Origin of the sequence: Mumia zhuanghuii, from assembly GCF_042681565.1 — a bacterium.
GTDB lineage: Bacteria > Actinomycetota > Actinomycetes > Propionibacteriales > Nocardioidaceae > Mumia.
Genome location: NZ_JBHUFT010000001.1, coordinates 278,676 through 332,461, shown reverse-complemented (window position 1 = coordinate 332,461; position 53,786 = coordinate 278,676). Strand labels below are relative to the sequence as shown.

The window sequence follows — 53,786 nt, the reverse complement described above, 5'->3', positions numbered from 1 at the left end:
CCTGGATCGGGTCGTCGAACGTCGGCCGGGGGCGCTCGATCAGCCGCTTCAGCCCATAGACCGCGGCGTACTGGACGGCGATCGACAGCCCGATCCACACCGCGATCCGGTAGGACCGCCGCGCCAGCGCATACACGGCGACGATCAGCAGGACGATGCGCAGCGCCCACGGCCCGAGCCAGTCAGCGACCCACAGGAGAACGTCCGTGAGTGTCGCGCTGCCCACCACCGCCTCGTGCGCGGCGTCAGCGACCCGCTGGTCGAGGTCGATCAGCGGCGCCCACTCCCACCACACCGCAGCGGCGAGCGCGACGAAGACGGCGAAAAGGACGCCGCACGTCGTCGGCAGGAGGGCAGGGCGCGCCGGCCGGGCGCGGCGAAGGTCGATCGGCACCCGATCAGGGTAGTCGTGTCAGCCACGCCGATAGGCTGGGGGAATGATCGATGTTCGTACGCTGCGTGACGACCCTGACGAGATCCGTGCAGCCCAGGGCCGCCGCGGTGAGTCCGAGGCTGTCGTCGACGAGCTGATCGCCGCCGACGAGGCACGCCGCTCGTCGATCGGCCGGTACGAGGCGCTGCGGGCGGAGCAGAAGCAACTCGGCAAGCAGGTCGCCAAGGCCACCGGCGACGAGAAGGCCGCCCTGCTGGCCCGTACGAAGGAGCTCGCCGCACAGGTCAAGGAGGCCAACGCAGCCGCCGACGCCGCAAGCGCGACGTTCGACACGCTTTTCGCGACGCTGCCCAACTTGGCCGCTCCCGAGGCACCCGCGGGTGGCGAGGACGACTTCGTGGTCCGCGAGATCGTCGGCGAGCCGCGCGACTTCGCCGCCGAGGGGTTCGAGCCGCTCGACCACCTCGAGATCGGCAAGCGCCTGGGCGCGTTCGACATCGAGCGCGGCGCCAAGGTCAGCGGCGCACGCTTCTACTTCCTCACCGGCATCGGCGCCCAGCTCGAGCTCGCGCTGGTGCAGATGGCGATGGACCGCGCGAGCGCCTGGGGCTTCACCCCGATGATCCCGCCCGCGCTGGTCAAGCCGTCGGCGATGGAGGGCACCGGGTTCCTCGGCCAGGCCGCCGACGACGTCTACCACCTCGAGAAGGACGATCTCTATCTCGTCGGGACGTCCGAGGTGCCGCTCGCGGCCTACCACTCCGACGAGATCCTCGACGCCCAGACGTTGCCGCTCCGTTACGCGGGGTTCAGCCCCTGCTACCGCCGTGAGGCAGGCTCGTACGGCAAGGACACCCGGGGCATCTTCCGGGTGCACTGGTTCGACAAGGTGGAGATGTTCGTCTACGCGAAGCCCGAGGACTCGTACGCCGTGCACGAGGAGCTGCTCCGGCACGAGCAGGACTGGCTCGACGCGCTCGAGCTCCCGTACCGCGTCATCGACGTCGCGGCCGGCGACCTCGGCCTGTCGGCCATCCGCAAGTTCGACTGCGAGGCGTGGATCCCCACCCAGGGCAAGTACCGCGAGCTGACCTCCACCTCCAACTGCACGAGCTTCCAGGCGCGCCGCCTCGCCATCCGCATGCGCGACGGCGAGCAGATCACCCCGCTCGCCACGCTCAACGGCACGTTGATGGCGTCGACCCGGACGATCATCGCCCTCCTCGAGAACCACCAGCAGGCCGACGGGTCCGTCCGGGTCCCCAAGGCGCTGCAGCCCTATCTCGCAGGCCGAGAGATCTTGGAGCCGCTGTCTTGACGTTGACCTCACACTCCACCGACGACGCCGCCAGGACCTGGCGGCCCCGCATGATCGCCCTCGACATCGACGGCACGATCGTCGACTACGACAACGTGATGACCGACGCCGTCCGCGAGACGGTCCGCGCCGCAGCCGACGCGGGGATGCACTGTGTGATCTCCACCGGACGCGCCGTGCCGGGCGTCATGGACGCGGTCGCCAAGCTCGGCTTCGACGAGGGTCTCGCAGTGGCGAGCAACGGCTCCGTGGTCTTCTCGTACGACCCGATCACGCTCCTGCACACGGTCACTTTCGACGCCGGCCCCGCTGTACGGGCGCTGCTCGAGGCGGTGCCGGACGCTGCGGTGGCGGTCGAGAACGTCGGCGTCGGCTACCGCATGAACAAGGCGTTCCCCGACGGTGAGCTGAGCGGCACCATGGCGCACGAGCCGGTCGAGGACCTCATCGCCGAGCCCGTGAGCCGCGTGATCGTCCGCAGCCCGAATGCCTCGGCCGAGGAGTTCGCCGAGTTGGCACACTCGCTCGGGCTCGAAGGCACCAACTACTACGTCGGCTACACCGCCTGGCTCGACCTCGCACCCGAGGGAGTCTCCAAGGCGGCCGGGCTCGAGCACGTGTGCGCCGAGCTCGGTGTCGACCGCGCGGAGGTGCTCGCGATCGGCGACGGCTCCAACGACGTCGAGATGCTCGAGTGGGCCGGACGCGGGGTCGCGATGGGCCACGCTCCACTGCACGTCCAGGCCGTTGCCGACGACGTCACCGAGACCGTCGAGAACGACGGCGTCGTACGAGAGCTCGAGAAGTACCTCTGACCTGGCCCGACGACGCCCAATGGCGCCCGTCGGGCTCTCCCTGGGCCGGCCACCCCCGTGCGTGGCCGGACTCAGGGATCACGCGCTGAGGGAACAGGGCGGCTGGACGGTGTCGGCGACCGTGCTCGTCGAGCCCCTGCCCGACATGCTGGCCGAGACCACCTCGTCGAAGACGTCCAGGACCTCGTCGACCGTCGGCCGTGTCGTCCGAGTGCGCGCCGGGGCGACCGGACGCGGTTGCGTCGACGCCTCGCGCAGGTGGCGCTTGACGGTGGACAGCGAGCACCCGAGCCGCTCGGCGAGCTGAGCGAACGTGTCACGGGGGTAGAGGCGTCGCGCCGCAAGGATCGACTCGTGGTCGACCGGCGAGCCTGCCGTACGGACGCCGGCGATCCGGTCGATGTCGGGCGGCGTCAGCCTGATCCCGAGGCGGGAGCGCATCTCGGCGCGATCCTCGGGTGAGGTGCAGGCGGCGTAGCCCGCGACCTCGCCGTCCACGACGGCGCGATAGAGGCACTGGGTGAGAAGCGGGCACGCGGCACATGCTTCGCGTGCTTGGGCGTGAGCAGCCAACCACGCGTCCCAGCTCTCACCGGAGCGGGACAGGTCTTCGAGTGGTTCGCTGAGGGTGTCGTAAACGTCGGGCATCTGGGCGCAGGCGGGGACGACGTCCGTGTGGGCGTCGACCTGGCGGCGGTCCGAGACGATGTGCATGGCGACTGCATCTCCTTGTGGACTTCGAGATGCAGAAAGTCAAACATCGGTGTCAAGAGACATATCAGGGCGAACGTACTCAGACGGACGCAAATGTCTACTCAACGCCAGGCGAGTACCGGTCACACGTCTCACACCGTAGCGCCAATAAAGGTCACCCGCACAAGTTCTGTTACGGATCCGTGACCGTGGCCCGGGGTCGTCAGCTCAGAGGTACATGCCCGGCCGCTGCTGCGGACCGTCCTCGGCCACCTGTCCGGGCACGCCGGGGCGGCCCTGGACCGGGACTCCCTGAGCCCCCGGGAGCGCACGACGCATCTGCTGCAGCTGCGCCTGCGACGCCATCTGCTGGGCGTAGATCGCCGTCTGGATGCCGTGGAACAGTCCTTCGAGCCAGCCGACGAGCTGTGCTTGGGCGATCCGGAGCTCGTCGTCCGACGGCGTCGTCTCGTTGAACGGCAGGCTGAGGCGCTCGAGCTCTTCGACCAGCTCGGGGGCGAGCCCGTCCTCGAGCTCCTTGATGGAGGTCTGGTGGATGTCACGCAGACGCGCGCGGCTGGCCTCGTCGAGCGGGGCGGACTTCACCTCCTCGAGGAGCAGACGGATCATGCTCCCGATCCGCATCACCTTCGCGGGCTGCTCGACGAGCTCGGTGACTGAGCGTCCCTGGGCTTCGTCCTCGGCCGCTGGCTCCGCGACGGGTTGCCCGTCGGGCCCGATGACCTGGTGGTGCTCGCTGCCGGTGTGGTCGAACGGTTCGCCTGCCATCCATCCACTGTAGTCAGGCAACGGCGATGCCGAGGATCGGCGACGGCATTCCGCGCTGGCTAAGCCGCGCGCGAGAGCGTGAACGCGAGGGTGTGCTGCTCCCCAGGAGCGAGCACGACCAGGTCCACCCCCGACCGGAACGCGTTGGCGGGGCACGAGCACGGCTCGACGGCGACGGAACGGCGGTCGGGCGGCGTATACGCCTGCAGCCAACGGACCCCGGCTCCCAGCCCGACCACGGTCCTGCCCACCCGCACGACCGGCGCCCCGAGGTGCCCGTACGCGGTGTCGAGCGTGGTCGTACCGATCGGTCGCGACTCGCGGAAGTCGTACGGGGTTCCTGCCACGCCGGCCGTCCCCGTCGGGAGGCGCCGGTCCGCCGACGTCTCGACGAAGCAGGCCGCGTCGAGCGCGAGCGGGGTCTGCGCGACCGGATCGGCGACGAGGTACGGGTGAAAACCGCTGCCGTACGGGGCGTCGCCCTCTCCGGTGTTCGTGGCGACGAGCGACGCGGCGAGCCCTGCATCGGACACCATGTAGGCCAGGTCGAGCCGGATGGAGAACGGATATCCGGCAACGCGGGGCACGTCGGCCTGCAGGCCGACGGACGCCGACATCTGCTCCACTATCTCCCACTCCACGTCGTGGACGAGCCCGTGCAGCGCCGTGTGCTCCTCGGTCTCGTTGAGCGCCACCTCGTACGTCACGCCGTCGAACTCGTACGTGCCGTCCTCGAGGCGGTTGGGCCACGGGGCGAGCACGGCACCGCGGTACGCGGGGTGGCTGCCCTGACCGTCCTGCGGGACCACCACGTCCTCACCGTCGTGCACCAACGACGCGAGCCCGCCCCCGTACGGGTTGACCGTCGCCGACCACGCCCCGTGCGCGAGCGTGATCACAGCGTGAGCACGACCTTGCCGACGTTGCTCGACGCGTCGAGGACCCGGTGTGCCTCGGCGACGTCCTCCAGCGGGAAGGTCGCGTGGATCACCGGGTTGAGCGTCTGGTCGGCGAACATCGACCACGTGCTCGCCGCCAGGTCGGACACGATCTCGCCCTTCTGGACCGGCGGCCGGCCGCGCAGGCTGATGGCGGCCACCGAGCCGCGCTTGGCGAGGAGGGCACCGAGGTTCAGCTCGCCCTTCACCCCGCCCTGCAGCCCGATCACGACGAGCCGCCCGTCGTGGGCGAGGGCCGCGACGTTGCGCGGGAGGTAGGCCGCGCCCATGTTGTCGAGGATGACGTCGGCACCGTGCCCCTCAGTGGCGGCGCGCAACCCCTCGACGAAGTCGATCTCGCGGTAGTTCATCGCGACGTCGGCGCCGAGCTCACGGCACGCCTCGAGCTTGGCCTCGGACCCTGCGGTCACGGCGACCCACGCCCCGAAGGCCTTGCCCATCTGGATCGCCATCGTGCCGATCCCCGATGCCCCGCCGTGCACGAGCAGGCGCTCGCCCGGCTGGAGGTCGGCGGTCATGAACACGTTGGACCACACCGTGGCCGCAACCTCCATCAGCCCGCCGGCCGCTACCTGGTCCATGCCCTCGGGCAGCGGGGCCACCTGCTCCTGGGGGACGGCGACCTTCTCCGCGTACCCGCCGCCGGCCAGCAGCGCGACGACGGGGTCACCGACCTTCCAGCGGGTGACGTCGGCGCCGACCGAGGCGATCAGGCCGGAGCACTCGAGGCCCAGCACGTCGCTCGCGCCTGGCGGCGGCGGGTAGTGCCCCTGCCGCTGCAGGACGTCGGCGCGGTTGACCCCTGCGGCCACCACGTCGATCACGACCTCACCCGGTCCGGCGACCGGATCGGGGAGGTCGACCACGGTCAACGCCTCGGGCCCTCCGGGCTCCTTCACCACCACGGCACGCATGGCCACACCGTACCGTCGGGTCAGGTGGTCCACTCCTGGGCCAGCGCGGTCACGCGGTCGAGGGCCTGGTCGAGGTCCTCGGCGCTCCCACCGGCCTGTGCGGCCGCGAAGCCGACGAGGAACGCGGTCAGCGGGGCCGCCGGCCGTTCCACCGCGTGGGCGACCTCGCGCGCGGTGTCGAGGAGGGCGTGGAGGTCGTAGTCGGGCTCGATGCCGAGGGCCGCGCAGACGACGTCACCCCAGTCGTCGAGCGAGCGCTCAGGTCCGGTCGAAGTGCTCATGCGTCCGACGGTAGGTCCTCCGGCCGGTCCACGTCATGGCCCTCGCGCCCCCGCGTGGGCAGCTGCCGTACGTGCAAGGGCTCCAGGAGCGCCCGTACGGCCACGCCGTCCCAGTCCGCCAGGCGTGTCGCGGCCGTCCTGAGAGCGTCGCGTCGCCACGCGCTGCAAAGATATTGGGCGCGCCCGTCCGGGTCGACGAGCAGCGCGCCGTCGCTCGTGGGGGACTCGTCGACCGCCGTGACCAGGCGGTCGACCGTCTCCTGGGTCACGTACGGCAGGTCGGCCGCCAGGAGGACGGCGTACGGGGCAGCATCCGCGGAATCGCCCTCGATCGCGGCGATCCCGGCGACGACGGCGGCAGCGGGGCCGGCACCCGCAGGCTCCTCACGCGTCCACGCCACGGGACGTACGGTCGGACGCCGCGGCCCCACCACCCGCACATGCCGGCCACCGGAGGCAGCCCCGAGCACGCGGTCGAGCAGGGACTCCCCGCCGACACGGGCCGCGAGCTTGTCCGAACCGAACCGGCGGGACGACCCTCCGGCCACGACGATCACGTCGTACGGCGGGACTCCGGGCTGCACGATCGGTGAGACGGGCACGGCCTCACCCTGCCGCAGCGTGGACGGCCCTGCAAAGATGGACGTATGCAGGTCGCCCTCGTCCAGCTGAGCGCGACGACCGACGCCGACACGAACCGAGCGTTGGTCGACGACGTCCTCGGCACTCTCGGTCCGCGCGACGGACTCGACCTCGTCGTGCTCCCCGAGGCGACGATGCGTGACTTCGGCACCTCTGACGACGACCTCCGCGGGGCCGCCGAGCCGCTCGACGGCGCCTTCGCCGCACAGCTGGCAGGACACGCCGCGCGCCTCGGCGCCCACGTCGTGGCCGGCGGGTTCGAGAGCCACCACGACGCCGCGGGCGCAGCCGATCTCCCTTACAACGTGCTTCTCGCCTTCGCGCCCGACGGCACGCTCGTGACCACGTACCGCAAGATCCACCTGTACGACTCCTTCGGCTATGCCGAGTCCGAGCGCCTTGCCCCGGGCCAGATCGCCCCGGCCGTCTTCGAGGTCGCAGGGCGGCGCGTCGGGCTGATGACCTGCTACGACCTGCGCTTCCCCGAGATGGCGCGGATGCTCGTCGACGCGGGTGCCGACGTCCTGTGCGTCCCGGCGGCCTGGGTCCGCGGGCCGCTCAAGGAGGACCACTGGTCGACGCTGCTGCGCGCTCGAGCCATCGAGAACACCGTCGACGTCGTCGCCGCGGACCAGTGCGGCAAGTACGTCGGGCACAGCATGGTCGTCGACCCGCTCGGCGTCGTGGTCGCCTCGGCCGGCGAGGAGCCCGCGATCGTCCGCGCGACGCTGTCGGCCGAGCGCCTCGAGCGCGCCCGTACGACCAACCCGTCGCTGGCCAACCGCCGGATCGGCGTGACGCACGAGGTGGTGGCGCCGTGAGCAACACGTCCGGAGGCCGCCGCGCCGCGCCGCACAGGCGCGCGAGCGACACCTTGAGCTACATCCCGCCGATCCGCGAGCCTCGCTTCAGCATGAAGGCGCTGCGTGCGGCCGGGGTCAGCGGTCTGTTCCTCGCCTGGCTGGCGGGCTTCGCGGTCGCGATCACGTCCGTGGTGGCGGTCGGCTTCCCCGACCGGTATGCCCGGTACGGCGCAGCGGTGCTCGCCGTCGTCTTCACCGCCGGCGTCGCCCGGCGCAGCGGCGGCCGCAGCACGCTGTGGTCGATCCTCGTCGCCGCCTTGAGCGGCATCGCCCTGCTCACCGAGTGGTCGTGGGCCATGGCCGGCGCCTCGGTGGTGACCGCGACGTTCGGCGCGGTGCTCGCCGTCCTCATCACGAGACCGGCCGAGACTCTGTCGGGCGTCCTCCGCGAGTATGCGATCGCGCTCGTCATGGCGACCAGCGCGGCCGTCGCCGTCGCCGCCTGGAACGCCCCGCTGGTCCAGCAGCGCTATTACATCCTCGTGCTGGTGGCGGCGGTCGCGACGATCTTCGGCATCGTCTGGAGCCTCGGGGCCGGTCTGCACGGGCTCGGCCGGCGCGGCGTCACGCTGATCGCGGGCGGGGCCGGCGTGCTCGCGGTGCTCCTCGTCTACAGCACGATCGTCCGCTCGTACGGCTCGCCCGAGCTGGTGAGCGCGATCGACGACACGGCGGACTGGCTGCGCGACACCATCGGCGGCGTCCCTCGGCCCACCGAGGTGCTGATCGGGTTCCCCGCCCTCGTCTGGGGGATCAGCACGCGTTCCAACCGCCGGCAGGGCTGGTGGATGTGCGCGTTCGGCGTCGTCGGCACCGCCGTGATGGCCACCGGACTCGCGTCACCGAACGCCGACGTCACGTACGTGGCGCTGTCGACGTTCTACTCGGCGATCCTCGGGCTCGGGCTCGGGCTCCTCATCCGCAAGCTCGACCCGGGCTCCACGTCGCGCTCTGGCCGTCGTGCCGCACGCCGTGAGGACGGCGACGCGTTCGTCCGCGCCGAGCCCGCGCGCTTCACCGCCCTCAAGTAGCCCGAGCAGCTGCCCTGTCGTCCGGGTCGGTGGGTGGTCGGCGAGCCCGTACGACGCTGGTGCGACAATCGACACCGGGTGTGGTGCGCGCACGACGCCCGAGGAGGGGTGCCGGAGTGGCCGATCGGAACCGCCTTGAAAGCGGTCGCTGGCAGAAGTGTCAGCCGCGGGTTCGAATCCCGCCCCCTCTGCTCCATGATCGACGGACAGATGAGTGACACGATGCAACCCACGACGTACCGCCTGACGCTCGTCCTCGCGCTGCGGCTGTTCGGCCTGCGCATGATGGTCGCCGCCGTCGGGGCCGTGATCGCCGCGGTCCTGCTCACGATCGGCGGCTCGACCGCCGTCTGGGGAGTCGTCGCGGCTGTGCTCGTGGCGCTCCTGGTGGTCGCGTCGGCCGCGGCCCTGCGCTGGCCTCCGCGCCTGATCACGCTCACGGAGACCGGATATCGCGTCCACCGCGTCCGTGGTGCCGGGGTGCGTGCGGGTTCCTGGGCGCAGGTCGAGCGCGTCGACGACATGCCGAGCCCTGCAGGCGGCACGGACCTCGTCATCGGCCTCGAGCAGGGGCGTACGACGCGGCTGCCGATGATGCTGTTCGGCATCCGCGGGCTCGACCTCCAGCGCGAGATCCGCGAGCGTCTGAACGCCTCCCACGGCTACCGCCCGTTGCCGCCCACATCGTGAGCCACGGCCCCGATTGGATCGGTCCCCGTACGACCTTGTAGCCTTGAGCGGCACGCCTGGAGGTGTCGCATAGTGGCCTAGTGCGCCCGCCTGCTAAGCGGGTTGAGGTTGAAACCTCTCGCGGGTTCAAATCCCGCCACCTCCGCCAGACGAAGCCGCGACCGGACTTCGGTCGCGGCTTCGCTCGTTCTCGAGCCGCGCGCGCCAGCCGAGTCGAGCCGGTCGTCAGCGTCGCCGCTGCTCAGGCGCCGGTGACGCGGAGGTCGCGACCGATCTGCGAGGCGGTCTCGAGCAGCGGCGGCAGCAGGCGCTCCTGCGCCTCGGCGACGGTGCCCTGGGTGGCGCTCATCGAGATGTTCGCTGCCGCGATCACTGCGCCGCCGGCGTCGCGGATCGGTGCGGCGATCGAGCGCAGGCCGACCTCGAGCTCCTGGTCGACGAGCGCCCATCCCTGCGCCGCAACCTCGTCGAGCACCTCGTCGAGCGCGGGGCGCGAGGTGATCGTGCTCGGCGTGAGCGCGACGAGATCGCCGGTGTCGAGCACGCGCGCACGCTCATCCCGGTCGAGCCCTGCGAGGAGCACCCGCCCCATCGACGTCGCGTACGCGGGAAAGCGGGTGCCGACGCTGATCGCGACCGTCATGAGGCGGCGGGTGGGGACACGCGCGACGTACACGATCTCGGAGCCGTCGAGCATCGAGACCGACGACGACTCGTTGACCTCGTCGGTCAGCCGCTTGAGGTGCGGGGTCGCGATCTCGGGCAGGGAGATGCTCGACAGGTAGGCATACCCGAGCTCCAGCACGCGCGGGCGCAGCCAGAACTCGCGGCCGTCGGTGTCGGTGTAGCCGAGGTCGACGAGGGTGTGCAGGAAGCGTCGCGCCGTCGCCCTCGTGAGGCCGGTCTGCTTCGCCACCTCCGACAGCGTCATGCGCGCATGGTCGGCATCGAAAGCGCGGATGACCGCAAGTCCTCGTTGGAGCGACTGGACGGACGCCACCGGCCGCCCCTCGTCAGTGATCGCCACGCTCGCACCTTATCCGTGATCAGCGTCCCCCCGGGGGGACGGCGTGAAGAGAGCCGCATCCACCGTTGCCCTGTGACAGGCGTCACGGTATGTTCGGATATTGCACAGACGTTCACTATGCGAACGCTCGTGAACGCTACCACGATCAAGGAGGCAGTCGCCCATGCTCGACCCAGCCATCTGGACCGGCAAGATCTTCCTCGGAGGCGAGTGGATCGAGCCGTCGGACGGGCAGACCTACCCGGTCATCGAGCCGGCCACCGGCGACGAGCTCGGCCGTGTCGGCCGGGCCGGAGCGGCCGACGTCCGGCTGGCCGCCGAGCACGCCATCGCTGCTCAGCGCGAGTGGGCGGCCCGCCCGAACAGCGAGCGCGCCGCCGTCCTGCGCCGCGCGGGCGACCTGTGGGCACAGCACGCGGAGACCATCCAGCAGTGGAACATCCGCGAGGTCGGCGCGATCCCAGGCATGGCGGGCTTCGCCCTCAGCGTCGGCGCCGCGGAGTGTTACGAAGCCGCCGCGCTGCCGTCGCACCCGACCGGCCAGGTCCTCGCCACCGAGGAGTCGCGCCTGTCGTTCACGCAGCGCGTGCCCGCCGGCGTCGTCGCGGTGATCTCGCCCTTCAACGTGCCGATTATCCTCGGCATCCGCGCCGTGGCCCCCGCGCTCGCGCTCGGCAACGCGGTGATCCTCAAGCCGGACCCGCGTACGGCGGTGACCGGCGGCGTCGTGCTCGCGCGCATCTTCGAGGAGGCGGGTCTCCCGGCAGGCGTCCTGCAGATGCTCCCCGGCGGCGCGGACGTCGGCGAGGCACTGACCACCGACGAGGACATCGCGGTCATCGCGTTCACCGGCTCGACCGCCGCCGGCCGCAAGGTCGGCGAGGCCGCCGGCAAGCACCTCAAGCGCGCACACCTCGAGCTCGGCGGCAACTCCGCCCTTGTCGTCCTCGAGGACGCCGACGTCGACAAGGCCGTCAACCTCGCCGCGTGGGGTGCGTTCTTCCACCAGGGTCAGATCTGCATGACTGTGGGGCGCCACCTCGTCCACGAGAGCCTGTACGACGACTTCGTCGCCAAGCTCGCCGAGAAGGCCTCGCACCTCCCTGTCGGCAACCCCGCCACCGACCAGGTCGCCCTCGGCCCGATCATCGACGAGGGCCAGCGCGACAAGATTCACGCCCTGGTCACCGCAAGCATCGAGGCCGGAGCCCGCCTGGTCACCGGCGGCGAGTACGAGGATCTCTTCTACCGCCCGACGGTCCTCGCTGACTCGCCTGTCGACGCGCCGGCGTACGCGGAGGAGGTCTTCGGACCGGTCGCGTCCGTCGTGAAGTTCTCGTCCGTCGACGAGGCGATCAAGCTCGCGTCGGCTGGTCCGTACGGGCTCTCGCTCGGCGTCGTCACCAGCAACGCCGCCGCGGGTCTCGAGGTCGCCGCCAAGATCCCGACCGGGATCGTCCACGTGAACGACCAGACGGTCAACGACGAGGCCAACGCGCCGTTCGGGGGCGTCAAGGCGTCCGGCACCGGATCTCGGCACGGCGGGGCCGACGCCAACATCGAGGCGTTCACCGAGACCCGCTGGGTCACGGTCCGCAACGAGCCACCCACCTACCCCTTCTGATCAGCCCCCTACTGGTCCGCGGGCCAGCCCCCGTACAGCCCCAAGGAGAACCATGCGTCGCATAGCCACCACCGTCCTCGCCGCGGCGGCCCTGACCCTCGTCGCCGCCTGCGGAGGCGGTGACTCCGACGACACGAGCGCCGACGGAGACACCAAGATCAAGGTCGGCGTGATCCCCATCGTCGACACCGCCCCGATCTGGCTCGGCAAGGAGAAGGGCTTCTTCGAGGAAGAGGGCATCGACCTCGAGATCACCACGACCACCGGTGGCGCCGCCGCGGTGCCGGGCGTGGTCAGCGGCGACTTCGACTTCGCCTTCGGCAACGTCGTGTCGCTCATGGTGGGCGCGGACCAGGGGCTCCCGCTCGAGTTCGTCGCCAACGGCACCTCGTCGGCCGGCAAGGAGCCCGACTTTGGCGCTGTGCTCGTGCCCGAGGACTCCACGATCCAGACGCCGAAGGACCTCGTCGGCAAGACGGTGTCGGTCAACAACCTCAAGAACATCGGCGACACGACGGTCCGCCACGCGATCGAGCAGGACGGCGGTGATCCCGAGAACGTGAAGTTCGTCGAGGTCGCGTTCCCCGACGCCCCAGCTGCGCTGGCCAAGAAGCAGGTCGACGCGATCTGGGTCCTCGAGCCGTTCATGTCCGCCGCACTGGCCGACGGCGCGCGGGTGGTCACCTACAACTACCTCGACATGTCGCCGCAGCTCGACATCGCGGGCTACTTCACGACAACGCAGTACATCAAGGAGAACGAGGACCTCGTCGAGCGCTTCACGCGCGCGATGAACAAATCGCTCGACTACGCCGGCGACAACGAGCAGGAAGTCCGCGACATCGTCGGGACGTACACCAAGATCGACGAGGCCACCCGCGGCAAGATGGTCCTCCCAGTCTTCCGCTCGGAGTTCGACCGTGAGTCGATGGAGCTCCTCGGCGCTGCCGCGGTCAAGTACGGCACGCTCGAGAAGGAACCCGACCTGGACGCACTCCTGCCATGACCTCGATGAGCTCCGCACCTCCGGCGGCAGGAACGGCTTCACCCCCGGGTCGTTCCCGCCGCCGGGGGACCGCGGTCCCGTCGGGTGTGCTCGGGTTCCTCGGCATCGTCGGTTTCCTGCTGCTGTGGGAGCTCGTCGTCCGTGCCGGGATCGTGGAGCCCGAGTACCTCCCTGCGGCGAGCACCGTGTTGTCCGAGCTCGCATCAATCGCCACCACGGCCGCGTTCTGGGAGGCGGTCGGCTGGACGCTTCGCACCTGGGCAGTGGGCCTGGCCGTCTCGGGCGTCGCCGCGATCGCCCTCGGTCTGGTCATCGGCGGCAGCCGCTTCCTGCGCAAGGCCACCCACACGACCATCGAGTTCTTGCGACCGATCCCCTCGGTCGCGCTGATCCCGCTGGCCGTCCTGCTCTACGGCACCTCGATGCAGTCGACGCTGCTGCTCGTCGTGTACGCGGCGTTCTGGCAGGTGCTCATCCAGGTCCTGTACGGGGTCGGCGACGTCGACCCCGTCGCGGACGACACCGCCCGCAGCTACGGCCTCGGCTGGATCGCCCGGGTGCGCTACCTCGTGTGGCCGTCGGCGTTGCCGTACGTCATGACCGGCGTGCGCCTCGGCGCCGCGGTCGCCCTCATCCTCACGATCACCGGCGAGCTGGTGATCGGCGGCGGCGGAGTCGGCACGCAGATCGCGCTCGCCCAGAGCGGCGGCGCCGTGCCGGAGCTGTACGCACTGGTGGTCACGACCGGCCTCATCGGAGTCGGCATCAACCTGCTCGTCCGCGCGATCGAGAAGCGGACGCTGCACTGGCACGTCTCGGTCCGCAGGGAGGCGGTCGCATGACCTTCGTGAAGAAGGCCGCGTACGCCCTCGGCCTCCCGGTCCTCCTGATCGCCCTGTGGTGGTTCCTCTCACGCGACACCACGAACTTCTACGTCCCGAAGCCGGGCGAGCTCGCCACGACGTTCGTCGACACCTGGATCGGGGAGCGGTTCCGTACCGACATCCTCCCGAGCGTCGCGCGCTTCGCGATCGGTACCGCGCTCGCGATCGTCCTCGGCATCGCGGCCGGCGTGTGGATCGGCTCGGCGCGCCGTGTACGGAGCCTGCTCGAGCCGCTGCTCGAGTTCTTCCGCGCGATCCCACCGCCGGTCCTCGTGCCGATCCTCATCCTGATCGTCGGTGTCAACGACCGGATGAAGATCACGGTCATCGTCATCGGCGCGGTCTGGCCGGTGCTCCTCAACACGATCGAGGGCGTGCGCTCCGTCGACACGGTCCTCCTCGACACCGCCCGGACATACGGGCTGAAGGGTTGGACCCGGCTGCGGACGGTGGTCCTGCCGAGCGCCGCTCCGCAGATCGCGGCCGGCGTACGCCAGTCACTCGCGATCGGCCTGATCCTCATGGTGATCTCGGAGATGTTCGCGTCGTCGTCCGGCCTGGGGTTCACGATCGTCCTGTTCCAGCGGTCGTTCGCGATCCCCGAGATGTGGAGCGGCATCGTGCTGCTCGGCCTCATCGGCGTCGCGGTGTCGGTCGTCTTCCAGCTCTGCGAACGCAAGATCCTGCATTGGTACTACGGCCAGAAGGAGGTGCAGCATGGTCGGTAACAGCGCCCCCGTCGCATCCGGCGCCCTCAAGGGCACCGATGCGCCGGTGACTCTTTCGGTCCGAGGGCTGCAGAAGATCTACTCGTCCGACAACGGTGACGTCGAGGCCGTCCGCGACCTCACGTTCGACCTGCGCCAGGGTGAGCTGGTCTGCCTCGTCGGCCCGTCCGGGTGCGGCAAGACCACGCTCCTGCGGTGCATCGCCGGGCTGCTCGAGCCGACCGCGGGCACCGTCGAGCTCGACGGCACCCGGGTCACCAGCCCGCCGAAGAAGATGGCGGTCGTCTTCCAGGAGTACGGGCGCAGCCTGTTCGCATGGATGACGGTGCGCCAGAACGTCGAGCTGCCGCTCAAGAATGCGGGCATGGGCAAGGTCGAGCGCAAGGCCGCGGTCGAGAAGGCGCTGCACGCCGTCGGTCTCGACCACGCCGCCGGCTCATACCCGTGGCAGCTGTCGGGCGGCATGCAGCAGCGCGTCGCGATCGCGCGCGCCGTCGCGTACGAGCCCGAGGTGCTCCTCATGGACGAGCCATTCGCGGCCGTCGACGCGCAGACCCGCGCCGATCTCGAGGACCTCATCCGCACGGTGTGGAAGGAGCTCGGTGTCACGGTCCTGTTCATCACCCACGACATCGACGAGTCTGTCTATCTCGGCGAGCGGGTGCTGATCCTGTCCAACTCGCCGACAGTCGTGCAGGAGGACCTCACGATCGACCTGCCGGCCGAACGCGACCAGCTCACAACGCGGTCGATGCCGCGATTCACCGAGCTGCGGGCGCATGTGTACGAGCAGATCCAGAGGGCGAAACGGGGCAAGGGAGCCGCTGAGTGAGTCCGCACCCGCCCCGCACCCCGCCGGTCGAGCCCACCCCGCCGGTCGAGCCTGTCGAGACCACCGTCCGCGACGCCACATACGAGGTGATGCGCCGTCAGGACATGACGACGATCTTCTCCAACCCGGGCTCGACCGAGGTCGCGTTCCTCGTCGACCTGCCCGACGACCTCGACTTCGTGCTCTCGCTGCACGAGGGCTCAGTCGTCGGCATCGCCTCGGGGTGGGCGATCGCGCGGCGCGAGCCCGCGTTCGTGCTGCTCCACACGACAGCCGGCCTCGGCAACGCGGTCGGCGCGATCGCCACGGCGCGGGTCAACCGTGCACCGATGGTGATCGTGGTCGGCCAGCAGGATCGGCGCCACCTCGCGCTCGAGCCGTTCCTCGCGGGACGGCTCGAAGGGCTCGCCGGCGACTACCCGCTCGACGTGCTCTCGCCCGTACGGGCGCAGGACGTGCCGTCGGCGGTCGAACGCGCCGCGCACCGCGCCCGTACGGACCAGGGGCCGGTCGTCGTCATCGTCCCGATGGACGACTGGGAGGCCCCGTACGACGCGACCGACGTGTCCTCGCCGCGCGAGGTGCAGGCGCCACGCCCGGCCTCGGTGGACGTCGACGCGCTCGCGGCGCTGGTCGCGAGCAGTGGGCGGACGGCGATCCTGGCCGGCTCCGGCAACGACGACGTCGACGGGTGGCGCACGCTCACCGCGCTCGCCGAACGGCTCGGCGCACGGGTGTGGCAGGAGCCGTTCGGGGCACGCGCAGGGTTTCCTCAGGACCACCCGCTGTTCGCCGGGCACCTCCCGGCGGACCGGCCGCGCGTCCGGGAGGCGCTCGACGGCGTGGGCCTGCTGCTCGTGGTGGGGGCGGCGGCGATCCGCCAGTACCCGTACGCCCCAGGTCGGCTCGTGCCCGAGGGCACCAGGGTCGCGGTCGTGACCGCGGATGCGCAGGAGGCGTACCGCTCACCCGCTGACCTCGCGGTCGTCGCACCGCCGGCGGTCGCGATCGCGTCGCTGCTGGCGCACCCGGTGCTCGCGGCGATGGAGGCGCTCGAGCCCACCTCGCCTGTCGAGACCATTCCGTCGGTCGAGACCATCTCGTCGGTCGAGCCTGTCGAGACCATCCCGTCGGTCGAGCCTGTCGAGACCACGCCTCTCACCGCCGCCGACGTCTTCCGTACCCTCGCCGCCGTGCTGCCCCGCGACACCGTCCTCGTCGAGGAGTCACCGTCGTCGCGACCGCTGCTGCAGGCGATGGTCCCCGCACGCGAGCCGCTCGGGTTCGTGTCGGCGGCGATGGGCGGGCTCGGCTTCGCGATGCCCGCCTCGATCGGGCTCAAGATGGCGCTGCCTGAGCGTCCCGTCGTGACGGTGGTCGGCGACGGGTCGGCGATGTATGCGATCCAGTCGCTGTGGACCGCCGCGCGCGAGGACATCGGCGTGCTGTGCCTGGTGATGGCGAACGGCGGCTATGCGGTCATGGACCGGCTCGCCGAACGCGTCGACGGCAAGCCGCCGTGGCCGTCGTTCCTCGAGCTGTCCGTCGGCCGCGTCGCGGAGGCTTTGGGCTGCCGGGTGATCCGGGTCGACGACAAGGCCGCGCTCGAGGCGACCCTCGCCGAGGCCGCCTCACGGCTCGACCAGCCCGGCGGGCCGCTCGTCGTCGAGATCGCGGTCGCGCAGGACACGCACTTCGCGCCCTAGGCGTACGGGCGCCCCGCCCGCGCCTCAGTCCTCCAGGCGCCGCAGCGCGACAGGGAGCCGCTCGCGCAGCGCATCGACGGTGATGCCGTACGTCTCCCGTACGGTCACGCCGTCCGCGCCGACGTCGAACACCCCGTACTCGGTGTAGACCCGGCTCACGCACGCGAGCCCGGTCACGGGGTACGTCAGCGCCTCGACGAGCTTGCTCGACCCGTCCTTGGCAAACATCGTCATCATCACGAAGACGTCCTTCGCGCCGACGGCGAGGTCCATCGCACCACCGACGGCGGGGATCGCGTCGGGGGCGCCGGTGTGCCAGTTGGCGAGGTCGCCGTGCTGCGAGACCTGGAACGCACCGAGCACGCACACGTCGAGGTGGCCGCCGCGCATCATCGCGAAGGAGTCGGCGTGGTGGAAGTACGAGGCGCCGGGCAGCTCGGTCACCGGGAACTTGCCCGCGTTGACCAGGTCGGGGTCGATCGCGTCGCCCGCGGCCAGCGGGCCCATCCGCAGCATGCCGTTCTCGGTGTGCAGGACGATGCCCTTCTGGTCCGGCAGGTGGTCCGCGACGCGGGTGGGCTGCCCGATGCCGAGGTTGACGTAGGCGCCTGCCGGGATGTCGCGTGCGACGATCTCCGCCATCTCGTCGCGCGACAGGGGCTCACGGTCGGCGTGCTCCAGGGTCGCGACGCCTCGTACGGTCTGGTCGACGGTCATGTGTGCGCTCCTTCGCGGGCGGCGATGCGCTGCTCGGCCCCTACGGCGACGACACGGTCGACGTAGATCCCCGGCGTCACCACGACCTCGGGGTCGATCTCGCCGGCCTCGACGACGTCGTCCACCTCGACGATCGTGGTCGAGGCGGCAGTCGCCATCACGGGGCCGAAGTTGCGGGCGGTCTTGTGGAAGACGAGGTTGCCGAGGGTGTCCGAGCGGCGGGCCGCGATCAGTGAGACGTCACCGCGCAGCGGCGCCTCGAGGACGTAGCCGCGTCCGTCGATCGTGCGCGTCTCCTTGCCCTCAGCGAGGATCGTCCCGTACCCGGTCGGCGTGAAGAAGCCGCCGATCCCGGCACCGGCCGCGCGCATCCGCTCGGCGAGGTTGCCCTGCGGAACGACCTCCAGCTCGATCTTGCCGGCACGGTAGAGGCCGTCGAACACGTACGAGTCGGACTGCCGCGGGAACGAGCAGATCATCTTGCGAACCTGCCCTGCGGCGAGCAGCGCGGCGAGGCCGGTGTCGCCGTTGCCGGCGTTGTTGCTGACGACGGTGAGGTCACGGGCGCCCTGGCGTACGAGGGCGTCGATGAGGGTGAACGGCATGCCTGCGGGTCCGAAGCCACCCACGAGGACGGTCGAGCCGTCCGCGATGTCGGCGACGGCCGCGTCGGCGTCGAGGACGCGCATCAGGAGGCCACGCTCTCAGAGGAGCTCGTGTTCTCGAGAACCACGGCGAGGCCCTGGCCGACGCCGATGCAGATGCCGGCGACGCCCCAGCGCTGGCCGGTCGCACGCAGCACGGCGGCGAGGGTGCCGAGGACGCGTCCGCCCGACGCCCCGAGCGGGTGGCCGATCGCGATCGCGCCTCCCCACTGGTTGACGATCTCGGGGTCGATCGGCCACGCATCCACGCAGGCGAGGCTCTGGACGGCGAACGCCTCGTTGAGCTCGACGGCTCCGACCTGGTCCCAGCCGATCCCGGCACGGGCGAGGGCACGGTTGGCCGCCTCGACAGGGGCGTACCCGAACTCGTGAGGATCGAGCGCCATCACGCCGCGGCCGGCGATGCGCGCGATCGGGTCGCGGCCGATGAGGTCGGCGCCGCGCTCAGAGCCGAGCAGGACCGCGCTGGCGCCGTCGTTGAGCGGTGAGGCGTTGCCGGCCGTGATCGTGCCGTCCGGGCGGAACGCGGGCTTGAGCTTCGCGAGGCTCTCGGGGGTCGACCCCGGACGGATGCCCTCGTCACGGGTGAGGTCGACGCCGTCCACCGGCACGACCAGGTCGCCGTAGTGTCCAGCCTCCCACGCGGCATGTGCGCGCTGGTGCGAGGCCGCGGCGAAGGCGTCCTGCCGCTCGCGCGAGATGCCGAAGCGCTCTTGGAGCTGCTCGTTGCACTCGCCGAGCGAGATCGTCCACTCCTTGGGCATGCGCGGGTTGACGAGGCGCCAGCCGAGGGTGGTCGAGACCGCCTCGACATTGCCCGCCGGGAAGGCGCGCGACGGCTTCGGCATCACCCAGGGCGCGCGGCTCATCGACTCGACACCGCCGGTCAGGACGACGTCGGCGTCACCCGACTCGATCGCGCGCGAGCCGGCGATCGCCGCGTCGAGACTGGACCCGCAGAGGCGGTTGACGGTGGTGCCCGGAACGCTCGTGGGGAGGCCGGCGAGCAGCGCGGCCATGCGACCGACGTTGCGGTTCTCCTCGCCGGCGCCGTTGGCGTTGCCCCAGACCACGTCGTCGATCGCGGCCGGGTCGAGCCCGGGCGAGCGCGTCGTCGTGGCGGCGACCACGGTGGCGGTGAGGTCGTCGGGCCGGACTCCGGCCAGCGCTCCGCCGTACCGGCCGAACGGGGTCCGCACGGCGTCGAACACGTAGGCGGGCATCGCACTCCTCTGGGCCGTCATGAGGCCGATGCCGCCGCGTTCGTCATCACCGTTCGCTGTGCGAACATCGGTACGTTAGGTGAACAGGCTATCACGACTCGGGGTCGTGCTCGGCGAAAACGCTCTGCATCACCGACAGCGCGGAATTGCTCACCGGGACCCCCGCATAGACGCCCGTGTGGATCAGCACCTCGGCGATCTCCTCACGGCTCAGCCCGTTGCGCAGCGCCGCGCGGACGTGCATCGCGAGCTCGCCGTCGTGACCGAGCGCGGCGAGGAGCGCGAGCGTGATCATGGAGCGGCTCCGCCTGTCGAGCACGTCGCGACCCCACACCTCGCCCCACGCGTAGCGGGTGATCAGCTCCTGGAACGGGCGGGTGAGCTCATCGGCACGAGCGGTCGCACGGTCCACGTGCGCATCGCCCAGCACCGCTCTCCGTACGGCCATCCCGCGGTCGTACGGGTCCGCCCCGTCCCCGATTTGGGCACTTTGCGACCGTTCCGAAGGCGCCGTTGCGTCGTTAAGTGCCCGAATCGCGGACGAGACCTCGGCCGGCGACTCGGCGGGGGCGAGATGCGCGACGTCGTCGAGGAGGAGCAGACGGCCGTTCGGTACGCCGTCGGCGATCTCCTCCAGCTTCTCCGGCGGCGTCGCGGCGTCGTACGAGCCCGCGACGGCGAGCACGGGTACGGAGATCTCGCCCAGCCGGTCACGCACGTCGAAGACAGCCAGCGCCTCGCATACCTGCGCGTACCCCTCGGCGTCCGCACCCTGCAGCACGTGCAGCAGCGCGGCACCGACGGCCGGCTCGCGCTCGAGGAAACCCGGGGTGAACCAGCGCTGCGCCGACCCGCTCACCATCACCGGCGTGCCGGAAGCCCGTACGGTCGCCGCGCGCTCGCGCCACATCGACTCCTCGCCGATCTTGGCGCCCGTGCACAGCACGACCACCGAACGGACGGCGTCGGGCGCGTCGAGAGCGAGCTGGAGCCCGACCGCGCCGCCCACGGAGTCACCCGCGTACGCGAAGCCGATGGTGTCGTCGCCTCGTGCCTCGCAGACCCCGCGCGCGAACGCCAGGACGCCCTCCGCGAGCTCGGCCATCGTGAACGCCTCGCCCACCGGCCCACCGTCGTGCCCGGGCAGGTTCCAGCCGACGACGTGGAAGTCGCTCGCAAGCTCGGCGGCCACCGCGGACCACAGCGTCGTCGCCGACGTGCCGAGGGACGGGCCGACGAGCAGTAGCGGGAGCGAGGCGTCGCCGGAGAGCTCGACGCCGATGATGCGGGGGGTGGTCATGCAGACTCCAGGTAGGTACGGGCTCGGGTGAGGGCGGCGTCGACGAAGAGCGGGGCCGCGCCGAGGTACGGGGTCTCGACAGGCTCGACCAGCGGAGAGGGCGGCTCGACCAGCGGCATCACGCGCCGCATGGTGGCGCGTTCGGCGAGGACTCCCGTGCCCGCCGCGTCGAGGTTGAGGCGCATCCGCTCGTGGTCGACGCGCAACCCAGCGAGGAGCTCGGAGGTCTGCGACGCCGCGACGACGGCACGCCGCGCGAGCGTACGGACGGTGTCCCACTCGGCGTGCCAGGCGCCGTCCGGGCGCTGGTCGACCGCGAGCGCGGAGGCGGTGTGCAGCGTCGCGCCGAGCGCGGGAGCGGCGATCGCCGCACGGCGAACGAGGATAGAGAGGACGGGGTTCTGCTTCTGCGGCATCGTCGAGGAGCCGCCGCGCCCGTCCGCCGCCGGCTCGGCCAGCTCGCCGACCTCTGGACGGCACAGCATCACGACGTCGGTCGCGACGTGGCCCCACGCGTCGGTGCAGGTGACGAGTGCGTCGCCGATGCGGGTGATCGGGGTACGCCGGACATGCCACGGGAGGACGTCCGCGAGGCCCAGCGCGCCCGCGGTCGCAGTGACGAGCCGCAACGACACCGCCTCGGGGTGCTCGAGCCCCCGCAGACGGGCCAGCTCCGTGCTCGCCGCGAGCGTCCCGGCCGCGCCGCCGAGCTGCGCCGGCAGCCCCGCACGCACGCGCGCCACCTCTTCGGCGGCGTCGAGCAGACCGTCGAGCCACGTGGCGGCCACGAGCCCGAACGTCGTCGGGACGGCGTGCTGCGTCAGCGTCCGGCCGACCATGACCGAACCGCGGTGCGTGCCGGCCAGCCGTACGAGCGACTCGACCTGGCTGCGCAGCTCGGACTCCACGCGGTCGAGCACATCGCGGACGCCCAGCACGAGCGCGGTGTCGACGACGTCCTGGCTCGTGAGGCCGCGGTGCAGCCACGACGCGGCGGCGGTGTCGCCGAGCCGCTCGCGCAGGAGACGGACGAGCGCAAGGACGGGATTGCCGCCACCCTCCGCCGCGACCGCGAGCGCATGCACGTCGTCGTCGCCGACGAGCCCGGTCAGATCGGCCGTCGTGGGCGCGACGCCCTCCGAGGCGAGGGCGTCGATCCACGCCTGCTCGACCTGCACCATCGCCGCAAGGACAGCCCCGTCGCTCACGAGCGCCTCGGCCCGCTCATCGCCGGGCCAGAGAAGGTCCGCCATACGGTCAGTGTCCCGGAAAACGCAGGAAGACGGTCTCGTCCTCACCCTGGAGCCGGATGTCGAAGCACAGTCCCTGCTCGTCGCGCGCGGCGATCAGCGTGCCGCGACGGTCGTCCGGGACGGACGCGAGCAGCGTGTCGGCGGCGAGCGCGTCGGCGTCGTCGGGCAGGTACGCCCTCGTGAACAGGCGGCTCAGCAGCCCGCGCGCAAACACCGTGACGGCGAAGAACGCGGCCGCGCCGTCCTCGGTCGGACCGGGGGTCAGCGTGGAGAACGTGTACGACCCGTCGCGCGAGGTCGATGCGCGCCCGAACCCGGTGAACGTCCACCCGTCGCGACGCAGCGAGCCCGGCTGCTGCACGACGGAGCCGTCAGGCGCCGCCTGCCAGATCTCGATCAGCGCGTCCGGGATCGGCGCGCCCGCTCCGTCGTACACGGTCCCGTGCAGGCGGATCGCGCCGGCCGTGCCGGGAAGGACCAGGTCGCGGTCGCCCTCGTACGGGAGCGCGTAGTGGAAGAACGGCCCGACGGTCTGCCCTGGCGTGGGCGTGAGCGTGCTCATGCGTCGTCCTCCTCTTCCTCCATGTAGGTGCGCTGGCTGCCGGTCAGGACGATGTCCCACCGATAGCCGGTCGCCCACTCGTGCGACGTCAGGTCGTGGTCGTACGAGGCGACGAGCCGCTCGCGTGCCTTCGTGTCGGTGATCGACTGATAGATCGGGTCGAGCGCGAACAGCGGGTCGCCCGGGAAGTACATCTGCGTGACCATCCGCTGAGTGAAGTCCGTGCCGAACAGCGAGAAGTGGATGTGCGCCGGCCGCCAGGCGTTGTGGTGGTTCTTCCACGGGTAAGGGCCGGGCTTGATCGTCTGGAAGCGGTAGTTGCCCTCGGCGTCGGTGAGGCAACGTCCGACACCGGTGAAGTTCGGGTCGAGCGGCGCGGGGTGCTGGTCGCGCTTGTGGACGTACCGGCCGCCCGCGTTGGCCTGCCAGATCTCGACGAGCTGGTGCCGTACGGGGCGCCCCTCTCCGTCGACGACGCGACCCGCGATGACCATTCGCTCGCCGATCGGCTCCCCACCGTGCTGGATCGTCAGGTCGGCCTCGAGGGGGTCGACGTCGCGATGACCGAAGCACGGCGCCCAGCGTTCGATCGTCTCCGGATCGGCATGGTGCAGGTCCTTCGTGGGGTGGCGGAGGATGCTGCTGCGGTACGGCGGGTAGTCCAGCCGTGGCTGCGTCTCCTCGACGCCCGCACGCTGGTACGCCGCCTCGATGTCGGTGATCTCTGCGGTGATGTCGTCCTGGCGCGCCAGTGCACCGCCGGAGCTGGGGGCGGGTGAGGTCATGCCTGAACGCTAGGTGACGGCAGTCACGGCAGCGAGGTTAGGATTTCACTCAGTGGAAGGAGGGCGATGGCTGGGAACACGTCGAGCCCTGGTACGACGGTGGCCTCGCGGGTGCTCGCGCTGCTCGGCGCGTTCGATACGGAGCACCGCAGGCTGACGCTGACGGACCTCGCGCATCGTGCTGGGCTGCCGCTGCCGACGGCGCATCGGCTGGCGGGCGAGCTGGTCGCGGCGGGTGCGTTGGCGAAGCGCCCGGACGGCCGCTACGTGGTGGGGCGGATGATCTGGGACATCGGGCTGCTCGCGCCGGTGGAGACCGGGTTGCGGCAGGTCGCCGAGCCGTTCCTGCACGACGTGTACGCGGCGACGCGCGCGACGGTCCACCTCGCCGTACGGGACGGCGACGAGGTGCTCTATCTCGAGCGGATGCGCGGCCGTACCTCCGTGCCCGTCGTGAGCTCGATCGGATCGACCCTTCCGATGCACGCCACGGGCGTCGGCAAGGTGCTGCTCGCGCACGCGCCGGACGAGGTACGGGCTCGCGTGCTCGCGTCGTTGACGCGGGTCACGCGCTACACGGTCACGCAGCCCGGCCTGCTGGACGAGCAGCTCGTGCGGATCCGCCGCGACGGCTACGCGACCACGTACGAGGAGATGACGCTCGGCGCATGCTCGGTGGCGGTGCCCGTACGGCGTGAGGACGAGGTGGTCGCGGCCATCGGCATCGTCGTCGCGAACCTCAAGCGTGACCGCGCTCGGCTCGTCACCGCGCTGCAGGTCGCCGCCCAAGGCATCGGCCGCCAGCTCTAAGCGCCCCCGGGTCACTCCCTGGCGCCCCCGGGTCACCTGACATGGAAGCGCCGCTTTCGCCCAGTGGAAGGTCCGGTTCGCGGTGTGAGGTGCGGCACGATCCAATGACGCCATGAGCACCGACACCCTCCGTACCGAGGTCGCCATCATCGGCGGCGGCCCGGCCGGCCTCCTCCTCTCGCACCTGCTCGCCGCGGAGGGCATCGATTCGGTCGTCCTTGAGACCCGCAGCCGCGACTACGTGGCCGCGCGCATCCGCGCCGGGATCCTCGAGCAGAGCAGCGTCGACCTCCTCACCGACGTCGGACTCGGCGCGCGGCTCGCACGCGAGGGCGACCAGCACCGCGGGATCTATCTCCAGTTCCCCGAGGAGCGCCACCACCTGGACTTCGTCGACCTCATCGGCCGCAGCGTGTGGGTGTACGGCCAGACCGAGGTCACCGCCGACCTCGTCGCGGCCCGTGATGCCGACGGGCAGCAGTTCTTCTACTCGATCTCCGACACCGCGCTGCACGACGTCGACACCGATCGCCCGTACGTGACGTTCACCGACGCCGACGGCACGCCGCGACGGCTCGACGCGGTCGCGATCGCCGGCTGCGACGGCTCGTTCGGTCCGAGCCGCGGCGCGATCCCCGGCGGGACGACGTGGGAGAAGACCTATCCGTACGCATGGTTCGGCATCCTCGCCGACGTCGCGCCGTCGACCGACGAGCTCATCTACGCGTGGCACCCGAACGGCTTCGCGCTGCACTCGATGCGCTCGGAGACGGTGAGCCGCCTCTATCTCCAGGTCGAGCCCGGCACGGATCCCGCGTCGTGGTCCGACGACCGGATCTGGGACGAGCTCGCGACGCGGCTCGGGCACGGCCAGGACGGCTGGGAGCTCACCGCCGGTCCGATCACGGACAAGAGCGTGCTGCCGATGCGGTCGTACGTGCACGCGCCGATGCAGTACGGGCGGCTGTTCCTCGCCGGCGACGCCGCGCACATCGTCCCGCCGACCGGCGCGAAGGGGCTCAACCTCGCGATCGCCGACGTCGCGCTGCTCGCTCCGGCACTTACCGACCTGGTCCGCAAGAACGACGCGCGCCTCGCCGACGCGTACTCCGACACGGCGCTCCGCCGCGTGTGGCGCTGCACGCACTTCTCGTGGTGGATGACGACGATGCTGCATCGCACCGGCGACCCGTTCGAGGAGCAGCTCCAGCTCTCGCAGCTGCGGTGGGTGACGTCGTCGGAGGCGGGCGCGACGGGGCTCGCGGAGAACTACGCCGGGTTGCCGTTCGCCTAGCGCCCACCGAGCACGGCCCGCAGGCCGTCCGCGACGCCGCCGCGCCAGCAGGCGTAGTCGTGCCCGCCGTCGTACTCGGCGTACGACAGTCCCACCCCGGCCTCACGCAGCGCTCCGGCGAGCCGGCGGTGCGGCTCGAGCAGCACCCACTCCTGCAGGCCGACCTCGAGCGCGATCGCGGGTGAGCCACCGGACGGCAGCGCGGCCACTCGGTCCGCGAGGTCGTCCTGCCACAGCGACGCCGATGACGCCACCGCTCCACCGACGATGTCAGGCCGCGCCAGGGCGACCCGCAGGGCGGTCAGCGCGCCGAGGCTCTGCCCGATCACGACGACGTCCTCCGGGCGCTGACCGACGCCGTACCCCCGCCGCATCCACGGCACGAGCGCGTCGACGATCCACCGCTCGGCGCCGCCATCGCCGCCCATCTCGCGCCACCGCGCGTCCACACCGCCGGAGTCGACGAAGAACGCGGTCACCGGCGGGATCTCGCCCTCTGCAACCAGGTTGTCGAGCGTGGTCGGCAGGTCCTGCGAGGACGTCCACACTTCGCCGTCGAGCACGACGAGGGCCGGCCCGCCCGCGGCACACCCGGGCGTCCGGTGGACCCACACCGTACGACCGTCCGGGCCGTCGACGGTCTCGCACATGCCACGGTCGACGCCCGGACGCCGTGCGAGCCACCGCTGCGCGGGCGCGGCATCGAGCGCCACGACCGAGTGCGCCACCCCACCCCGATTGAGACACGTGTCGCCGTTGCGCGGATCGGGCAGCGCGCGGTCGAGCGCCGTCCGGATCGCGACCTGGTCATCCTCGGCGACCCAGGGCGCCCGCTCGCCCGCGCGTCGCACCACGAACCCGTACGAGGCACGCCACCCGCGGCTGACCCGGTACGACAACGTCCAGAGGGTCGTCCCCGGCACGCGGCGCATCAGGCTGTCGGCGAGATGGGTCTCGTCGGTGATCCGGTTGACGAACAGCAGCACGTCCTCAGCGTCCGGGTCGTCCCACAAGAAGGTCACGATCGCCGACGCAGGATCGTCGGCAGGCTCCACGTACGGCATCGCGGGCGCGCGGCGCCACAGCGCGGTCGCGTCGGCAGCCGCCGGCTCCACGCCCAACGTAGGGCTCACCGCGACCGGCGGCCGGGTCGGGCGCGGGACCTTCGGGGGAGTGTGCCTCACGCCTTCATCGCATCCGCCACCGTGTCGCCGTCGAGGTAGCGCGCCCCCGGACCGAGCCGCGCGGCGCGGTCGCCCGGGTTCGACAGCGCGCACCGCTGCAGCGACAGGCACCCGCATCCGATGCACCCGTCAAGGTCGTCGCGCAGCCGTTCAAGCTCGGCGATCCGCGCGTCGAGCCGGGGCCGCCACGCACGCGAGAGCCGGGTCCAGTCCTTCTTAGTCGGCGTACGTCCCTCGGGCAGGGTCGCGAGGGCATCCCTGATCTCGTCGAGCGTCAGCCCGACGCGCGAGGCCGTACGGACGAAGGCGACCCGCCGCAGCATGCTGCGGACGTATCGCCGCTGGTTGCCGGTCGTGCGCTCGGACGCGATCAGCCCGAGCGACTCGTAGTAGCGCAGCCCCGACGCCGCGACACCGCTGCGTTGCGAGAGCTCGCCGATCGTCAGGTGCGGCTCGGGGGTCACCGTGCCTCCTCGGGGGGTTTCATGGCCGGGCTTGATCTCAAGTGCACTTGAACTTGCACGATACCTGCATGAGTACGACGACCGTCCCGCCACCCGTCTTCGACCTGCTCTCTCGCGTCACCGGGGACGAGAAGCACGACCCCAGCGCACACTCGACCCTCGATGTCGTCTGGGTCCTGTACGACCAGGTGCTCGACGTGGCGCCGGACCGCATCGACGACCCGGACCGCGACCGCTTCCTCCTCTCGAAGGGCCACGGCCCGGCCTCGACGTACGCCGTCCTGGCGGCCATGGGCTTCTTCCCGGCCACCTGGCTCGACGACGTGGCCGGCTGGGACTCACGCCTCGGCCACCACCCGGACCGCACTCTCGTGCCGGGTATCGAGATCGGCAGCGGCTCGCTCGGCCATGGCTTCCCGCTCGCGGTCGGCACGGCGCTCGGGCTGCGACTCCGAGGCAGCACGGCCCGCGTCGTCGTCCTCGTCGGTGACGCCGAGCTTGACGAGGGGAGCAATGCCGAGGCGATCGCGATCGCGGGACGCTTCGGCCTCGACCGCCTCACGTGCGTCGTCGTCGACAACCGCTCCGACAACCACGGCTGGCCCGGCGGGATCGGCGCACGCTTCGCGGTCGAGGGCTGGGTCACCGCCGACGTGGACGGGCACGACCACGCCGCCCTCCGTACCGCCCTCGGCCGCACCGACCCCGAACGGCCGACCGTCGTCGTCGCCCGCACCGTCGCCGAGGAGGCCGCCGCATGATCCGCCCCACGATGCGCGAACGGTTCTATGCCGAGCTCGGGCCGCTCCTCGACGACGAGCCCCGTACGGCGGTGGTGCTGGCGGTCATCGGCGCAAGCATGCTCGGCGACGCCTCCGCACGGCACCCCGAGCGCGTGATCGACGTCGGCATCCGCGAGCAGGCGATGGTCGGAGTCGCGGGCGGGCTCGCCCTGACCGGCATCCGGCCGATCGTCCACACGTACGCGCCGTTCCTCGTCGAGCGCGCGTACGAACAGGTCAAGCTCGACCTCGGGCACCAGGACGTCGGCGCCGTCCTCGTCAGCACCGGCGCCTCGTACGACGCGAGCACCGCCGGCCGTACCCACCAGGCGCCGGCCGACGTCGCCCTCCTGTCGGCGTTGCCCGGCTGGACCGTCCACGTCCCTGGGCACGCGGACGAGCTGGTGCGGATGCTGCGGCGCGCCGCACGGACCGAGGACCGCGTGTACGTCCGCATGTCGACGCAGCAGAACGCGCAGGCCTATCCGGCCGACGGCCTGCTCCACCTCGTACGGGGTGGCGCGCACACCCGCCCGCTCGTCGTCGCCGTCGGCCCGATGCTCGACACGGTCGTCGAAGCGACCCATGACCTGCCGGTCCGCGTCGCGTACACGGCGACGCCGCACCCCTTCGACGCACGGGGCCTGCGGACCCTCGCCGGCCCGGCGCCGGTCGTCGCCGTCGTCGAGCCGTACCTCGAGGGCACCAGCGCTGCCGCCGTCTCCGCCGCGCTTGCCGACCGCCCCAGCCGGGTGGCGTACGTGGGCGTGCCGCGCGACGCCGAGCTGCGTCGGTACGGCTCGCCGAAGGACCACGCCGCCGCGCACGGCCTCGACGCCGCCGGCATCCACGCACGCGTGAAGGAGCTCGTCCGATGACGGCTGCCGCCCGCGCCGCGCTCGACGCACCGGACGTCCCCTGCCGCGTCCTCGGCCCCGACCTGTGGTTCGCCGAGCACACCGACGACGTGGAGCGGGCGAAGGCGCTGTGCCTGCAGTGCCCTATCCGCGACCTCTGCCTCACCGCCGCGATCGAGCGGCGCGAACCGTGGGGCGTATGGGGCGGCGAGGTGTTCGCGAAGGGGGCGCCCGTCGCGTCGAAGCGCGGGCGAGGGCGCCCCCGCGTCCGCGAGGTCGCCTGAGGGATCGCCGTACGGTCAGCCATCGCGCCGCTCCGCGTCCGTCCCGAAGCCGTCCAGCCCCTGCCGCTCCTCCAGCGACATCAGCTTTTCGAACAGGGTGATCTGGAGCCCGGGGTTGCTGGTGTGTTCTGCACTCATATCCTCGGGCTAGGCCTTGACGTCAATGTGAAGGTCAAGCCGGCCCGTTCACTTTCCGTTGGGCCCAACGGAAAGTCGAGGCCCCACCGGAAGCATCCGGTGAGGCCTGCCGTTTGCGGTGGGGCCCGACCGGACGCGGCGCCGGAGTGACCCGCGAGCGGTCAGCCGAGGATGGACGCCGGCGCGAGGCCGGCCTCGACCATCGCGCGGTTCATCGCGTCGCGCATCGCCTGGACGGCCGAGAGCGGGCGGAGCATCACCGTGAGCTCGTCGACGAGCCCGTCCTCGTCGAGGTGCAGCATGTCGATGCCGTGCACGGCCTTGCCGTCGACCGTCGCGCGGAACACGAGGATCTCCGCCGGCACCTCGTCTCCCTCATCGGCCAGCGACCCCGAACCGTCGAGCTCGCCGACGTAGCGGAAGTCCTCGAAGACGACCATCACGAGCGACAGGACCTGCTTGACGAGGTCGCGTCCCTGGAACGGCGAGAACTTCACCGGGCTGTGGAATGTCACGTCGCTCGCCAGCACGCCGTCGAACGCGTCGACATCGCGAGCCTCGACAGCGGCACGGAAGCCCTCTGCGGTGTTCGCCACGACCACCATCTCCTGAGTAGTCAACAAAGTGAGTAACCAGGACCGTACGCTGCGACCGGCAGCGGACGCAAGACCTCAGTCGTCGGTGTTGAAGAACGCGCGGTGCGCCGACAACAGCTCCACCTCGGGCCGGCCCGCGACGAACTGCTCGACCCGATCGAGCACCTCGATGACGTGACCGTTCTCGCCAGCCACGACCGCGACACCGATCGCCGCGCGCCGATAGAGGTCCTGCTCACCGGTCTCGGCGACCGCGACCTCGAACGTACGGCGCAGGTCAGCGACCAGCGGGCGTACGAACGCGCGCTTCTCCTTCAGCGTGTGGACGTCACCGAGCAGCAGGTCGAACTCGATCGTGCCGACCCACATGGTCAGGCGTCGTCGGAGAGGCTGGAGTCCAAGACGTTGCGGGCGGCCGGCGACGCGTCGACGCTCTCGGGGTGGACCACGATGACCGTCGCCTGTGCGTGGCGGACGACCTGCTCGCTGACCGAGCCGAGCACGAGCCCCTTGAAACCGCCGAGACCGCGGCGTCCGACGACCACCGTCGACGCCTTGTCGGACGCCTCGATGAGCCGCGGAGCGGGCTTGCCGTGCACGGCGCAGGTGCGGACCTCGACGCTCGGGTAGTCGGCGACCAACGGCGCGATGTCCTCGTCGAGCCGCTCGACCACGGCGCCGGCGAAGTCCTCGAGGGGCGGCATGTAGCCGGGCTCCCACGTCTTCGGGCGCGGCGCGGTCGTGAGGACCCAGGCGCGGGTCACCGTCACGGGCTGGCCGGTCAGGTTGCCGTATTCGAGCGCCCAACGCACCGCCTGGTCGGAGAAGTCGGATCCGTCGTGGCCGACGAGGATCCCGCCGTCGAAGTCGATCTCCTTGGTGGTCATACCTCAAACTATCGCGCAGCGCTCAAGATCAGTGAGCCAGACTCCCGGCGCCACCTCGCGTTCGGCGACCCGTACGAAGCCGTGCTGCGCGTACAGCGCCAGCGCGGGCGCGTTCGCGCTGCCGGTCGACACGATCGTGCGGCGCGTGGGCTCCCACGCGGCCAGCGTCTCGAGCAGGAACGACGCGACGCCGCGGCGATGAGCGGTCGGGGCGACGACGAGTCGGAACACGTCGACGGTCCCGTCCTCGAGCACGTCCCACGAGACGGCGCCGACCAGCCGGCCGCCTTCGTACGCGCCGAGGAATGACTCCTTGCTTGCGCGCAGCTCGTCGAGCGTCTCGTGCAGCATCGGCAGCTCGGTGAACCCGATCAGCTCCGCCTCGATCGCGTACGCCGCCCTCTGCACGGCAAGCACCTCGCGCGCGACGTCCTCGTCGGACACGTCCACCGGCAAGATCTCGAGGTCGTCCACGACGCCACCGTACGGGGCTGCGGTCGTCCCCCTCCGTCGACGCCGTCCTCCGCCGCCGCTGGGGTCAACGCCCGGCCCGCTCCTGCGCGGCAGCTGCCAGCTCGAGCAGCGCGCGGCGGTCGTGCGCGTTGCCGGCCAGCGCGGCCGCCGCCTCGAACTCCGCAGCGGCCTCGCCGTCCCTCCCCAGCCGCACGAGAAGGTCGGCGCGGACACTCGGGAGCAGGTGGTAGGAGCGCAGCCGCGGGTCCTGCCGCAACGGTTCGAGGACCGTCAACCCTTCGGAGGCCCCGTACGCCCGACTGACCGCGACCGCGCGGTTGAGCTCGACCACGGGCGACGGATTGAGCGCGGCGAGACCGTCGTACAGGGCGACGATCCGCTCCCAGTCCGTGTCCGCTGGCGTCGCGGCGCGCGCATGGCACGCGGCGATGGCGGCCTGGAGCGTGTACGGCCCGAGCGGGCGGCCGAGCGCGACCGCCCGGTCGAGCGCGCCGAGCCCGTGCCGGATCAGCGTGCGGTTCCACCGCGAACGGTCCTGGTCGTCGAGCAGGACCGGCTCACCGTGCCGGTCGGTACGAGCGGCGAAGCGCGACGCCTGGATCTCCATCAGCGCGACCAGCCCGTACGGCTCTGGCTCGCGCGGCAGCAGCGCGGTCAGGATGCGCCCCAGCCGCATCGCCTCGCCGCACAGCTCGTCGCGGATCAGCCGGTCGCCGGAGCTGGCCGAATAGCCCTCGTTGAAGATCAGGTAGACCACTTCCAGCACCGCCTCGAGCCGCTGCGGAAGTTCTCGCGCGGACGGCACCTCGAACGGCACGTGCGCCTCGGAGAGCGTCTTCTTGGCCCGCGAGATCCGCTGACCAACCGTCGCCGACGGCGCGAGGAACGCGCGCGCGATCTCGTCGGTCGAGAGACCGCCGAGCATCCGCAGCGTGAGCGCGACCTGCGCGTCCCGCGCGAGCACGGGGTGGCACGCGACGAAGACGAGACGTAGCACGTCGTCGCCGACCGGGTCCTCGACGACTGCCTCAGGGTCCGGCGTCGCGGCGCGGCGCTGCTCGTCGAGCTCGGGGGCGAGCACCGCGTACTTCTCCCGGCCCTTCTGCTCGCGACGCACCTTGTCGACCGCGAGGTTGCGTGCGACCTTCGTCAGCCAGGCCGCCGGGTTGTCGGGAACACCGTCACGCGGCCACTTCTCGAGCGCGATGACCAGCGCGTCCTGCGCGAGGTCCTCGGCATAGCCCACGTCGTTCACGACGCGGACGAGCCCGGCGACGACGCGCGCCGACTCGATCCGCCAGATCGCGTCGATCGTGCGCCGTACGTCGGGCATCCGTGCGCTTCCCGTCACCTGGGCCGCGTCAGGACCCGTGCTGCTGCTGGATCTGCTCGCGCAGGTGGTCGTCCTGCTCGCGCAGCTCCGGGGTGTACTCGTCGCCGAAGTCTGCTGCCTCGTGGAGGGGGCGCAGCTCGAGCTGGCTCGGCTCGGACGGATCGTGCGGGCACCGCTTTGCCCACTCAACGGCCTCCTCGAAGGACTTGACCTCCCAGATCCAGTAGCCGGCGAGCAGCTCCTTGCTCTCGGTGAACGGCCCGTCGACGACGCGGGTCTCGCCGTTGCCGAAGACGACGCGAGCGCCGTCACTGCTGTTCTTCAGCCCGTCGCCGTCCAGCATGATGCCGGCCTTGACGAGCTCCTCGTTGTACGTGCCCATCGCCTCGAGCATCTCGGTGGTGGGCATCTGCCCCTCCGCCTCCCACGCCGGCGTGGACTGGACCATGACCATGACTCGCATGACGTTCTCCTTGTCGGATGAGACCGTTTCGACCCTAGTGCCGAAGCGGTTCCTCACCCCTACGCCGAACGAGACGCAGGTTTTTCGACACGGTCACGGACTTTTTCTGGACAGCGGTCAGGGGAGCGTGACGCGCGCCTGGTTGCCGCCGGGGTCGCAGTGCTTGCCGTTGGGGTACGTGGGCTCGGCGGTCACACGCGTAGCGGCGCGGTGGGCTTCGCTGCCGTTGGCCCTCGTGACGACGGCGGTCACCTCGACCTCCTCGGCGGGGAGCGCCGGCGCCTCGACGAAGCCCTGCATCGTCCCGTCCGAGGTCATGACCGCGCTGCACACGGAGTCGGGGTCGTCGCCGTCACACCCCTCGTCGACCGCAGTCTGGCCCGGGGTGAGCGGTGACTCCGCGTCGACGCATTCGCCGTCCCAGCAGACGCGGGCCCGGACGGCGACGGCCCCAGCCGCGAGCGGCGGCTCGACCACGACGGCGATCCCGGCCGACGACGCGATCATCGTGCACGCACGCGCCGCCCCGTCGTCGGCGCCGGCACCGCACGCCATCAGCAGCGCGAGCGGCGCGGCCGCCCACGCCGTACGAAGTCGCGTCATGGCGGAACAGTAGCGGTGAGCCACGTCTGCCGGTGGTGAGCGACGGTTGTCGTCGTGGCTCACCGGTGGCGGACGTGGCTCACCGGGGGGTCTGCGTCAGTGCAGCAGCTCGACGATGCCGCGGTCGGCGACGCCGTCGGTGATCCGCGCGAGGTGGTACGCCTCGTTGCCGAGGGTGCGGTCGAGGACCGTCAGACGTGCGGCGTAGTGGCCGATCGAGTACTCCGCCGTCACACCGATGCCACCGTGCAGCTGGATCGACTCCTGGCTGATGTGGCGCCCCGTACGACCGAGCTCGGCCTGCAGCCGCGAGCCGACGAGCGCGTCAGGTCCGCTCTCGGCCAGCGACATCGTCGCCCACGTCGAGATCGAGCGGGCGAGCTCGAGCGAGGTGTACATGTCGGCCGCACGGAAGGTCAGCGCCTGGAACTTCGACAGCGTGACCCCGAACTGCTTGCGCGTCTTGAGGTAGCCGACGGTGGTCTCGACCGAGACCTCCATCGCGCCGATCGCCTCGGCGCCGTACGCGGTCTGCAGCCGCACGAACGCCGACGCGAGCGCCTCCTCGCCGGCGTCGCCGAGCGGAGTCGCCGCGGCACCCGAGAGCACGATGCGGGCCGCGTACGAGTCATCGGGCGTCGAATACGTCGTACGGGAGACGCCTGTGGCGGTCGCGTCCACGACGAACAGGCGGGTCGCGTCGCCGTCCTTCGCGCTCACGATCAGGACGTCCGCGGCGCCACCGTGGCGTACCGGCTCCTTGACTCCGTCGAGGGTCCAGCCGTCACCGTTCGACGTCGCGGTCACCCCGTACGCGGCCGTGCCGTGCGGGGCACGCGGCTCGGTGTGCGCGACGACGGCGATCAGCTCGCCGGCGGCGACCTTGGGCAGCAGCTCGCGCTTCTGCTCCTCCGACCCCGCATCGGCGATCAGCTGGCCGGCACCGACGACGACGTCGATGAACGGCTCCGGAGCGAGCACGCGCCCGATCTCCTGGGCGACGATCCCGACCTCGACCGCAGTCGCACCGGCACCGTCGTACGCCTCGTCGAACGGCAGGCCCAGCAGACCCATCTCGGCGAGCTTGCCCCAGACCTCGCGGTCCCAGCCAGGCTCGGTGGCAGTGATCTTCTCGCGGTTGCCGACCGACTCGCCGAGGATGCCTCGGACCGCGTCACGCAGCGCGAGCTGCTCGGTGTCGTACGTGAAATCCATGTCAGTCCCTCACAGTCCCAGGATCGTGCCGGCGATGATCTGGCGCTGGACCTCGTTGGACCCGCCGTAGATCGACACCTTGCGGAGGTTCAGGTAGGTCGGGACCGAGTCGCCCGCCCATGCCGGCACGTCGGAGTCGTCACCGGCACCCGCCGCGAGGACGTCCGCGCCGGCGACGTCGACCGCGAGCTCGGAGACCGCCTGCTGCAGCTGGGAGCCGGTCAGCTTGAGGATCGACGAGACCGGGTCGGGCTTGCCGTGCTTCGAGGCCGCGGCGACCCGCAGCGCGGTCAGCTCCAGCGAGAGCAGCTGGTTCTCGAGCGACGCGAAGCGGGTCGCGACCGCCGGGTCGTCGATCGGGCGGCTGCCATCGGCCAGCGGCGCCGACGCGTGCTCCTTGAGCACCTGCAGGCGCAGCTTGGTGCTGCCGGTCGCGCCGATGCCGTCTCGCTCGTTGCCGAGGAGGAACTTCGCGTAGTCCCACCCGCGGTTCTCCTCGCCGACGAGCTGGTCGGCCGGGACGCGCACGTTGTCGAAGAAGACCTCGTTGACCTCGTACCCGCCGTCGATCAGCTTGATCGGGCGCACCGTCACGCCTGGGGTCGACATCTCGAACAGCACGAACGAGATGCCCTGCTGCTTCTTGGGGGCGTCGGGGTTGGTGCGGACCAGGCAGAAGATCCAGTCGGCGTACTGGCCGAGGGTCGTCCACGTCTTCTGGCCGTTGACGACCCACTCGTCGCCGTCGCGCACCGCCGTCGTCCGCAGCGACGCAAGGTCGGAGCCGGCATCGGGCTCGGAGAACCCCTGGCACCACCAGATGTCGAGGTTGGCCGTCGCCGGAAGGAAGCGCTCCTTCTGCTCCTGCGAGCCGAATGTCGCGATCACCGGGCCGACCATGCTCGCGTTGAACGGCAGCGGCGAGGGCACCCCCGCGGTCTGCATCTCGTCGAGCCAGATGTGGCGCTGCAACGGCGTCCAGCCCCTGCCGCCCCACTCGACGGGCCAGTTCGGCACGGCGTAACCGCCGGCGTTGAGCACCCGCTGGGTCTCGACGATCTGCTCCTTGGTGAGCTCCTCGCCGTGACGGACGGCGTCGCGGATCTCCTGAGGAACCTTGGTGGTGAAGAACTCCCGCAGCTCCTGCTGGAGCTGCGCGTCCTCCGCTGACAGCGCGAGCCTCATGTTCGCTCCCTGATGGCGTACGTGGTGGCGGCCACTCTCTAGGTAAGCGGCCGCTTAGAACCCTACCCGGGGGTAGGTCGTCAGCCTAGGCGCCCTCCCCGCCGCTGGCTGAGCCCGTCGAAACCCGCACCCCGCTGGTTGAGCCCGTCGAAACCCGTCGGGCCGCCGACGCCGTCGCCAGCTCCTCGAGCAGGTCCGCGGTGACGTCCCACCCGATGCACGCGTCGGTCACGCTCTGTCCGTACGTGAGACCGTCCGGCGCCGGCGCCTGCTTGCCCGGTACGAGGAAGCTCTCCAGCATGACGCCACCGATCCCGCGGTCGCCGGCCGCGACGTCGTGGGCGATCTCGCGCACCACGGCGGCCTGGCGGACGTGGTCCTTGCCGGAGTTGCCGTGGCTCGCGTCGACGACGAGGCGCTGCGGCATCCCCACGGCGGCGAGCAGCGCCAGCGCGGCCCGCCGCGAGTCGGCGCCGTAGTTTGGCCCGGAGTGCCCGCCCCGCAAGATCACGTGGCAGTCGGGGTTGCCGCTCGTCGAGACCGCGCACGCACGCCCCTCGTCGTCGATCCCGAAGAACGTCTGCTCGGCGGCTGCTGCGCCGCACCCGTCGATCGCCGCCTGGACGGAGCCGTCGGTCGCGTTCTTGAACCCCACCGGCATCGACAGGCCCGACACGAGCTGGCGGTGCACCTGGCTCTCCGGCGTACGAGCCCCGATCGCGCCCCACGAGACCGCGTCGGCGAGGTACTGCGGGCTCGTCGGCTCCAGGAGCTCGGTGCCCGCCGGCAGGCCGGTCGCGAGCACGTCGAGCAGGACGGAGCGGGCCAACCGGAGGCCGCGGCGTACGTCGTACGACTCGTCCATGCCGGGGTCGTTGATCAGTCCCTTCCAGCCGACGGTCGTGCGCGGCTTCTCGAAGTAGACCCGCATGACGATCTCGAGCTCGTCGGCGTAGGCCTCGCGCAGCGGAGCGAGCCGGTGGGCGTAGTCGAGCGCGGCGCTGGGGTCGTGGATCGAGCACGGCCCAACGAGGACCAGGAGCCGGTCGTCGTGTCCGGCCATGATCGACGCGGCGGCATCACGCGAGCGCGCCACTAGTCCGGCTGCGGCGTCGCCGAGCGGACGGGACGCCACGACGTCACGCGGCGGCTCGAGGGGATCGAGGCTGCGGACCCGCAGGTTGCTCGTCGTACGACCGGGGGCCGCGGCGGTGCTCGGGGCCGGGTGCTTCACAGACATCAGGTGCTTCCTCTCGGCGGCGCCTGATCCTGAGCCGGCACCGCCACGAATGACGAAAGGCACGGACCGTGTGGTCCGTGCCTGTGCTGGCTTTGCTGAGCGAGTCGGTCTATGAGGCGCCGACCGCTGGCTGCACCAGCACGTCGCGCCCATAAAATCGTCCGCTCATCACGTCGACGACGCTAGCACGCGCAGTGGCGAGCCCTCCCGGGCACCTGTGGATTTCCAGGGAATTGGAAACCCCAGCCGCTGCTGACGGGGGATACAGCAACGACCGGGGCCTGAAGACGACTTTAAGGCATCCTGAACAGTCGTACAAGTGGCGACTTCGTGACCTGGATCACGCTGACGAATTTTGTGGTGTTTTGGTCTACCGAACCGTGATCTGGCGGTTCGCGAGACCGTTGCGCGCACCCCGCTGCTCGGTGGTGAGAGGCGTCGAATCGGCCAGGGCTTCCTTGAGTCGACCTTCAAAAGCCACTGAAGGGCCCTCCAGTTCGGCTGCAGGCGTCGGCTCGTCCATCTCCCACACGGGGACGAGGAGGCCGTGCGCGCGGAACGACCCGATCAGGCGGACGTGCTCGCCGAGCCGGTCGTCACCGGCTGCACGCAGCCGTGCCAGCGCGGTGAGCAGCTCGTCCTCGTCGTACGGCATCACCCAGCGGAGGAACTGGCGCTCGCCGAGCTGCGTCCAGTACGCCGCGTCGACCTCCTCGAGCCGGACGGTCGGCGAGACGATCTCGTTGGCCTGCTCGATCGCGGCCGCGACGTCACCCGTCGGGTCGTCGATGCCGGCGGTCCAGAAGTCGAACCCCTCCTGCACGTCGACCTCGAGGTCGGAGTCCGTGTCGACGATGTCCTGGAGACGCTCACCGACACCCGGGTCGGCGAGGACGATCTCGGTGCCGGGCTCGGTCTCGAGACCCTGCAGGATCACCGCGGCCAGGTCACGGCTCACGTCACCGAAGTTGTGCGTCACCTGCAGCCCGACCCAGATCTCGCCGTCGGGGCGCACCAGGCCGGCCGACGCGGACGGCAGCAGCGTGATGAACCGGACCGACCTGTCGGCGGCCAGGCCCTCGCGCAGCCGGAGGGATGCGGTCGCGGCCGGCACGAACTCGCGCAGTGCCACCAGGTCGCACTCGCCCGGGATGCCTTCGAACGTCCGGGCGCGGAACGGCATCCGCTCGACCTTCTCCGGCTTCACCCGACGGCGGGAACGCTTGCCCATACTTCTTCTCCTGAGTTCGGTGAGGGTGACCGTGTGGTCACTGACGCTCGGACGGGCCCTGCGGCGGGTACGGCGGCTGGCCGGGCTGCGGCCCGTACGGCTGGCCGGGGCGCTGCGGCGGCTGCCCGTACGGGGGCTGCTGGGGCTGCTGCGGTGGCTGACCATAAGGCGGCTGCGGCTGCCCGTGCGGTGGCTGACCATAAGGCGGCTGCGGCTGCCCGTGCGGCGGCTGCTGAGGCGGCGGGCTGGGCTGACCGTACGAGGGACGAGGGAACTGCTGCGTCGGCTCGGGCTGGCCGTACGGCTGCTGCTGCGGCTGTGACTGCCCGTACGACGGGCTCGGCTCGGGGCGTGCCTGCGTGGACGTCCCGCTGCCGCGGGTGGCAAGCAGCGCGAGGATCCCGAGGACGAAGCCGAGGGCGACGACGACCATCCCGCCTCCGACCAGCAGATAGCCGGTGACGGCGCTGTCGACGTCCTCCGCGTCCTCGACGCCGCTGGTCATGACGGCTCCGGCGACAGCGACGGCAACACCGACCGCCGTCAGCCCGAGCCCGGCCCAGCCGAGCGCGACCCGGCCACGGCCGTTGAGGATCGCGAGGATCCACAGCAGGACCGCGATCACGAGCACGACAACCGTGCCGACCACGAGGACGGAGTTGAGCGAGTCGCTGTCCTCGGCGACACTGCGGCTCACGCTGGACGGGTCGTCGGCGAGATCGGCGAAGATGCCGCGCCGCGCGGTGAGCGCGTACACGGCGTAGCCGAGCGACACCAGGGCGCCGATCACGAGACCGATCAGTGCCACCGTGCCCCACGGCGACGGCTGCTCCACGTCACGGCCGCTGGAGGTGGGAGGCGCGTGCGGCGTCGACCAGTGCGGCTGCGGCGAGGCGGGCTGCGGGACGCCCGGCTGAGGGCCGCCCCAGCCGGGTTCGCCAGAGGGCTGACCGGAAGCTCCCCCGTACGGGCGACCGTACGGGTCCTGCGGGCCTTGCGACATGGTGGTGTTCCTCCTCGGACCGGCGAGCAAGCGTGCGACCGGCGAGCCAAGCCTAGCCAACCAGGGGCTTCTCGAGCCTCGACCCCGGTACGGCCTTGCCATCGCCTGGGAGGATGTCCGACATGGACGAGACCACCATCCCCACCGTCGAGGTCGCCGGCGTGCCCGACCCTGTGCCCGCCGACCTGGTCGTGCTCGACGTGCGCGAGGACGACGAGTGGGCCGCCGGACACATCGAGGGCGCGGTGCACATCCCGCTCGGCGAGCTCGCGGCCCGTGCCGACGAGGTGCCGACTGGCGGCCAGGTGCTGGTGTACTGCCACGTCGGGGGCCGTTCGGCCCGCGCCACCGCGTTCCTGAAGGAGCGTGGCGTCGACGCGGTCAACCTGGCGGGCGGCGTCGTCGCGTGGCACCAGGCCGGGCGCCCACTGGTCTGACGTTCCGTCCTACCGCAGCAGCTTCGACATCCGCCGGTCGGCGAGGGGTTTGCCTCCGGTCTGGCAGGTCGGGCAGTACTGCAGGGACGAGTCCGCGAACGACACCTCACGGATCGTGTCGCCGCAGACCTCGCACGTCTCGCCGGTCCGCGCATGCACCCTCATGCCGGACTTCTTCTCCCTCTTGAGCTCGGACGCGGCAAGCCCGTCAGAACGCGCGATCGCGTCGCGCAGCGTGCTGCCGATGGCCTCGTACAGGATCGTCAGGTCCTCCTCGGACCCCGCGATGGTGTTCGCCGGCTTGAACGGCGACATCTTCGCGACGTGGAGGATCTCGTCGGAGTAGGCGTTGCCGATGCCCGCGATCTGCGACTGGTCGCGCAGGACGCCCTTGATCTGCGCCCGCCCGGCCGCGGTGAGGATGTCACGCAGCGCATCGCGCGTGAACGCCCCGTCGAGCGGCTCCGGGCCGAGCCTCGCGATCCCGGGGACCTCGGCAGGATCGCGTACGAGGTAGACCGCGAGCCCCTTCTTGGTGCCGGCCTCGGTCAGGTCGAAGCCCGAGCCGTCGTCGAGCACGACCCGGAACGCGAGCGGGTTCTTGCCACCGCCGGGGCGTGGTGGCGCCTTGGGCTGCTCGTCCTTCCAGCGCAGCCAGCCGGCGCGCGCCAGGTGGATGATCAGGTGCAGCCCACCGGCGTCGATGTCGAGGAACTTGCCGTGGCGCGTGACGCCGTCGACCAGGAGTCCGGAGAGCGCGCTGACCGGAGGGTCGTACGTCTTGAGGGCACTGATCGCGGCCGGGTATGCGGCGGCGATCGCGCGGGGCTCACCCTCGGTGACCCCCAGGCGGCGGGACAGGTCGTCGGCGAGTGCGGCGACCTCGGGCAGCTCGGGCACGCCCCCAGTGTGCCGCCTCGTCCGCGATTTGGGCAGTTCCCCACCGTTGTCGCGCCGGCGTTCGGTGGCGAAGTGCCCAAATCGCGGACGGGACGGGGAGGAGGGGCAAAACGCGAGGGACCCCGGGACGCTGGCGCGTACCCGAGGTCCCTTCGTGGTGCGTCTTACTTGACGGCGGCCTTGAGCTTGCTGCCCGCGGTGACCTTGACGCCGTAACCGGCGGGGATCTCGAGGGTCTCGCCGGTCGCGGGGTTGCGGCCGGTGCGCGCGGCGCGCTCGACACGCTCCACGGTCAGCAGGCCCGGGATCTGGACCTTCTCGCCCTTGCCGGCGGCGGCGATGAGCGTGTCACCGAAAGCGCTGAGGACCGCATCGGCGTCGGCCTTGGTGGTGCCGGCAGTCTCGGCGACTGCAGCTACGAGTTCAGTACGGTTCACGGGATTCCTCCGACGTGCGTGTGGTCAGTTGTCTTATGACGCACACCAGCATAGGAAGAAATGCCCGAGATCCCTGGATTTCCAGCGGCCCACGCCGGTGTGGTGCGTGTCGACAGTAGCCCACACCCATGTCCGAATCAGCGCCACGTGGCCGGTAACGGTGTGTCGAGGACCCTCGAGAGGGCAGCGAGATACTCGTCGCGGGGCCACTCCGCGACCCCCAGCGAGGCCAGGTGCGGGGTCTGCCACTGGGTGTCCACGAGGCGCTGCGACGCGTACTCGTCGGACAGCACCTCAACGAGGGCCACCAGCGCCGCCTTAGAGGCGTCGCTCTCACGGTGAAACATGCTCTCACCTGCAAAAAGGCCGCCGATCGCGACGCCGTACAGGCCGCCGACGAGCAGCCCGTCGGCGTTGCGAACCTCGACCGAGTGCGCCCATCCGAGGGCGTGCAGACGCCCGTACGCGACACCGATCTGACCGTCGATCCATGCCCCGTCCCGCACCGGGTCTGCACACGCTTCGACGACCTCGTCGAAGGCTGTGTCGATCGTTGTCGTGAAGCGATTGGTCGACTTGCGCAACGATCTCGTCACACGCAGGCGATCCAGCTGCAAAACGCCGCGCCGAAGGGGCGACCACCACCCCATCGGCCCTCCGGGCTCGACCGGCATCGGGAAGAGACCGGTCGCGTACGCCGCGATCAGGGTTTCCGGGGCCAGGTCGGCGCCGACCCCGACGAAGTCGTCGTCCGGCCACGAGTCCTGGTCGAACTCCCAGCGGTTCGGTCCGAGGGGTTGCGGCGTCACGGGTCGACTCTAGTCAGCGCTGTGGGTGCCTCACATACGATGGGACCTACTGCCTGAGGAGGTGCTCGTGGGGATCGCCAAGTCGACCGCCAAGTTCGTTGCACCGCGCGTCGCGATGTCCGCCGGTCCGAAGGTCACGGCCGGCTACGTCCGCGTGCTGCTCGACCGCGCGATCGACGGGGTCGGGCCGTTCAAGCCGGTACGGGTCGCGTGCGACGCCCGTCTCGCACTGGCCGGAGGCCGCGTCGAGGACGCGATCAGCGAGTCGGTCGGGATCCACGTCCGCTACGCCAGCGCGCAGGGTTTCCTCACCAACCTCGGCGGTGTCGCGTCGATGGTCGTGACGATCCCCGCGAACGTCGCCGGGCTCGCGCTGCTCCAGTGCCACCTCGTGGCCGCGATCGCCTATCTGCGCGGCTACGACCTCGATGACCCGCGCGTGCGCAACGCGGTGATGGCCACGCTGCTCGGCAAGCACGAGGTCGCGAAGGCGATCAAGGACGGCCGGCTGCCCTCGACTCCGATGGGGCTCGCGACCTCGCCGGTCTACGACCCCGCGCTCGACGAGCGGATCGCCCGCGAGGTGACGGCGGCGCTGTTCGGCCGGGTCAGCGGCAAGCAGGGCGCGACCGTGTTCCTTCGCAAGGTGCCGATCCTCGGCGGCGGGGTCGGCGCGCTCGCCGACGCCCGTTCCACCGCACAGCTGGCCTCGTACGCGCGCCGCGAGTGGCGCGACCGACGCCTCCCGCCCCCGCACTGACGGGTCACACTCTTCGGTGGGGCCAACAAAGACGTCGTGCCCCACCGAACAGGTTCGGTGGGGCACGAACTTTGCGTGGGGCCCCACGCAAAGTCAGAGCGTCAGGCGAGGTCGAAGCGGTCGGCCTCCATGACCTTGACCCACGCAGCGACGAAGTCGCTCACGAACTTCGCCTTGGCGTCATCGCTGGCGTAGACCTCGGCGAGCGCACGCAGCTCCGAGTTCGACCCGAAGAGCAGGTCGACGCGGCTTCCCGTCCACGTCTCGCCCGTCGCCGTCGTGCCGGTGAAGCTCCGCCCGGACTCGTCCGGCGTCCACGTGGTGCCGAGCTCGAGCAGGTTGACGAAGAAGTCGTTCGTCAGCGTGCCCGGGTTGGCGGTGAGGACACCGAGCGACGACCCGTCGTAGTTGGCCCCGATCGTACGGAGGCCACCGACGAGCACCGTCATCTCCGGCGCGCTGATGCCGAGCAGGTTCGCCTTGTCGACGAGCAGGTACTCGGCGGGGATGCGGCTGGCCTTGCCGAGGTAGTTGCGGAACCCGTCGGCCTTCGGCTCGAGGTAGGCGAAGGAGTCGACGTCGGTCTCCTCCTGCGACGCGTCCACGCGGCCCGGCGTGAACGGCACCGAGAGGTCGTGGCCTGCGGCCTGGGCGGCCAGCTCCACACCGACGCCGCCGGCGAGCACGATGACGTCGGCCAGCGAGACCTGCTTGCCGGACTGCGCCTCGTTGAACGCCGCCTGGACGCCCTCGAGCGTACGGAGCACGCCCGCGAGCTCGTCGGGGTTGTTGACCTCCCAGCCGGCCTGCGGCTGGAGACGGATGCGCGCACCGTTGGCGCCACCGCGCTTGTCGCTGGTGCGGAACGACGACGCGGAGGCCCACGCCGTGGTGACCAGCTGCGAGACCGTCAGGCCGGAGGCCTTGATCTGGTCCTTGAGCGCAGCGATGTCGGCGGCGTCGATCGCCTCGTACGAGGCCTCGGGCAGCGGGTCCTGCCAAAGCAGCTGCTCGCTGGGGACCTCGGGGCCGAGGTAGCGCACGACCGGGCCCATGTCGCGGTGCGTGAGCTTGAACCAGGCGCGGGCGAACGCGTCGGCGAAGGCCGCCTGGTCGTCCTTGAAGCGGCGCGAGATCTCCTCGTAGATCGGGTCGAAGCGCAGCGCCAGGTCCGACGTCAGCATTCGCGGCTCGCGGTGCTTCGACGGGTCGTGCGCGAGCGGCACGAGGTCCGAGCCCGCACCGTTCTTCGGACGCCACTGCTTCGCACCGGCGGGCGACTCCATGAGCTCCCAGTCGTACGCGAACAGGATGTGGAAGAACTCGTTGTCCCAGCGGACCGGGTGATAGGTCCAGGTGACCTCGAGGCCGGAGCTGATGACGTCGTCACCCTTGCCGGTGCCGTAGCCCTGCTTCCAGCCGAGGCCCTGCTCCTCGAGCGGAGCGGCCTCGGGCTCGGGGCCGACGAGGTCCGCCGAGGCGGCGCCGTGCGTCTTGCCGAACGTGTGGCCGCCGGCGATGAGCGCGACGGTCTCCTCATCATTCATCGCCATGCGGGCGAAGGTCTCGCGGATGTCGCGCGCCGACGCCAGCGGGTCGGGGTTGCCCTCCGGGCCCTCGGGGTTGACGTAGATGAGGCCCATCTGGACGGCCGCGAGGGGATCCTCGAGGTCGCGGTCACCGGTGTAGCGCTCCGCGCCTCCGGCGTCGCCGCCGAGCCACTCGGTCTCCGGGCCCCAGTAGACGTCCTCGTCGGGCTCCCACACGTCCTCGCGGCCGCCGGCGAACCCGAAGGTCTCGAAGCCCATGGTCTCGAGCGCGACGTTGCCGGCGAGGATCATCAGGTCGGCCCACGAAAGGCTCTGGCCGTACTTCTTCTTGACCGGCCACAGCAGGCGGCGGGCCTTGTCGAGGTTGACGTTGTCCGGCCAGCTGTTGAGCGGCGCGAACCGCTGCTGCCCGGCACCGGCGCCACCGCGGCCGTCGCTCACGCGGTACGTGCCCGCGCTGTGCCACGCCATGCGGACGATGAACGGGCCGTAGTGCCCGAAGTCGGCCGGCCAGAAGTCCTGCGAGGTCGTCAGGATCTCGGCGATGTCCTGCTTCACGGCCGTGAGGTCGAGGCTCTTGAACGCCTCGGCGTAGTCGAAGTCGTCGCCCAGCGGGTTCGCGACCGCGGGGTTCTTGGCGAGGATCTTCAGGTTGAGCTGGTTCGGCCACCAGCCGCGGTTGCTGCTGCCACCTTGGGTCGGGTGGGTCGTCTGGCCGTGGGCCACCGGGCAACCGCCCGCGGGCGACTCCTCGTTGACCTCACCGATCACGGCGTCGTGGTTCTCAGACATGGATTCCTTTCCAGGGCTGTCAGGGCTTGGTACGGGTCGTCACGAGGTCTGGGGTGCGGAGCACGCGGGGCAGACGCCCCAGTAGAGGACCTCGGCCTCGTCGATGGCGAAGCCGTGGTCGTCGGACGCGTGCAGGCAGGGAGCCGCACCGACGGCGCAGTCCACGTCGGCGATCGCGCCGCACGAGCGGCACACGACGTGGTGGTGGTTGTCGCCGACACGCGCCTCGTACCGGGCGACCAGGCCGGTCGGCTGGATGCGACGGACGAGGCCGTGGTCGGTGAGCGTGCGCAGCGAGTCGTAGACCGCCTGGTGCGACACGCTGGGCAACAGGCGGCGTACGGCGTCGATGAGCGTGTCGGTGTCGGCATGCGGGAGGCTGTGCACCGCTTCGAGCACGGCGATCCGCGGGCGGGTCACGCGCAGCGACGATGCACGCAGCATCTGCTCGGCATCAGGCGTGGGGTCCATGCGCCCAGTCTGGCGCCTTTTCTTGAATCAGTCAAAACAAGCAGTCTTGAACCAGTCAACCCTGGCCATCGACACACGGGCCGCCGTGACCCCTCGCGTGTGCTGCCATGGACGGAGCCGAGAACTGACGAACAAGGGGGTACGTCATGACGAGACGACTCGTACGCATCGGCGCGGTGACCGCAGGAGCGGTCCTCGCGGTCGGCATGATCCCGGGCACGGCCCACGCCGCGTCCGCGGTGGTCAAAGACCCGCGCGGTGACGCGCCGCGCGTCGCCGACATCACGCAGCTGCGCGTGAAGAACGGGCCCGCGCGCGTCTCCGGCGTGCTCACGATCCCGCACCGCAACAAGAAGAAGCTCGCGTCGACCGACCTGATCATCAAGACCAGGGACAGCGGCCGCTGGAAGTACGTCGTGTCGATCGTCCGCAACCGCAAGGGCAAGGTCACCGACAAGATCCTCGGGTGGCAGCGCGGCGACGACCCGAGCACGTTCACGGTGCTGCCGTGCACGGGCATCAAGACCAGCTGGTCGGGCAAGAAGACGACGATCTCTGTCCCGGTGTCGTGCCTGTCGAAGACGACCGGCACCCGAGTGAAGGCCAAGGCCGCGATCCTCGCCCGTGTCGGGCCGGGTCACGACTCGTACGACGAGGTCACGCGGTTCAGCCGCTACGTCAAGCGCGGCTGAGCGCGGCCCGCACGTCGGCGACCGCTTCCTCGATCTCGGGCGCGAGGGGGCGGTCGTCGAGAGCGTCCAGGGTCAACGCCGCGGCCTCGGGGTCGCTGGCACGGACCTGCAGCTCGGCGAGGTAGGCGAGCGCCTACGTCTGATCCTCGACCGGGCTGGGGTCCGCGTCACGCCGGCTTCGAAGAAGTCGGTGATGTCGTCGATCGAGGGGGCGCCGCGCCCCCGTCCACGTCGTGAAAGCAACCTGACCGAATCGCGGGCCGAGAACGGTCAGGTTCCTTTCACAGCGTGGACGCGAGATCAGCCGGCGGTCAGCGCGCGCACCACGGCCGAGGGCGAGGGGCGGCCGAGCTGTTCGGCCATCCACACGCTGGTCTGCGCGAGGGCGGTCAGGTCGACGCCGTGGGTGACTCCGAGACCGTCGAGCATCCACACCAGGTCCTCGGTGGCGAGGTTGCCGGTGGCGGACTTCGCATACGGGCAGCCGCCGAGGCCGCCGGCGCTCGCGTCGAACGTGGTCACGCCACGCCGCAGCGCCGCGTACGTGTTGGCGAGCGCCTGTCCGTACGTGTCGTGGAAGTGCATCGCGATCCGCGACCCCTCGCCCCCACCGCCGGTCGAGCCTGTCGAGACCCCGCCTGTCGGGACCCCCGCCGCCGCGAACGCGTCGAGCATCGCCTCGACGTGGTGCGCGGTGCCGACGCCGATCGTGTCGCCGAGCGACAGCTCGTACGCGCCCATGTCGAGCAGGCGCTTGCCGGCGGTGACGACGCGATCGAGCGCGACCTCGCCCTCCCACGGGTCGCCGAAGCACATCGAGAGGTACGCCCGCACCTGCACGCCGGCGTCGAGCGCGCGCCGCACGACCGGCTCGAACATCGCGAACTGTGCCTCGTACGTGCTGTTGAGGTTCTTCTGCGCGAACGTCTCGGTGGCGCTTCCGAAGATCGCCACGTGCGTGACCCCAGCGTCGAGCGCACGGTCGAGGCCGCGCTCGTTGGGGACGAGGACTGGGTACGGCGTGGCGCCGTGGAGGTCGAGCCTCGCGACCAGGTCGGCGGCGTCGGCGAGCTGCGGGACCCACTTCGGATGGACGAAGCTGGTCGCCTCCACGATCGGGAGCCCGGCGGCCGTGAGGCGCTGAACGAACTCGAGCTTGGTGTCGAGGCCGATGATGCCCTTCTCGTTCTGGAGCCCATCACGCGCTCCGACCTCGTAGATCGTCACGCGCTCGGGCATCGACGGGTCACGGTGGACGGCGGGAAGGCTCATGCGTTCTCCACCCGGAACAGCAGCGCCCCGAGCGCAACCTGGTCTCCCACGGCGACCCCGACATGCGTCACCGCGCCGTCGTACGGGGCCTTGAGGGCAAGCTCCATCTTCATCGCCTCCACGACGCCGAGCACCTGACCTTCACTCACGATCTCACCCTCCGTCACCGCGAGGGACAGCACGGTGCCCGGCATCGGCGAGACGACATCCGCGTCACCGCTGCCCTCCGCCGCGCGGTCGCGGGCAGGGTCGGGATGACGGAATGTCCACGTCTGGCCTTCGTACGCGACAGTGACCCCGCTGGCGTCGAGCGCCACGGGCTGCGTGTCGAGGGCGCCGACGTACGAGCCGACGGGCAGCGCGATCTCGACCGGCGTGTCGTCGGCGTCCACGAGCGACACGAGGACGGGTGCCGGGTCGCCCCCCGAGCGCCAGCCGTCCGCGGCGCCGAACGGGTCGCCCGCAGGACGGGCGTGCGAGTCCGCCCAGGCGAGGGCGGCCGCACGCGCCGCCGCGTCCGGTGCGGAGGGGCGGGTGGTGAGCTCCTGCGCGGCCGGCGAGTCGAGCCACGCTGTGTCGATCCGCGACTCCCCGAACGCGTCGGAGGCCACGAGCCGCCGCAGGAAGCCGGTGTTGGTCGTGACGCCGAAGATCGCCGTACGGTCGAGCGCATCCACGAGCGCGGCGCGGGCGGAGTCGCGGTCGGGCCCGCGCGCGATCACCTTGCCGAGCATCGGGTCGTACGAGGTGGTCACCACCGCACCGGACTGCAGCGCGGCGTCGACGCGGACGTGCTCGGGCCAGACGACGGTGGTCGCGCGGCCGGCCTGCGGAAGAAACCCGGCGTACGGGTCCTCGGCATAGACGCGTGCCTCGATCGCGTGCCCGGTCGCAGTGATGTCGCCTTGCGCCAGCGCCAGCGGGAGGCCCTGGGCCACGTGCAGCTGGAGCGCGACGAGGTCGAGCCCGGTGATCGCCTCGGTGACGGGGTGCTCGACCTGGAGGCGGGTGTTCATCTCGAGGAAGGCGATCTTCTCCTCGCCGGGCACAGCATCGGCGCCGTGCACGAGGAACTCGACCGTGCCGGCGTTGACGTACCCGACCTCGCGCGACAGCGCGACCGCCGCCTCGGTGAGCCGCGCGCGCGTCGCTGCGGAGATCGTCGGGGCTGGCGCCTCCTCCAGGACCTTCTGATGGCGACGCTGCGCGGAGCAGTCGCGCTCGAAGAGGTGGAGGACGGTGCCGTGCTCGTCGCCGATGACCTGCACCTCGACGTGGCGGCCGTGCTCGACGTACTCCTCGACGAGCAGCGTGTCGTCGCCGAACGCCGCCGCGGCCTCGCGACCGGCGGCGGCGACCGCGTCCGTGAGGTCGGCGGGGTCGCGGACGATGCGCATGCCCTTGCCGCCACCACCGGCAGCCGCCTTGACGAGGACCGGGTACGCGACCTCGCCCCCGAGGTCGTACCGTCGCGTCACGGGAACGCCGGCGCGCTCGGCGACCTCGCGCGCGCGGTCCTTGCGTCCCATGAGGTCGATGACGTCCGGGCTCGGCCCGATCCACACCAGTCCGGCGTCGACGACGGCACGCGCCGCATCCGCACGCTCCGACAGGAACCCGTACCCGGGGTGCACCGCCTGCGCTCCGCTGCGCCGCGCGGCGTCGAGGATCGCGTCGACGTCGAGGTACGACGCCACGTGCTCGGCGTGATCGGCGAGCCGGACGTGCGGCGCACCGGCGTCGAGGTCGGAGTGCACCGCGATCGCGCGCAGCCCGGCGGCCTGCACCGCGCGGATCACCCGCAGCGCGATCTCGCCCCGGTTGGCCACAAGGACGGAGGTGAATCGGGGGGTCTCGGTCATCGCACTCACATCCGGAAGATGCCGTAGTGGGGTTCAGGGATCGGCGCGTTCGACGACGCCTGCAGCGCCATGCCAAGCACGCGCCGGGTGTCAGCGGGGTCGATGATGCCGTCGTCCCACAGACGCGCGGTCGAGTAGTACGCCGAGCCCTGCACCTCGTACTGCGCCCGGATCGGCGCCTTGAACGCCTCTTCGTCGTCGGGCGAGTCGAAGCCGCGCACCGTCGCGAGGACGGATGCCGCCTGCTCGCCACCCATCACCGAGATCTTGGCGTTGGGCCACATCCACAGGAAGCGCGGGTCGTACGCGCGCCCGGACATGCCGTAGTTGCCGGCCCCGTACGAGCCGCCGATCACGACCGTGAACCGTGGCACGACCGACGACGCGACCGCAGTGACGAGCTTGGCGCCGTCCTTGGCGATCCCGCCGTTCTCGTACTCGCGCCCAACCATGAACCCGGTGATGTTCTGGAGGAAGACGAGCGGCACCCCGCGCTGGTTCGCCAGCTCGATGAAGTGCGCACCCTTGAGCGACGACTCCGAGAAGAGGATGCCGTTGTTGGCGACGATCGCGACCGGGAAGCCCCAGATCCGGGCGAACGCGCACACGAGCGTCTCGCCGTACAGCGGCTTGAACTCGTGGAACGTCGAGCCGTCGACCACGCGCCGGATCACGTCACGCACGTCGTACGGGGTGCGCGAGTCGGTCGGCACCACGTCGTACAGGGTCTCGGGGTCCTCCAGCGGCTCGACGACCTCCGTGCGCTCGAGGCTCGGCGGGGTGCGGCGCTCAAAGGTCGCGACGATGCTGCGCACGATCGCCAGCGCGTGCGCGTCGTCGTCGGCGAGGTGGTCGACGACACCGGAGCGGCGCGCGTGCACCTCGCCGCCACCGAGCTCCTCGGCCGTGACCACCTCGCCCGTCGCCGCCTTCACCAGCGGCGGGCCGCCGAGGAAGATCGTGCCCTGGTCGCGCACGATGACGGTCTCGTCGCTCATCGCCGGGACGTACGCCCCGCCGGCGGTGCACGAGCCCATCACGGCCGCGACCTGCGGGATGCCCTGCGCGGACATCTGCGCCTGGTGGTAGAAAATGCGCCCGAAGTGCTCGCGGTCGGGGAACACCTCGTCCTGCATCGGCAGGAACGCGCCGCCGGAGTCGACGAGATAGAGACAGGGGAGGCGGTTCTCGGCGGCGATCGTCTGCGCGCGGAGGTGCTTCTTGACCGTCATCGGGTAGTACGTGCCGCCCTTGACGGTCGCGTCGTTCGCGACGACCATGCACTCGCGACCGGACACACGGCCGATGCCGGCGACGACGCCCGCGCTCGGGACGGCGTACGGGTCGCTGGTTGAGCCTGTCGAAACCCCGTACATCCCGTACGCCGCGAGCGGCGCGATCTCGAGGAACGGCGAGCCGGGGTCGAGGAGACGGTCGACGCGGTCGCGGACGAAGAGCTTGCCGCGCTTCTCGTGCTTCGCGCGGGCGCGTTCGGAGCCGCCCGAGCGCGCGACGGCGAGGCGTTCGCGGAGCTCGGCGACGAGCTCACGCATGCCGGTGGGGTGCATGAAGGTGATGTTAACGGTTGTTAACCTCCCGCACCACCACCCGGGGTCGTCACGTGAGCAGGCGACGGCGGTAGCCCTCGGCTACCGCCGAAAGATCTCCCCCTGTTCAACGCTGAAAGAGACGTCGTCGATAGCAACATGCCGCACCCCGCCACATCGACCGCAGCGTCTGATCCGGGGTTGATTCGCGCCTCCACCGTTCGGTGGATGTCCCGCACTACTCGACCACCTCGATCAGCGACTTCGCGATCGCCGTCCGCTCCTCCAGCCCGCGGTGCGCGTCCGCGACTCCCTCGAGCCCGTACCGCTGGCGGACCACCGGCGCCCAGAAGCCCTCACGCAGCAGCGCGAGCGCGTCGCCCATCAGCTCACGGACGGCATCGTTCGCGAGCTGGACCCCCGCGATGCCGTCCGCCTGCAACCCCCGTCGCCGCACCTCGTCCGGGTCCGGCTCCAAGAACCCGCCCGCTGCCCCGTACGCGACGAGCCGCCCGCCGTCCGCGAGCACCGTGAACGCCTCCTGTCCTGGCGTCCCACCGGCACCCTCGAGCAGCACGGTCGGCCGCTCGCCGCCGAACGCGGCGACAGCCTTGTCAGTCCACCCGGCGAGCGTGTAGTCGACTGCCTCGGCACCGAGGTCGCGTACGAGCGCGAGCTTGCGCTCACCCCGCGCCGCCCCGACGACCGTCGCGCCACGAGCGAGCGCCGCCTGCACGAGGAGCGCACCCGCGCCACCGGCAGCCGCGTTGATGAGCACCCGGTCTCCCACACCGACACGTGTCACGTCGAGCATCCGGAGCGCGGTCACCGCGTCGCGTGAGAGCGCGGCCGCATCGGCATCGGCGACGTCGTCGTCGAGCGCGACGACAAGCTCGGCAGACGCCACCGCGTACTCCGCGGAGGCCCCTTGCGTGCCCGTACGCGCAAGCACCCGCCGACCGACCCAGCGCTCATCGACGCCCGCGCCAACCGTCCGGACCGTGCCTGCCACCGCACCACCAGGGACGTACGGCACCGCCATGCCCCACTGCTCGCCCGCACCGCGTCGGAGCAACGTGTCGAGGAAGATCACGTCGGCGACCGTCACCTCGATCCCGACCTCTCCTTCGCCCGGATCGGGCACGGGGAGGTCGACGACCTCCAGCACCTCGGGACCGCCGTACCTGCTGACCTGCACCGCTCGCATCGGATCTCCTTCGCCCTCGGGTCGCGTGGTCCGAGTCTCGATCCTCAAGTCCACTTGAGGTCAAGGGCGACCCGCGAAGTACTCTCCACGCGCGTACGTTCGACGCCATGTCGACGGATGTCGTTCCCGGCGAGCAGGCCCGCGACCGCGCGGTCGTGGGGCTCGCGGTGCTGAGCGGCGCGACGGACGCGATCAGCTTCCTCGCGCTGGGCAGCGCGTTCACGTCGGTGATGACCGGGAACCTCGTCCTCGTCGGGGTCGCCATCGGCTCTCGCGAGGCCGCGGCGCTCGGCGCGGTCGCGACCGCGATCGTCGCGTACGTCGTGGGGGTGGCCGTCGGCACGCGCGTGGCGGGTCGGCCCCGTGGCGACGACGGGGCGTGGCCGCCGGCGGTCACGGTCGCCCTCCTGGCCGAGCTCGGCCTCCTCGCCGCGTACGCCGTCGGCTGGTGGCTGCTGGACAGCGATCCGCACGGCGCATGGATCCTGCCGCTGCTCGCGCTCTGCGCGGCAGGCCTCGGCATCCAGGCCAGCGCGATCCTGCGGTTCGGCGTGAGCGGCCTGTCGAGCACCTACCTGACCGGGACGCTCACCACCCTCGTCGTCACACTCGCCTCGGACCGCCGACCCCGTGGCCTGGGTCGGTCCGCGCGACTCCTGACCGCCCTGGTGGTAGGCGCCGCGATCGGTGCCGCGCTCGTCAGCCTGGCGCGCCCGGCGGCGCCGGTGTTCCAGCTGGCGGTCCTGCTCGTCGTGATCGCAGCCGGTTGGCAGATCAGCCGCCGGACGAACGCCTAGAGCCAGCCGCGCTGCTTCGCCGCCACCCCGAGCTGCAGGCGGGTCTCGACACCGGCGCGCTCCATGAGCCGGCTCATCCGGCGCTGGACCGTACGCGCGGACAGGCCGAGCTGGTTGGAGACCTTGTGGTCGGTGAGGCCCGCGTTGAGAAGGCGCAGGATCCGCGCGTCGGTGTCGTCGAGATCTTCGGAGGACTCCGGCGCGCTCTCGAGCAGGGGAGTGCCGGCGGCCCACAGCCCCTCGAAGAGCGCGATGAGACTGTCGAGGATCCCACTGCGGTGGACGATCAGCGCACCGCCCGAGAGGTCGTCGGGCGAGGCCATCACCGGCACCATCGCGACCTCGGAGTCGACGATGAGCAGCCGAGACGGGAGCGCGGAGGCGAGACGGACGTCGATGCCCTGGCCGTCGTGGAAGTCGGTGAGCACGTTCGGCCGGTCGAGCACGCCACGCTCGGCGAGCACCCGGAAGCGCACACCGCGCTCGACGCCACGCCGCTCCTCGGCGAA

At 71.0% G+C, this 53,786-nt stretch carries 60 protein-coding genes and 2 tRNA genes (2 of these 62 cut by a window edge); 22 read left to right on the top strand and 40 right to left on the bottom strand.

What is annotated here, in order from left to right:
- Positions 1-394, bottom strand: partial view of a bifunctional phosphatase PAP2/diacylglycerol kinase family protein gene (locus ACFSDF_RS01690; RefSeq protein ID WP_167000954.1) — the start only. 1,208 nt of this gene lie to the left of the window's left edge; only the first 394 of its 1,602 coding nucleotides appear in the window; it begins with the start codon at positions 392-394; the stop codon falls past the left edge of the window.
- Between the two features lie 43 nt (positions 395-437).
- Between ACFSDF_RS01690 and serS the strand changes: the two genes are divergently transcribed.
- On the top strand, positions 438-1,712 hold the full coding sequence (gene serS / locus ACFSDF_RS01685; RefSeq protein ID WP_377155850.1) for a serine--tRNA ligase: 1,275 nt from the start codon (positions 438-440) through the stop codon (positions 1,710-1,712).
- Complete coding sequence (locus ACFSDF_RS01680) at positions 1,709-2,527, top strand: HAD family hydrolase (protein ID WP_243842845.1); 819 nt, start codon at positions 1,709-1,711, stop codon at positions 2,525-2,527. The genes serS and ACFSDF_RS01680 overlap by 4 nt, the downstream gene beginning before the upstream one ends.
- Positions 2,528-2,605: 78 nt before the next feature.
- Here the strand turns inward: ACFSDF_RS01680 and ACFSDF_RS01675 are convergent, their stop codons facing one another.
- The 6 genes from ACFSDF_RS01675 to mobA form a co-directional block, all read right to left on the bottom strand.
- On the bottom strand, positions 2,606-3,241 hold the full coding sequence (locus ACFSDF_RS01675; RefSeq protein ID WP_167000950.1) for a WhiB family transcriptional regulator: 636 nt from the start codon (positions 3,239-3,241) through the stop codon (positions 2,606-2,608).
- A gap of 207 nt (positions 3,242-3,448) precedes the next feature.
- Positions 3,449-4,009: a bacterial proteasome activator family protein gene (locus ACFSDF_RS01670; RefSeq protein WP_377155847.1), complete on the bottom strand. Its 561-nt coding sequence runs from the start codon at positions 4,007-4,009 to the stop codon at positions 3,449-3,451.
- A gap of 59 nt (positions 4,010-4,068) precedes the next feature.
- The gene (locus tag ACFSDF_RS01665) at positions 4,069-4,908 is read right to left on the bottom strand and encodes an aldose epimerase family protein (protein ID WP_167000946.1); all 840 of its coding nucleotides are present in this window, start codon (positions 4,906-4,908) and stop codon (positions 4,069-4,071) included.
- Positions 4,905-5,882 (bottom strand): NAD(P)H-quinone oxidoreductase, encoded by a 978-nt coding sequence (locus tag ACFSDF_RS01660; RefSeq protein ID WP_167249497.1) that lies wholly within the window; start codon positions 5,880-5,882, stop codon positions 4,905-4,907. The genes ACFSDF_RS01665 and ACFSDF_RS01660 overlap by 4 nt, the downstream gene beginning before the upstream one ends.
- 20 nt (positions 5,883-5,902) lie before the next feature.
- Entirely contained in the window at positions 5,903-6,163 is a 261-nt protein-coding gene (locus ACFSDF_RS01655) for a DUF6457 domain-containing protein (protein WP_167000942.1), read from the bottom strand.
- Complete coding sequence (gene mobA, locus ACFSDF_RS01650) at positions 6,160-6,765, bottom strand: molybdenum cofactor guanylyltransferase (RefSeq protein WP_377155844.1); 606 nt, start codon at positions 6,763-6,765, stop codon at positions 6,160-6,162. The genes ACFSDF_RS01655 and mobA overlap by 4 nt, the downstream gene beginning before the upstream one ends.
- 45 nt (positions 6,766-6,810) lie before the next feature.
- Here mobA and ACFSDF_RS01645 point away from each other — a divergent pair, with 45 nt between their 5' ends.
- The 5 genes from ACFSDF_RS01645 (at position 6,811) to ACFSDF_RS01625 (ending at position 9,537) form a co-directional block, all read left to right on the top strand.
- Positions 6,811-7,626, top strand: coding sequence for a carbon-nitrogen hydrolase family protein (locus ACFSDF_RS01645; RefSeq protein WP_377155842.1), 816 nt, complete (start codon positions 6,811-6,813; stop codon positions 7,624-7,626).
- Positions 7,623-8,699, top strand: a complete 1,077-nt coding sequence (locus ACFSDF_RS01640; protein ID WP_167000936.1) for a hypothetical protein — start codon at positions 7,623-7,625, stop codon at positions 8,697-8,699. The genes ACFSDF_RS01645 and ACFSDF_RS01640 overlap by 4 nt, the downstream gene beginning before the upstream one ends.
- A 102-nt stretch (positions 8,700-8,801) precedes the next feature.
- Positions 8,802-8,890, top strand: a tRNA-Ser gene (locus tag ACFSDF_RS01635).
- A gap of 19 nt (positions 8,891-8,909) precedes the next feature.
- Entirely contained in the window at positions 8,910-9,389 is a 480-nt protein-coding gene (locus ACFSDF_RS01630; protein WP_167000934.1) for a hypothetical protein, read from the top strand.
- 58 nt (positions 9,390-9,447) lie between these two features.
- Positions 9,448-9,537: transfer RNA gene (locus tag ACFSDF_RS01625), tRNA-Ser, on the top strand.
- 93 nt (positions 9,538-9,630) lie between these two features.
- On the opposite strand, the gene ACFSDF_RS01620 is transcribed toward ACFSDF_RS01625, so the two are convergent.
- Complete coding sequence (locus ACFSDF_RS01620) at positions 9,631-10,416, bottom strand: IclR family transcriptional regulator domain-containing protein (protein WP_208322218.1); 786 nt, start codon at positions 10,414-10,416, stop codon at positions 9,631-9,633.
- 163 nt (positions 10,417-10,579) lie between these two features.
- On the opposite strand from ACFSDF_RS01620, the gene ACFSDF_RS01615 reads away from it, so the two are divergent.
- The 6 genes from ACFSDF_RS01615 to ACFSDF_RS01590 are packed head-to-tail and all read left to right on the top strand — an operon-like array spanning position 10,580 to position 17,196.
- Complete coding sequence (locus ACFSDF_RS01615) at positions 10,580-12,040, top strand: benzaldehyde dehydrogenase (RefSeq protein WP_167249503.1); 1,461 nt, start codon at positions 10,580-10,582, stop codon at positions 12,038-12,040.
- 52 nt (positions 12,041-12,092) lie between these two features.
- Positions 12,093-13,046, top strand: a complete 954-nt coding sequence (locus tag ACFSDF_RS01610; RefSeq protein WP_167000930.1) for an ABC transporter substrate-binding protein — start codon at positions 12,093-12,095, stop codon at positions 13,044-13,046.
- Between the two features lie 5 nt (positions 13,047-13,051).
- The gene (locus ACFSDF_RS01605) at positions 13,052-13,888 is read left to right on the top strand and encodes an ABC transporter permease (RefSeq protein WP_167000928.1); all 837 of its coding nucleotides are present in this window, start codon (positions 13,052-13,054) and stop codon (positions 13,886-13,888) included.
- On the top strand, positions 13,885-14,658 hold the full coding sequence (locus ACFSDF_RS01600; protein ID WP_167249505.1) for an ABC transporter permease: 774 nt from the start codon (positions 13,885-13,887) through the stop codon (positions 14,656-14,658). The genes ACFSDF_RS01605 and ACFSDF_RS01600 overlap by 4 nt, the downstream gene beginning before the upstream one ends.
- Positions 14,648-15,490: an ABC transporter ATP-binding protein gene (locus ACFSDF_RS01595; RefSeq protein WP_377155837.1), complete on the top strand. Its 843-nt coding sequence runs from the start codon at positions 14,648-14,650 to the stop codon at positions 15,488-15,490. The genes ACFSDF_RS01600 and ACFSDF_RS01595 overlap by 11 nt, the downstream gene beginning before the upstream one ends.
- Complete coding sequence (locus ACFSDF_RS01590) at positions 15,487-17,196, top strand: thiamine pyrophosphate-dependent enzyme (protein ID WP_377155835.1); 1,710 nt, start codon at positions 15,487-15,489, stop codon at positions 17,194-17,196. Before ACFSDF_RS01595 ends, ACFSDF_RS01590 begins: the two co-directional genes overlap by 4 nt.
- Positions 17,197-17,220: 24 nt before the next feature.
- Here the strand turns inward: ACFSDF_RS01590 and ACFSDF_RS01585 are convergent, their stop codons facing one another.
- The 7 genes from ACFSDF_RS01585 to pcaH form a co-directional block, all read right to left on the bottom strand.
- Positions 17,221-17,913: a 3-oxoacid CoA-transferase subunit B gene (locus ACFSDF_RS01585; RefSeq protein WP_377155833.1), complete on the bottom strand. Its 693-nt coding sequence runs from the start codon at positions 17,911-17,913 to the stop codon at positions 17,221-17,223.
- Positions 17,910-18,602, bottom strand: coding sequence for a 3-oxoacid CoA-transferase subunit A (locus tag ACFSDF_RS01580; RefSeq protein WP_167000920.1), 693 nt, complete (start codon positions 18,600-18,602; stop codon positions 17,910-17,912). The genes ACFSDF_RS01585 and ACFSDF_RS01580 overlap by 4 nt, the downstream gene beginning before the upstream one ends.
- Positions 18,602-19,801, bottom strand: a complete 1,200-nt coding sequence (locus ACFSDF_RS01575) for a thiolase family protein (protein ID WP_377155831.1) — start codon at positions 19,799-19,801, stop codon at positions 18,602-18,604. Before ACFSDF_RS01575 ends, ACFSDF_RS01580 begins: the two co-directional genes overlap by 1 nt.
- 91 nt (positions 19,802-19,892) lie before the next feature.
- Positions 19,893-21,101, bottom strand: a complete 1,209-nt coding sequence (pcaDC, locus tag ACFSDF_RS01570; RefSeq protein WP_377155829.1) for a bifunctional 3-oxoadipate enol-lactonase/4-carboxymuconolactone decarboxylase PcaDC — start codon at positions 21,099-21,101, stop codon at positions 19,893-19,895.
- Positions 21,098-22,354, bottom strand: a complete 1,257-nt coding sequence (locus tag ACFSDF_RS01565; protein ID WP_167000914.1) for a lyase family protein — start codon at positions 22,352-22,354, stop codon at positions 21,098-21,100. Before ACFSDF_RS01565 ends, pcaDC begins: the two co-directional genes overlap by 4 nt.
- A 4-nt stretch (positions 22,355-22,358) precedes the next feature.
- Entirely contained in the window at positions 22,359-22,916 is a 558-nt protein-coding gene (pcaG, locus tag ACFSDF_RS01560; protein WP_377155826.1) for a protocatechuate 3,4-dioxygenase subunit alpha, read from the bottom strand.
- Positions 22,913-23,701, bottom strand: a complete 789-nt coding sequence (gene pcaH, locus ACFSDF_RS01555; RefSeq protein WP_377155824.1) for a protocatechuate 3,4-dioxygenase subunit beta — start codon at positions 23,699-23,701, stop codon at positions 22,913-22,915. The genes pcaG and pcaH overlap by 4 nt, the downstream gene beginning before the upstream one ends.
- Positions 23,702-23,767: 66 nt before the next feature.
- Between pcaH and ACFSDF_RS01550 the strand changes: the two genes are divergently transcribed.
- Together ACFSDF_RS01550 and ACFSDF_RS01545 are read left to right on the top strand one after the other, a co-directional pair.
- Positions 23,768-24,511: an IclR family transcriptional regulator gene (locus ACFSDF_RS01550; protein WP_377155822.1), complete on the top strand. Its 744-nt coding sequence runs from the start codon at positions 23,768-23,770 to the stop codon at positions 24,509-24,511.
- A gap of 112 nt (positions 24,512-24,623) precedes the next feature.
- Positions 24,624-25,805 (top strand): 4-hydroxybenzoate 3-monooxygenase, encoded by a 1,182-nt coding sequence (locus tag ACFSDF_RS01545; protein ID WP_377155820.1) that lies wholly within the window; start codon positions 24,624-24,626, stop codon positions 25,803-25,805.
- On the opposite strand, the gene ACFSDF_RS01540 is transcribed toward ACFSDF_RS01545, so the two are convergent.
- Together ACFSDF_RS01540 and soxR are read right to left on the bottom strand one after the other, a co-directional pair.
- Complete coding sequence (locus tag ACFSDF_RS01540; protein ID WP_377155818.1) at positions 25,802-26,989, bottom strand: enterochelin esterase domain-containing protein; 1,188 nt, start codon at positions 26,987-26,989, stop codon at positions 25,802-25,804. The genes ACFSDF_RS01545 and ACFSDF_RS01540 overlap by 4 nt on opposite strands.
- The gene (gene soxR / locus ACFSDF_RS01535) at positions 26,986-27,453 is read right to left on the bottom strand and encodes a redox-sensitive transcriptional activator SoxR (RefSeq protein ID WP_167000902.1); all 468 of its coding nucleotides are present in this window, start codon (positions 27,451-27,453) and stop codon (positions 26,986-26,988) included. The genes ACFSDF_RS01540 and soxR overlap by 4 nt, the downstream gene beginning before the upstream one ends.
- A gap of 68 nt (positions 27,454-27,521) precedes the next feature.
- Between soxR and ACFSDF_RS01530 the strand changes: the two genes are divergently transcribed.
- The 3 genes from ACFSDF_RS01530 to ACFSDF_RS01520 are packed head-to-tail and all read left to right on the top strand — an operon-like array spanning position 27,522 to position 29,376.
- Complete coding sequence (locus tag ACFSDF_RS01530; protein ID WP_167000900.1) at positions 27,522-28,214, top strand: thiamine pyrophosphate-dependent enzyme; 693 nt, start codon at positions 27,522-27,524, stop codon at positions 28,212-28,214.
- A complete protein-coding gene (locus ACFSDF_RS01525; RefSeq protein WP_243842844.1) occupies positions 28,211-29,113 on the top strand; it encodes a transketolase family protein in 903 nt (300 codons plus the stop codon). Before ACFSDF_RS01530 ends, ACFSDF_RS01525 begins: the two co-directional genes overlap by 4 nt.
- Positions 29,110-29,376, top strand: a complete 267-nt coding sequence (locus tag ACFSDF_RS01520; protein WP_167000898.1) for a WhiB family transcriptional regulator — start codon at positions 29,110-29,112, stop codon at positions 29,374-29,376. The genes ACFSDF_RS01525 and ACFSDF_RS01520 overlap by 4 nt, the downstream gene beginning before the upstream one ends.
- A 15-nt stretch (positions 29,377-29,391) precedes the next feature.
- Here the strand turns inward: ACFSDF_RS01520 and ACFSDF_RS01515 are convergent, their stop codons facing one another.
- The 13 genes from ACFSDF_RS01515 to ACFSDF_RS01455 form a co-directional block, all read right to left on the bottom strand.
- Complete coding sequence (locus ACFSDF_RS01515) at positions 29,392-29,514, bottom strand: hypothetical protein (RefSeq protein ID WP_377155814.1); 123 nt, start codon at positions 29,512-29,514, stop codon at positions 29,392-29,394.
- A gap of 161 nt (positions 29,515-29,675) precedes the next feature.
- Positions 29,676-30,110 carry a nuclear transport factor 2 family protein gene (locus tag ACFSDF_RS01510; protein WP_220471282.1) on the bottom strand — a complete coding sequence of 145 codons (435 nt, stop codon included), beginning with the start codon at positions 30,108-30,110 and terminating at the stop codon, positions 29,676-29,678.
- 75 nt (positions 30,111-30,185) lie between these two features.
- Complete coding sequence (locus tag ACFSDF_RS01505; RefSeq protein WP_167000897.1) at positions 30,186-30,479, bottom strand: DUF503 domain-containing protein; 294 nt, start codon at positions 30,477-30,479, stop codon at positions 30,186-30,188.
- A 2-nt stretch (positions 30,480-30,481) separates the two neighbouring features.
- Positions 30,482-30,997 (bottom strand): universal stress protein, encoded by a 516-nt coding sequence (locus ACFSDF_RS01500; RefSeq protein ID WP_167000895.1) that lies wholly within the window; start codon positions 30,995-30,997, stop codon positions 30,482-30,484.
- A gap of 3 nt (positions 30,998-31,000) precedes the next feature.
- Complete coding sequence (locus tag ACFSDF_RS01495; protein WP_167000893.1) at positions 31,001-31,471, bottom strand: GNAT family N-acetyltransferase; 471 nt, start codon at positions 31,469-31,471, stop codon at positions 31,001-31,003.
- 64 nt (positions 31,472-31,535) lie between these two features.
- Entirely contained in the window at positions 31,536-32,804 is a 1,269-nt protein-coding gene (locus ACFSDF_RS01490; protein WP_167002203.1) for an RNA polymerase sigma factor, read from the bottom strand.
- A 28-nt stretch (positions 32,805-32,832) separates the two neighbouring features.
- A complete protein-coding gene (locus ACFSDF_RS01485) occupies positions 32,833-33,267 on the bottom strand; it encodes a YciI family protein (RefSeq protein ID WP_167000891.1) in 435 nt (144 codons plus the stop codon).
- Positions 33,268-33,384: 117 nt separating this feature from the next.
- Entirely contained in the window at positions 33,385-33,870 is a 486-nt protein-coding gene (locus ACFSDF_RS01480; protein WP_377155810.1) for a hypothetical protein, read from the bottom strand.
- A 96-nt stretch (positions 33,871-33,966) separates the two neighbouring features.
- Positions 33,967-35,085: an acyl-CoA dehydrogenase family protein gene (locus tag ACFSDF_RS01475; protein ID WP_167000887.1), complete on the bottom strand. Its 1,119-nt coding sequence runs from the start codon at positions 35,083-35,085 to the stop codon at positions 33,967-33,969.
- Positions 35,086-35,094: 9 nt separating this feature from the next.
- The gene (locus ACFSDF_RS01470; RefSeq protein WP_167000885.1) at positions 35,095-36,270 is read right to left on the bottom strand and encodes an acyl-CoA dehydrogenase family protein; all 1,176 of its coding nucleotides are present in this window, start codon (positions 36,268-36,270) and stop codon (positions 35,095-35,097) included.
- A gap of 85 nt (positions 36,271-36,355) precedes the next feature.
- Entirely contained in the window at positions 36,356-37,510 is a 1,155-nt protein-coding gene (locus ACFSDF_RS01465; RefSeq protein WP_167000883.1) for a 3-deoxy-7-phosphoheptulonate synthase, read from the bottom strand.
- A gap of 370 nt (positions 37,511-37,880) precedes the next feature.
- Positions 37,881-38,741, bottom strand: a complete 861-nt coding sequence (locus ACFSDF_RS01460) for a DUF5926 family protein (RefSeq protein WP_167249532.1) — start codon at positions 38,739-38,741, stop codon at positions 37,881-37,883.
- 37 nt (positions 38,742-38,778) lie between these two features.
- On the bottom strand, positions 38,779-39,744 hold the full coding sequence (locus tag ACFSDF_RS01455; RefSeq protein ID WP_377155807.1) for a hypothetical protein: 966 nt from the start codon (positions 39,742-39,744) through the stop codon (positions 38,779-38,781).
- 122 nt (positions 39,745-39,866) lie between these two features.
- Between ACFSDF_RS01455 and ACFSDF_RS01450 the strand changes: the two genes are divergently transcribed.
- Complete coding sequence (locus ACFSDF_RS01450; RefSeq protein WP_167000880.1) at positions 39,867-40,181, top strand: rhodanese-like domain-containing protein; 315 nt, start codon at positions 39,867-39,869, stop codon at positions 40,179-40,181.
- 9 nt (positions 40,182-40,190) lie between these two features.
- On the opposite strand, the gene ACFSDF_RS01445 is transcribed toward ACFSDF_RS01450, so the two are convergent.
- The 3 genes from ACFSDF_RS01445 to aat all read right to left on the bottom strand — a co-directional run bounded on the left by ACFSDF_RS01445 (position 40,191) and on the right by aat (position 42,327).
- Positions 40,191-41,081 (bottom strand): Fpg/Nei family DNA glycosylase, encoded by an 891-nt coding sequence (locus ACFSDF_RS01445; RefSeq protein WP_167000878.1) that lies wholly within the window; start codon positions 41,079-41,081, stop codon positions 40,191-40,193.
- 164 nt (positions 41,082-41,245) lie between these two features.
- Entirely contained in the window at positions 41,246-41,518 is a 273-nt protein-coding gene (locus tag ACFSDF_RS01440; RefSeq protein WP_167000876.1) for an HU family DNA-binding protein, read from the bottom strand.
- Between the two features lie 137 nt (positions 41,519-41,655).
- On the bottom strand, positions 41,656-42,327 hold the full coding sequence (aat, locus tag ACFSDF_RS01435) for a leucyl/phenylalanyl-tRNA--protein transferase (RefSeq protein ID WP_167249534.1): 672 nt from the start codon (positions 42,325-42,327) through the stop codon (positions 41,656-41,658).
- Positions 42,328-42,394: 67 nt separating this feature from the next.
- Here aat and ACFSDF_RS01430 point away from each other — a divergent pair, with 67 nt between their 5' ends.
- Positions 42,395-43,087, top strand: a complete 693-nt coding sequence (locus ACFSDF_RS01430) for an EcsC family protein (RefSeq protein ID WP_243842842.1) — start codon at positions 42,395-42,397, stop codon at positions 43,085-43,087.
- A gap of 101 nt (positions 43,088-43,188) precedes the next feature.
- Here the strand turns inward: ACFSDF_RS01430 and katG are convergent, their stop codons facing one another.
- Together katG and ACFSDF_RS01420 are read right to left on the bottom strand one after the other, a co-directional pair.
- Entirely contained in the window at positions 43,189-45,429 is a 2,241-nt protein-coding gene (katG, locus tag ACFSDF_RS01425; protein WP_377155802.1) for a catalase/peroxidase HPI, read from the bottom strand.
- Between the two features lie 39 nt (positions 45,430-45,468).
- Entirely contained in the window at positions 45,469-45,900 is a 432-nt protein-coding gene (locus ACFSDF_RS01420) for a Fur family transcriptional regulator (protein WP_377155800.1), read from the bottom strand.
- Between the two features lie 146 nt (positions 45,901-46,046).
- Here ACFSDF_RS01420 and ACFSDF_RS01415 point away from each other — a divergent pair, with 146 nt between their 5' ends.
- Positions 46,047-46,592, top strand: coding sequence for a hypothetical protein (locus tag ACFSDF_RS01415; protein WP_167249539.1), 546 nt, complete (start codon positions 46,047-46,049; stop codon positions 46,590-46,592).
- A gap of 300 nt (positions 46,593-46,892) precedes the next feature.
- Here the strand turns inward: ACFSDF_RS01415 and ACFSDF_RS01410 are convergent, their stop codons facing one another.
- The 4 genes from ACFSDF_RS01410 to ACFSDF_RS01395 all read right to left on the bottom strand — a co-directional run bounded on the left by ACFSDF_RS01410 (position 46,893) and on the right by ACFSDF_RS01395 (position 52,480).
- The gene (locus tag ACFSDF_RS01410) at positions 46,893-47,864 is read right to left on the bottom strand and encodes a hydroxymethylglutaryl-CoA lyase (RefSeq protein ID WP_377155798.1); all 972 of its coding nucleotides are present in this window, start codon (positions 47,862-47,864) and stop codon (positions 46,893-46,895) included.
- Positions 47,861-49,726 (bottom strand): acetyl/propionyl/methylcrotonyl-CoA carboxylase subunit alpha, encoded by a 1,866-nt coding sequence (locus ACFSDF_RS01405; protein ID WP_377155796.1) that lies wholly within the window; start codon positions 49,724-49,726, stop codon positions 47,861-47,863. Before ACFSDF_RS01405 ends, ACFSDF_RS01410 begins: the two co-directional genes overlap by 4 nt.
- A gap of 5 nt (positions 49,727-49,731) precedes the next feature.
- Positions 49,732-51,294, bottom strand: a complete 1,563-nt coding sequence (locus ACFSDF_RS01400; RefSeq protein WP_377155794.1) for an acyl-CoA carboxylase subunit beta — start codon at positions 51,292-51,294, stop codon at positions 49,732-49,734.
- Positions 51,295-51,511: 217 nt separating this feature from the next.
- On the bottom strand, positions 51,512-52,480 hold the full coding sequence (locus ACFSDF_RS01395) for a zinc-binding dehydrogenase (RefSeq protein WP_377155792.1): 969 nt from the start codon (positions 52,478-52,480) through the stop codon (positions 51,512-51,514).
- 107 nt (positions 52,481-52,587) lie between these two features.
- Here ACFSDF_RS01395 and ACFSDF_RS01390 point away from each other — a divergent pair, with 107 nt between their 5' ends.
- Positions 52,588-53,277, top strand: a complete 690-nt coding sequence (locus tag ACFSDF_RS01390; protein ID WP_377155791.1) for a DUF1275 family protein — start codon at positions 52,588-52,590, stop codon at positions 53,275-53,277.
- Here ACFSDF_RS01390 and ACFSDF_RS01385 read toward each other — a convergent pair.
- Positions 53,274-53,786, bottom strand: the 3' portion of a protein-coding gene (locus tag ACFSDF_RS01385) for a helix-turn-helix transcriptional regulator (protein WP_167249551.1). It continues 450 nt past the right edge of the window; the window shows 513 of its 963 coding nt (coding positions 451-963); its start codon lies off the right edge, out of view; the stop codon is at positions 53,274-53,276. The genes ACFSDF_RS01390 and ACFSDF_RS01385 overlap by 4 nt on opposite strands.

Coding starts and splice junctions, on each gene's coding strand:
- ACFSDF_RS01595 (WP_377155837.1), top strand. CDS start 14,648: ATGGTCGGTAACAGCGCCCCCGTCGCATCCGGCGCCCTCAAGGGCACC.
- pcaDC (WP_377155829.1), bottom strand. CDS start 21,101: ATGACCACCCCCCGCATCATCGGCGTCGAGCTCTCCGGCGACGCCTCG.
- ACFSDF_RS01670 (WP_377155847.1), bottom strand. CDS start 4,009: ATGGCAGGCGAACCGTTCGACCACACCGGCAGCGAGCACCACCAGGTC.
- ACFSDF_RS01475 (WP_167000887.1), bottom strand. CDS start 35,085: ATGGATTTCACGTACGACACCGAGCAGCTCGCGCTGCGTGACGCGGTC.
- ACFSDF_RS01515 (WP_377155814.1), bottom strand. CDS start 29,514: ATGAGTGCAGAACACACCAGCAACCCCGGGCTCCAGATCACCCTGTTC.
- ACFSDF_RS01585 (WP_377155833.1), bottom strand. CDS start 17,913: ATGACCGTCGACCAGACCGTACGAGGCGTCGCGACCCTGGAGCACGCC.
- ACFSDF_RS01420 (WP_377155800.1), bottom strand. CDS start 45,900: ATGGACCCCACGCCTGATGCCGAGCAGATGCTGCGTGCATCGTCGCTG.
- ACFSDF_RS01575 (WP_377155831.1), bottom strand. CDS start 19,801: ATGCCCGCCTACGTGTTCGACGCCGTGCGGACCCCGTTCGGCCGGTAC.
- ACFSDF_RS01645 (WP_377155842.1), top strand. CDS start 6,811: ATGCAGGTCGCCCTCGTCCAGCTGAGCGCGACGACCGACGCCGACACG.
- ACFSDF_RS01525 (WP_243842844.1), top strand. CDS start 28,211: ATGATCCGCCCCACGATGCGCGAACGGTTCTATGCCGAGCTCGGGCCG.
- ACFSDF_RS01660 (WP_167249497.1), bottom strand. CDS start 5,882: ATGCGTGCCGTGGTGGTGAAGGAGCCCGGAGGGCCCGAGGCGTTGACC.
- ACFSDF_RS01530 (WP_167000900.1), top strand. CDS start 27,522: ATGAGTACGACGACCGTCCCGCCACCCGTCTTCGACCTGCTCTCTCGC.
- ACFSDF_RS01390 (WP_377155791.1), top strand. CDS start 52,588: ATGTCGACGGATGTCGTTCCCGGCGAGCAGGCCCGCGACCGCGCGGTC.
- ACFSDF_RS01450 (WP_167000880.1), top strand. CDS start 39,867: ATGGACGAGACCACCATCCCCACCGTCGAGGTCGCCGGCGTGCCCGAC.
- ACFSDF_RS01455 (WP_377155807.1), bottom strand. CDS start 39,744: ATGTCGCAAGGCCCGCAGGACCCGTACGGTCGCCCGTACGGGGGAGCT.
- ACFSDF_RS01520 (WP_167000898.1), top strand. CDS start 29,110: ATGACGGCTGCCGCCCGCGCCGCGCTCGACGCACCGGACGTCCCCTGC.
- ACFSDF_RS01610 (WP_167000930.1), top strand. CDS start 12,093: ATGCGTCGCATAGCCACCACCGTCCTCGCCGCGGCGGCCCTGACCCTC.
- ACFSDF_RS01600 (WP_167249505.1), top strand. CDS start 13,885: ATGACCTTCGTGAAGAAGGCCGCGTACGCCCTCGGCCTCCCGGTCCTC.
- ACFSDF_RS01605 (WP_167000928.1), top strand. CDS start 13,052: ATGAGCTCCGCACCTCCGGCGGCAGGAACGGCTTCACCCCCGGGTCGT.
- ACFSDF_RS01500 (WP_167000895.1), bottom strand. CDS start 30,997: ATGACCACCAAGGAGATCGACTTCGACGGCGGGATCCTCGTCGGCCAC.
- ACFSDF_RS01615 (WP_167249503.1), top strand. CDS start 10,580: ATGCTCGACCCAGCCATCTGGACCGGCAAGATCTTCCTCGGAGGCGAG.
- ACFSDF_RS01490 (WP_167002203.1), bottom strand. CDS start 32,804: ATGCCCGACGTACGGCGCACGATCGACGCGATCTGGCGGATCGAGTCG.
- ACFSDF_RS01550 (WP_377155822.1), top strand. CDS start 23,768: ATGGCTGGGAACACGTCGAGCCCTGGTACGACGGTGGCCTCGCGGGTG.
- katG (WP_377155802.1), bottom strand. CDS start 45,429: ATGTCTGAGAACCACGACGCCGTGATCGGTGAGGTCAACGAGGAGTCG.
- ACFSDF_RS01545 (WP_377155820.1), top strand. CDS start 24,624: ATGAGCACCGACACCCTCCGTACCGAGGTCGCCATCATCGGCGGCGGC.
- ACFSDF_RS01405 (WP_377155796.1), bottom strand. CDS start 49,726: ATGACCGAGACCCCCCGATTCACCTCCGTCCTTGTGGCCAACCGGGGC.
- ACFSDF_RS01415 (WP_167249539.1), top strand. CDS start 46,047: ATGACGAGACGACTCGTACGCATCGGCGCGGTGACCGCAGGAGCGGTC.
- ACFSDF_RS01480 (WP_377155810.1), bottom strand. CDS start 33,870: ATGACGCGACTTCGTACGGCGTGGGCGGCCGCGCCGCTCGCGCTGCTG.
- ACFSDF_RS01505 (WP_167000897.1), bottom strand. CDS start 30,479: ATGTGGGTCGGCACGATCGAGTTCGACCTGCTGCTCGGTGACGTCCAC.
- ACFSDF_RS01655 (WP_167000942.1), bottom strand. CDS start 6,163: ATGAGCACTTCGACCGGACCTGAGCGCTCGCTCGACGACTGGGGTGAC.
- pcaH (WP_377155824.1), bottom strand. CDS start 23,701: ATGACCTCACCCGCCCCCAGCTCCGGCGGTGCACTGGCGCGCCAGGAC.
- ACFSDF_RS01675 (WP_167000950.1), bottom strand. CDS start 3,241: ATGCACATCGTCTCGGACCGCCGCCAGGTCGACGCCCACACGGACGTC.
- ACFSDF_RS01580 (WP_167000920.1), bottom strand. CDS start 18,602: ATGCGCGTCCTCGACGCCGACGCGGCCGTCGCCGACATCGCGGACGGC.
- ACFSDF_RS01400 (WP_377155794.1), bottom strand. CDS start 51,294: ATGCACCCCACCGGCATGCGTGAGCTCGTCGCCGAGCTCCGCGAACGC.
- ACFSDF_RS01470 (WP_167000885.1), bottom strand. CDS start 36,270: ATGAGGCTCGCGCTGTCAGCGGAGGACGCGCAGCTCCAGCAGGAGCTG.
- pcaG (WP_377155826.1), bottom strand. CDS start 22,916: ATGAGCACGCTCACGCCCACGCCAGGGCAGACCGTCGGGCCGTTCTTC.
- ACFSDF_RS01395 (WP_377155792.1), bottom strand. CDS start 52,480: ATGCGAGCGGTGCAGGTCAGCAGGTACGGCGGTCCCGAGGTGCTGGAG.
- ACFSDF_RS01465 (WP_167000883.1), bottom strand. CDS start 37,510: ATGTCTGTGAAGCACCCGGCCCCGAGCACCGCCGCGGCCCCCGGTCGT.
- ACFSDF_RS01460 (WP_167249532.1), bottom strand. CDS start 38,741: ATGGGCAAGCGTTCCCGCCGTCGGGTGAAGCCGGAGAAGGTCGAGCGG.
- ACFSDF_RS01410 (WP_377155798.1), bottom strand. CDS start 47,864: ATGAGCCTTCCCGCCGTCCACCGTGACCCGTCGATGCCCGAGCGCGTG.
- ACFSDF_RS01485 (WP_167000891.1), bottom strand. CDS start 33,267: ATGCGAGTCATGGTCATGGTCCAGTCCACGCCGGCGTGGGAGGCGGAG.
- ACFSDF_RS01565 (WP_167000914.1), bottom strand. CDS start 22,354: ATGGCGGACCTTCTCTGGCCCGGCGATGAGCGGGCCGAGGCGCTCGTG.
- serS (WP_377155850.1), top strand. CDS start 438: ATGATCGATGTTCGTACGCTGCGTGACGACCCTGACGAGATCCGTGCA.
- ACFSDF_RS01630 (WP_167000934.1), top strand. CDS start 8,910: ATGAGTGACACGATGCAACCCACGACGTACCGCCTGACGCTCGTCCTC.